Annotated in this window: 35 protein-coding genes and 1 pseudogene (2 of these 36 cut by a window edge); 7 read left to right on the top strand and 29 right to left on the bottom strand. The window is 55.8% G+C overall.

All coding sequences use genetic code 11. From position 1 onward, the window contains the following. Window positions 1–359 carry the 3' portion of an FAD-dependent oxidoreductase gene (locus DQG13_RS12090; protein ID WP_113020021.1) on the top strand. It extends 205 nt beyond the left edge of the window, so only the last 359 of its 564 coding nucleotides appear in the window; its start codon lies off the left edge, out of view; its stop codon occupies window positions 357–359. Between the two features lie 123 nt (window positions 360–482). Here DQG13_RS12090 and DQG13_RS12095 read toward each other — a convergent pair whose 3' ends face one another. Further along, window positions 483–1,379 (bottom strand): AraC family transcriptional regulator, encoded by an 897-nt coding sequence (locus tag DQG13_RS12095; RefSeq protein ID WP_113020022.1) that lies wholly within the window; start codon window positions 1,377–1,379, stop codon window positions 483–485. Between the two features lie 123 nt (window positions 1,380–1,502). Between DQG13_RS12095 and DQG13_RS12100 the strand changes: the two genes are divergently transcribed. After that, the gene (locus DQG13_RS12100) at window positions 1,503–4,007 is read left to right on the top strand and encodes a beta-mannosidase (RefSeq protein WP_309472232.1); all 2,505 of its coding nucleotides are present in this window, start codon (window positions 1,503–1,505) and stop codon (window positions 4,005–4,007) included. 65 nt (window positions 4,008–4,072) lie between these two features. Here the strand turns inward: DQG13_RS12100 and DQG13_RS12105 are convergent, their stop codons facing one another. The 10 genes from DQG13_RS12105 to DQG13_RS12150 all read right to left on the bottom strand — a co-directional run bounded on the left by DQG13_RS12105 (window position 4,073) and on the right by DQG13_RS12150 (window position 24,234). After that, window positions 4,073–6,370 (bottom strand): right-handed parallel beta-helix repeat-containing protein, encoded by a 2,298-nt coding sequence (locus DQG13_RS12105; protein WP_113020024.1) that lies wholly within the window; start codon window positions 6,368–6,370, stop codon window positions 4,073–4,075. A gap of 102 nt (window positions 6,371–6,472) precedes the next feature. After that, window positions 6,473–8,068: an extracellular solute-binding protein gene (locus DQG13_RS12110; RefSeq protein WP_258525638.1), complete on the bottom strand. Its 1,596-nt coding sequence runs from the start codon at window positions 8,066–8,068 to the stop codon at window positions 6,473–6,475. A 72-nt stretch (window positions 8,069–8,140) separates the two neighbouring features. After that, entirely contained in the window at window positions 8,141–9,034 is an 894-nt protein-coding gene (locus tag DQG13_RS12115) for a carbohydrate ABC transporter permease (RefSeq protein WP_113020025.1), read from the bottom strand. A gap of 2 nt (window positions 9,035–9,036) precedes the next feature. Next, entirely contained in the window at window positions 9,037–10,035 is a 999-nt protein-coding gene (locus DQG13_RS12120; RefSeq protein WP_258525639.1) for an ABC transporter permease, read from the bottom strand. A gap of 168 nt (window positions 10,036–10,203) precedes the next feature. Further along, complete coding sequence (locus tag DQG13_RS12125; protein ID WP_181592717.1) at window positions 10,204–11,748, bottom strand: glycoside hydrolase family 28 protein; 1,545 nt, start codon at window positions 11,746–11,748, stop codon at window positions 10,204–10,206. A 147-nt stretch (window positions 11,749–11,895) separates the two neighbouring features. Beyond that, on the bottom strand, window positions 11,896–14,238 hold the full coding sequence (locus DQG13_RS12130; RefSeq protein WP_181592718.1) for a helix-turn-helix domain-containing protein: 2,343 nt from the start codon (window positions 14,236–14,238) through the stop codon (window positions 11,896–11,898). An 81-nt stretch (window positions 14,239–14,319) separates the two neighbouring features. Continuing rightward, on the bottom strand, window positions 14,320–15,906 hold the full coding sequence (locus DQG13_RS12135; protein WP_113020028.1) for an extracellular solute-binding protein: 1,587 nt from the start codon (window positions 15,904–15,906) through the stop codon (window positions 14,320–14,322). A gap of 64 nt (window positions 15,907–15,970) precedes the next feature. After that, on the bottom strand, window positions 15,971–16,840 hold the full coding sequence (locus tag DQG13_RS12140) for a carbohydrate ABC transporter permease (RefSeq protein ID WP_113020029.1): 870 nt from the start codon (window positions 16,838–16,840) through the stop codon (window positions 15,971–15,973). Next, a complete protein-coding gene (locus DQG13_RS12145) occupies window positions 16,840–17,805 on the bottom strand; it encodes an ABC transporter permease (RefSeq protein WP_181592719.1) in 966 nt (321 codons plus the stop codon). Before DQG13_RS12145 ends, DQG13_RS12140 begins: the two co-directional genes overlap by 1 nt. Window positions 17,806–18,006: 201 nt before the next feature. Further along, entirely contained in the window at window positions 18,007–24,234 is a 6,228-nt protein-coding gene (locus DQG13_RS12150) for a polysaccharide lyase family 8 super-sandwich domain-containing protein (RefSeq protein WP_181592720.1), read from the bottom strand. Window positions 24,235–24,567: 333 nt separating this feature from the next. On the opposite strand from DQG13_RS12150, the gene DQG13_RS12155 reads away from it, so the two are divergent. Next, a complete protein-coding gene (locus DQG13_RS12155; protein WP_113020032.1) occupies window positions 24,568–25,152 on the top strand; it encodes an SGNH/GDSL hydrolase family protein in 585 nt (194 codons plus the stop codon). Window positions 25,153–25,389: 237 nt separating this feature from the next. Here DQG13_RS12155 and DQG13_RS12160 read toward each other — a convergent pair whose 3' ends face one another. The 9 genes from DQG13_RS12160 to DQG13_RS30740 form a co-directional block, all read right to left on the bottom strand. After that, on the bottom strand, window positions 25,390–27,693 hold the full coding sequence (locus DQG13_RS12160) for a cache domain-containing protein (protein ID WP_181592721.1): 2,304 nt from the start codon (window positions 27,691–27,693) through the stop codon (window positions 25,390–25,392). A gap of 210 nt (window positions 27,694–27,903) precedes the next feature. Continuing rightward, the gene (locus DQG13_RS12165; protein ID WP_113020034.1) at window positions 27,904–28,992 is read right to left on the bottom strand and encodes a response regulator transcription factor; all 1,089 of its coding nucleotides are present in this window, start codon (window positions 28,990–28,992) and stop codon (window positions 27,904–27,906) included. 66 nt (window positions 28,993–29,058) lie between these two features. Next, window positions 29,059–30,834 carry a sensor histidine kinase gene (locus DQG13_RS12170; protein ID WP_113020035.1) on the bottom strand — a complete coding sequence of 592 codons (1,776 nt, stop codon included), beginning with the start codon at window positions 30,832–30,834 and terminating at the stop codon, window positions 29,059–29,061. 207 nt (window positions 30,835–31,041) lie between these two features. After that, on the bottom strand, window positions 31,042–33,114 hold the full coding sequence (locus DQG13_RS12175; RefSeq protein WP_113020036.1) for a CBM96 family carbohydrate-binding protein: 2,073 nt from the start codon (window positions 33,112–33,114) through the stop codon (window positions 31,042–31,044). A 17-nt stretch (window positions 33,115–33,131) separates the two neighbouring features. Beyond that, a complete protein-coding gene (locus tag DQG13_RS12180; protein WP_113020037.1) occupies window positions 33,132–34,691 on the bottom strand; it encodes an extracellular solute-binding protein in 1,560 nt (519 codons plus the stop codon). 68 nt (window positions 34,692–34,759) lie between these two features. Then, a complete protein-coding gene (locus DQG13_RS12185) occupies window positions 34,760–35,635 on the bottom strand; it encodes a carbohydrate ABC transporter permease (protein WP_113020038.1) in 876 nt (291 codons plus the stop codon). A 28-nt stretch (window positions 35,636–35,663) separates the two neighbouring features. Then, window positions 35,664–36,620 (bottom strand): ABC transporter permease, encoded by a 957-nt coding sequence (locus DQG13_RS12190; RefSeq protein WP_113020039.1) that lies wholly within the window; start codon window positions 36,618–36,620, stop codon window positions 35,664–35,666. Between the two features lie 174 nt (window positions 36,621–36,794). Further along, window positions 36,795–38,678, bottom strand: coding sequence for an FAD-dependent oxidoreductase (locus DQG13_RS12195; protein WP_181592722.1), 1,884 nt, complete (start codon window positions 38,676–38,678; stop codon window positions 36,795–36,797). Continuing rightward, window positions 38,675–38,851, bottom strand: coding sequence for a hypothetical protein (locus DQG13_RS30740; protein ID WP_181592723.1), 177 nt, complete (start codon window positions 38,849–38,851; stop codon window positions 38,675–38,677). Before DQG13_RS30740 ends, DQG13_RS12195 begins: the two co-directional genes overlap by 4 nt. 105 nt (window positions 38,852–38,956) lie before the next feature. On the opposite strand from DQG13_RS30740, the gene DQG13_RS12200 reads away from it, so the two are divergent. Further along, on the top strand, window positions 38,957–39,766 hold the full coding sequence (locus DQG13_RS12200; protein WP_113020041.1) for an AraC family transcriptional regulator: 810 nt from the start codon (window positions 38,957–38,959) through the stop codon (window positions 39,764–39,766). Window positions 39,767–39,919: 153 nt separating this feature from the next. Here DQG13_RS12200 and DQG13_RS12205 read toward each other — a convergent pair whose 3' ends face one another. Continuing rightward, window positions 39,920–41,014 (bottom strand): glycerol dehydrogenase, encoded by a 1,095-nt coding sequence (locus DQG13_RS12205; protein ID WP_113020042.1) that lies wholly within the window; start codon window positions 41,012–41,014, stop codon window positions 39,920–39,922. A gap of 14 nt (window positions 41,015–41,028) precedes the next feature. Further along, window positions 41,029–41,574: a phosphodiesterase gene (gene yfcE / locus DQG13_RS12210; protein ID WP_113020043.1), complete on the bottom strand. Its 546-nt coding sequence runs from the start codon at window positions 41,572–41,574 to the stop codon at window positions 41,029–41,031. A gap of 181 nt (window positions 41,575–41,755) precedes the next feature. Between yfcE and DQG13_RS12215 the strand changes: the two genes are divergently transcribed. Further along, entirely contained in the window at window positions 41,756–42,226 is a 471-nt protein-coding gene (locus DQG13_RS12215; RefSeq protein ID WP_113020044.1) for a MarR family winged helix-turn-helix transcriptional regulator, read from the top strand. A 20-nt stretch (window positions 42,227–42,246) separates the two neighbouring features. Then, window positions 42,247–42,741, top strand: a complete 495-nt coding sequence (locus tag DQG13_RS12220; RefSeq protein ID WP_113020045.1) for a glutathione peroxidase — start codon at window positions 42,247–42,249, stop codon at window positions 42,739–42,741. Between the two features lie 67 nt (window positions 42,742–42,808). Here the strand turns inward: DQG13_RS12220 and DQG13_RS12225 are convergent, their stop codons facing one another. The 3 genes and pseudogenes from DQG13_RS12225 to DQG13_RS12235 form a co-directional block, all read right to left on the bottom strand. After that, the gene (locus DQG13_RS12225; protein ID WP_113020046.1) at window positions 42,809–44,350 is read right to left on the bottom strand and encodes an MDR family MFS transporter; all 1,542 of its coding nucleotides are present in this window, start codon (window positions 44,348–44,350) and stop codon (window positions 42,809–42,811) included. Between the two features lie 203 nt (window positions 44,351–44,553). Then, window positions 44,554–45,813 carry an aminopeptidase gene (locus tag DQG13_RS12230; RefSeq protein ID WP_113020047.1) on the bottom strand — a complete coding sequence of 420 codons (1,260 nt, stop codon included), beginning with the start codon at window positions 45,811–45,813 and terminating at the stop codon, window positions 44,554–44,556. Between the two features lie 126 nt (window positions 45,814–45,939). Next, window positions 45,940–47,280 (bottom strand): annotated as a pseudogene (locus tag DQG13_RS12235) (MFS transporter); the annotation flags it as partial. A 209-nt stretch (window positions 47,281–47,489) separates the two neighbouring features. On the opposite strand from DQG13_RS12235, the gene DQG13_RS12240 reads away from it, so the two are divergent. After that, a complete protein-coding gene (locus DQG13_RS12240) occupies window positions 47,490–48,914 on the top strand; it encodes a hypothetical protein (RefSeq protein ID WP_113020049.1) in 1,425 nt (474 codons plus the stop codon). Between the two features lie 310 nt (window positions 48,915–49,224). Here the strand turns inward: DQG13_RS12240 and DQG13_RS12245 are convergent, their stop codons facing one another. The 4 genes in view from DQG13_RS12245 to DQG13_RS12260 are tightly spaced (at most 36 nt apart) and all read right to left on the bottom strand, a layout consistent with a single transcriptional unit that may run on beyond the window. Next, the gene (locus tag DQG13_RS12245) at window positions 49,225–51,612 is read right to left on the bottom strand and encodes an S-layer homology domain-containing protein (protein WP_113020050.1); all 2,388 of its coding nucleotides are present in this window, start codon (window positions 51,610–51,612) and stop codon (window positions 49,225–49,227) included. A gap of 36 nt (window positions 51,613–51,648) precedes the next feature. Beyond that, on the bottom strand, window positions 51,649–54,420 hold the full coding sequence (locus DQG13_RS12250) for a golvesin C-terminal-like domain-containing protein (RefSeq protein WP_113020051.1): 2,772 nt from the start codon (window positions 54,418–54,420) through the stop codon (window positions 51,649–51,651). 36 nt (window positions 54,421–54,456) lie between these two features. Then, entirely contained in the window at window positions 54,457–56,058 is a 1,602-nt protein-coding gene (locus DQG13_RS12255) for a response regulator (protein ID WP_113020052.1), read from the bottom strand. Beyond that, window positions 56,055–57,671 carry the 3' portion of a sensor histidine kinase gene (locus tag DQG13_RS12260; RefSeq protein ID WP_113020053.1) on the bottom strand. The gene runs 210 nt beyond the window's last position, so 1,617 of the gene's 1,827 nt are visible here — the last part of the coding sequence; its start codon lies beyond the right edge, outside the window; its stop codon occupies window positions 56,055–56,057. The genes DQG13_RS12255 and DQG13_RS12260 overlap by 4 nt, the downstream gene beginning before the upstream one ends.

Raw genomic sequence — 57,671 nt, forward strand, 5'->3', positions numbered from 1 at the left:
CAGAGATCGTTGCCGCCAAGGCTGTCAAGATTGCCGCAGCCGGCGAGGGGCTGACGATTGAGACGGATTCGGAAAGCTATCAGGCGGCCAAGGTTATTCTCGCCACCGGGCTGGCCACGGATCTGGCGGAGGCCTCCGGCATCGCCACCAAACCGGGCACTGAGCCGCGGGTAAAAACCGTTGTGGCCACGGATGCAGCCGGCCAAACCAATGTGCCGGGCGTATACGCGGCAGGCGCCGCAGCCGGCACCAGCCTGCACACCATTATTACCGCAGGCGACGGCGCCCGCGTGGCGGTTGAGGTGCTGAGCGCGCTGAACGGCGAGCGTTATGTGGACCATGATGTGCTGAAGGCATAATGCACTATTGAAGCGGAATCATATAGAGGCTGTCCCAAAAGCAATTTTGGGCGCAGCCTCTTTTTGTACGAAAATGCAGTGCTGTGTGCCCCAAAAGTACCCGGATTCCGCTTCAAAGCCTCGTCAATTCTGGGGGATTGTTTGGAGCTGCCGCCCTTCGGCCCCCAAGCTTCCGCGGTACTCGCCGGGGGTTGTTCCCTTGTATTTCAGGAAAGCCTTGTGCAGGGTTTGGCTGGAGCCGTAGCCTGCCTCATAAGCGATGGCGCAGATGGTCATATCCGTGGATGCCAGAAGGGCACATGCCTGGCGCAACCGGATTTCATGGAGCAGCTGAAGGAAGCTTTTGCCGGTATGCCGCCTGAGCTCTTCGCTGAGATAAGTGCGGTTCATATGAAATGTATTTGCCAGGCCCGACAGGCTGAGCTGCTCCTGGTAGCGGTTGTGCATATAGCTCACCACTTTCCATACCTTCTCCGGCATTCCGGGGCGTTCCTGCTCCGGCTGACCCTCTGCTCCACCGTTCTGAAGACGGTCCACCCGGATCAGCAGCTCCGTCAGTCTGGTCTTTAGCATGGCTGATCTTAAGCTGCGCCGCTGGTCGTATTCCTCCCGCAGTTCCTCAAACAAGGCGGCCAGTTTGCCGGTTTCCGCTTCGGACAGCTGCAGGAACATGCGGCGGGCCGATCCTTCCAGAAGCCTCTCCTTCAGCCGCTCCAGCTCCTCGCCCACCGACCGCAGCATCTCCACGCCAAACATGCAGTTGTACAGACGCAACGGCTGGCCCGGATTGGCTCTGAGCTCATGCACATGGAACGGAAGCACCAGCGACAGCGTCCCCGGCATCATGGGATGCGCCGCTCCATTCACAACCTCCTCCCCATAGCCACCGATCACCAGGGAAATCTCCAGAAAATCATGGCGGTGGGCCGGAAAAAGGCGTTCCACCTTATGAATGGCCACTGCCACGGGCAGCGGCGAGGACAAACGGGGGTCGGTTAACTGAATGGGGTAGGTAGTCATAGTCGCCTCCCGACAATCGGAGATAGAGTCCCGACAAATGGTTATACATCATCGTCAGCGTCATTTTACCATAAATGCAGGGCTTGTGAGAAAAAGAGTCTATTGTGGTAAAGAAGGAGCGACATGCCCATGATAACACTGGACTTAAACGGAGTCTGGCAGATGAGAAGGCTGCCTGACGGCCAATGGCTTCAAGCGCAGGTGCCGGGCTCTATATATGCCGATTTGCTCGGCAGCGGCTTGATGGATGATCCCTTCTACCGGGATAACGAGGACGCCGCGCTTAGCCTGTCGGGCTTTGACTATGAGTATCGACGCAGCTTCACCGTGGCGCCGGAGCTGCTGGACGCGCAGCGCATTGCGCTGGTCTGCCGGGGGCTGGACACCATTGCCGATGTGGAAATAAACGGTTCCTGGCTGGCCCGCGCCGAAAACATGCACCGGACCTACGAATTTGATGTGACGCCTCTGCTCCATCCGGGAGACAACGAGATTCTCATCCGTTTCACCTCCCCTGTGCGTTTTGCCAGAGAGGAACAGCAGCGAAGGCCCCTCTGGGGAGTGGGTCAGGCCGTCACCGGCTTCAGCCATCTGCGCAAGGGCCACTCCATGTTCGGCTGGGATTGGGGGCCGCAGCTGCCGGATATGGGGATCTGGAGAAGCATCGGTCTGGAATTTTATCAGGAGGCCCGGCTGGAGGACATCCGCTGGGAACAAAAGCACGACCAAGGCGCCGTCACATTATCCGGCCGCATCGGGTATCAATGGCTCGCCGAAGAGCAGGCGGACTCTCCTCCAGTCAGCGTCCAGGTGCAGATTCTGGCTCCGGACGGCTCCTTGCTTTATGAGGAATGCCGGACGCTGCCGCCCTCGGAGAACTGCGTGTCCGTTGCGGCAACAATCACCGAGCCGCTCCTCTGGTGGCCCAACGGATATGGCGGCCAGCCGCTGTACAGCGCCCGGGTGCTGCTTCTGAGGGACGGAGCCGTGTTGGACGGCCGCAGCTTCTCCCTGGGTCTGCGTACCGTGGAGCTGCGCAGGGAAAAGGATGGGTGGGGCGAAAGCTTCTGCTTCCGGGTCAACGGCGTCGACATCTTTGCCCAAGGGGCCAACTATATCCCCGAAGACAATCTGCTTTCGCGTTATTCTTATGAGCGCACGGAGCAGCTCATCAAGGATTGTATCGCAGCTAACTTCAATTGCATCCGGGTGTGGGGCGGCGGCATTTATCCGGATGAGTATTTCTACGACCTGTGCGACCGCTGCGGCCTTCTGGTGTGGCAGGATTTCATGTTCGCCTGCGCGGTATATGACTTGAGGGATGATTTCGCCGAGAATATCCGGCAGGAAGCCATCGGGCAGGTGAAGCGGCTGCGCCACCGGGCCTGCCTGGCGCTGTGGTGCGGCAACAACGAGATCGAACAGGCGTTGGACAGCTGGAGCTCCGTGATCCAAACGCCGACCCAGAAGGCGGAATATCTGAAGCAGTTCGAGATTCTGCTGGCCGATGTGGTCAGGAGCCTTGATCCGGAGCGGACCTACTGGCCCTCCTCTCCTTCCTCCGGCGGAGGCTTCGACGCTCCCAATGACGAGAACCGGGGAGATGTCCACTATTGGGAGGTTTGGCATGGCCTCAAGCCGTTTGAGGCTTACCGGAAATACCATTTCCGCTTCTGCTCGGAGTTTGGCTTCCAATCCTTCCCTTCCCCCAAAACTGTTCGCAGCTTCACCCTTCCCGAGGACCGCAATATTTTCTCCCGGATCATGGAGAAGCACCAGAAGAACGGGGCAGCCAACGGGAAAATCATGTTTTATCTGGCGGAGCACTTCAAGTACCCCCGGAGCACAGACGCCCTTCTTCTGGTATCGCAGGTGCTGCAGGCGGAAGCCATCCGGTACGGGGTGGAGCATTGGCGGCGCCACCGCGGACGCTGCATGGGCTCTATCTATTGGCAGCTGAACGACTGCTGGCCGGTGGCCTCCTGGTCCTCCATCGATTATTACGGCCGCTGGAAAGCCCTGCATTATTCGGCCCGCCGCTTCTATGCCCCGGTGCTGCTGTCCGCCTGCGAGGACGGCCTTCGCGCCGACCTTTATGTAACCAATGAGACCCGCGGGCCCTTCGCCGGAACCGTCGTCTGGCGGCTTCTGGACCGGGACGGACAGGTGCTCCGGAAGGGCGAGGCGCAGGCGGCAATGGCTCCCTTGTCTGCCGGATGCATCTGCAAGCTGGACTTCAGCGGAGAGCTGGGAGGGGAACAGGCTGAGTTGGCCAGGCGCGCCTATCTGGAATATTCCCTCATCCTGCCGGAAACCGGGGAGACCCGAAGCCGCGGAACGCTGCTGTTCTCCAAAGCCAAGCATTTCGAATTTGCCGATCCCGCCTTGCAGCTCTCGGTGGAGGAAACGGCGGAGGCCTATGAGATTGCAGTAAAGGCCCGCTCCTTTGCCAAATATGTCACGCTGGACCTGACGGAAGCCGACGGCGTATTCAGCGACAATTTCTTCGACTTGTCGGCAGGGGAAAGCCGGATAATCGAACTGCCCAAGGAGCGCCTGTCCCGTCCCCTCGCCCTGGAAGAGCTCCGGCAGCAGTTGCAGGCCCAAAGCCTCTACGACTGGTCGTGAGCGTGGAGTGAAGCAAAACAAGAGCCTTCGCGGTGAAGGCTCTTGTTTTTTTTAAATTTTTCAAATCAATTCGAGCTGATCCTCACTTTACCGATTTGCGGCGTATAGGCATTGCCAGCGGTATTATTCCAGCGCATCTGGACATTCGACAGATTGCTGAGCTGGTAAGAATATTTGATCCAATCCCCGGAACCGCCCGATATCGTCGGCGTAATTTCACTCCACGCGGAGCCGTCGGCCGATATATAGAAAGTGAAATGCGATACCGCCTCATTGGGCCAAAAATACGTATCCGCGGCAAACGTCTTTATGTCCGGCTGCTTCCAGACGATTTCTTCATTGGTGGCAGCCGTTCGCTTCACCCGCGAAGCATCCCCCTCAAATTTGGCCGTATTGGCCGCATCAAAGTCCAGATTCGCCGAATGGCTGTACGTTTTGCTCCAATCATTCATATCATCTTGAATCATATAGCCCATCGTCACCTTGCAGAGCTGCGGCGTAAATACGCTGCCGTCGGTGTTGTTCCAACGCATTTTTACATAATTGACATTCGACAGCCCGCTAAGGGTATACGTGTGCTTTTTCCAATCGCCCGAACCTCCGGCAATTGTCGGCGCAGCCAATGTCCATGCAGATCCGTCAGCCGAAGTGTACAGACTGAAGTGAGAAACGCCTTCCGAAGGCCAGTAATACGTCACAGCGGAGAATGATGTCATGCCGTTCTGCTTCCACACGATCTCCTCATTCGTTGCCGCGGTTCGTTTCACGCGGGAGGCGTCCCCTTCGAATTTAGCTGTGTTGGCCGAGTCGAAATTCAAATTTCCCGTATGGCTATATGTCTTACTCCAGTCGTTCAAGTGATCTGTCAGCGTTCTGGATGGTTTGGCTCTGTCCTTCGCAGGCAGCGTATTGCCCGCGCCCCAATCCGTTCCCGCTCCCGGCCCGAATAGCGGCCAAGGCTTGGAGCCCAGGAACGGAGGTTTGGCCGAGAGATACAAGGATGCCGGAATGGCCGAGCCGGAGCCAAGCGACCCCCATTGAACGGTTCCGGCAGCAAGTCTGTTGGCTCCTGCATAATGGCCTGAACCGGAAGTCGAGATGCTCTGCAAGTTGTTGCCTATTATGTTCTGGTTCACGGTAGAGGTGTTATCGCTTCCGATTTTGCCGCTGGCGTTATTGCGGAACCACGTGTTTCGCGGACCGGTGGCGGTCATGATGCTATCGCCGGACTTGGAATTGTCCGCATAGCTTTCCTTGAAGCTGTTGCCTTCAATTAAGTTCATATAGGCATAATTCGCATGGAACGCCAAGTCGTTATAGCCTGTATATGCGCTTTCAACGGAATTATAGCTGACCACGGAATGATTGGCTCCAAGCTGCAGCAAAATATGATGTCTCAGATCCCACGCCTTGTTGTCCGTTATCCGGGTTCCCGTGGAGCCGTTCACGACGATGCCATAAGCATAGCCACCAACGTTTTTAATAAAGGCATCGTGAACGAAATTCCGTTCCACAACTACATCCTTGCTGTTATCCACCGAGATATGTCCCCGTCCGCTCTTGATAGACTCTATGTCTTGGACATAACCGTTGACGACGCGGTTCAAAACAAGATTATTCGTATTTTCGCTTGTTGGCTGAACAGTTCTGGCCAGCCTCACCTTCTCTACGCCGATATTGGACAGCAGGTTCAGCTTCCTTGCCATGGGCAGCTTTGCCGAGGTATAATCCAGCCCCAGCTTCATGTCCAGGCTTAGTGTATTTCCGCTTTTGGATGCGATTCTGACGATTTGGGATTCGGTATAGGTTCCCCACGCCACTCGTCCTGCGGATAAATAGACAAGGATGTAATCGCCAGGATTCAGGCCGCTGGCGTTGGATACGGTGATGGAGCTGCTGCCTGCGGCCAGCGAGCCGGTAACGGACACCGGCGTATCCGGACCGCCGCCGTCAAAGCGCAGCTCCGTATTGGGATGGGAAGCGTCGCCGATATAAAAGGTCGTCGATTCCAATCCGTTGCCTTGTATGATAATATCTCCCGTTGCAATACTGAGTGTGGTCTTAAAATAATAATCACCTTCCGGAAAATAAAGGACTCGCCTGCCTGACGTGCTGCCGAGAATGCTGTTCACGGCTGCGGCGGCATCCACATTCGGATCGTTTGCCGACAGGCCGTGCAAAGCCACATTAATGGTGGTCCACCCTCCCGGATCATTCCATACGATGTTACTCCATCCGTTTGACGGCATAATGCCTGACGGAAGCGCTCCATAATCCAAAGCATTGGCCGGGGCGGGATTGGCGGATACAGCGATGAAAACTATCAGCAAGCATGCGCATAACAAACGAACCTTTTTCCCCATTGACGGTCACCTTCCCATTGTTATTTGATCATGATCCTGCTCCAATGCGAAGTAGTTGAGTTCCGTTCCCGGTTCAACGCGTTCATCAACCGGCATACCGCATCACTTGCCGCCACTTACCTTCAGCTGATCCTTGTTCTTCTGGTACCAATCATTGACCAGCTTCTCCACATTCTCTCCGCCAAGGCGCTTCCATTCCTTGCGGATTTCGTCTATGCCCTGCTGGGGCGAGACGGCTCCCCCGGCTGTCATCACCTTGGTTTCGATCTGAACCTCAATGGGATTAAAAGCGGCGATAAGCTGGGTCAGCTCCGCCAGATCCGGGCTGTAGGCGATGTCCCGCTTATACGGATTTTTCAACGCAACCGTCAGCGAATTGGCCTTGGCCTTGGCGTATTCCTGGGAAAGAGCGTCGGGAGCGGCCATCAGCGGATACCACTCCGGCTTGATTTGATCCTGGTTAACCACCGCATATTCCGAAGCGTAACCCACCTGTTTTTCAAACTGGGCCGTATCCAGCTTTTGCTTCACACCACCGTCCGCAACCTTGTAATGCTCGTTCTCAAACCCGTTCTTGATGGGCTCCCAGCCCTTCTCCAGCATCCAATCCAGGAACTTGATGCCGGCAATTACCTTTTCCTCGCTGGCCTTGCTGTTGAAGGCCACGAGAATATTGGGAGGGGTTTCCTGATACAAACCGCTTTTGCCGTATTTGGAGGATACGGCCTCCAAAGCAACCGGCTTGGCATTGGGATCATTCTTCTTCAAATCCGTGTACATGGTGGAAATATCCCATTTATCCAGATCAATGCCTGATTTTCCGGTAATCCACTGCTGCGTGGCCCGCTGGGCGTTGGTGTCCGTAATGTATTCCTTGTCAATCAACCCCTCGTCGTACAATTGCTTCTCGAAAGCCATGTAATCCCGGTAATTATCCGTAAGCCGGCCATAAACCAGCTTATCGCCTTCGAGATACCATTGGTCCGAATTGGTCAGGAACATGGCCCGCAGAATACCTTTGGCGTTGGAGCCGAAAGCAATCGGGATTGTATCGTTTTTGCCGTTCCCGTCAGGATCGCCGTTCTTGAATTTACGCGCCACATCCAGCAGCTCATCCGTAGTTGTGGGAGCCTTCAAGCCCAGCTTATCCAGCCAATCCTGGCGAATCCACATGCCATGGTTGGCCACGCTGCCAATGGGCCGGACGCTGGAGACGGCGTATATCTTTCCATCAAAGGTCAAGTACGGCTTTAGCTCCGGGTTATCCTTCAAATAGGTTTTGAAGGTGGTGCTGTACTTTTCAATATAATCGTCCAATGGCTGAAGCGCGCCCTGATTCACCAGCTGCGCAATCCAGTTCCGATCGAATTCCCAGATTAAGTCCGGAGCGCTGCCGGAGGCGATCAAGGTGTTCAGCTTCGTTTTGGATTCCGTGCGCAGAACAGGAATCCACTTGACGTTGGCAGGCCCATTCTCATTGATCCATTTGGTCCATCTGTTGCTTTCATAGGTTCCTTCCTCCGTAGGGACCTTCCCCCGGTCCAAGATGGAAATGCTGATTTCTGTCTTGGCCGTTTGTCCCGCTCCGTCGTTGCCGCCGGACTGGTCCTTGGAGTCGGCGCCGCCGCACCCTGCCATTACGGATATGATGAGACTCGCCGCTACAATGGATGCTGTTGTTTGAACCTTCTTTTTCAATGCGTTCATCCCCTTTGGTAGTATGAATCACAAATTATATCTCAGGAGCAGACCGGGTCTGCCCCGCAGACATCAGCCCTTGACCGATCCGATCAGCACACCCTTGACGAAATGCTTCTGCAGGAAAGGATACACACACAGAATCGGCGTAATGGAGATAATGACCGACGCCGCCTTGATCGCCTCCGGGGTCAGCATAATGGGCATAACCCCTTCGCTTCCCTCCGTGCTGAGCAGGCTCTGGTCCACTTGCCTGATCATTTGGTAAAGCTTCAGCATCAGCGTGTGCATGCTGGACTTGTTGATATAGAGCATGACGTTAAAGTAGGAATTCCACCAGCCCACGGCAAAAAATAATGACAATGCGGCGAGAATCGGTTTGCACAGCGGCAGCAGAATCTGCACCAGCGTGCGCCAAATTCCGGCCCCGTCAATGGCGGCGGATTCCTCGATCTCCTCCGGCAGCCCCTCCATAAAACTTTTCATCACAAACATATTATACGTGCTGATTAGCCCCGGCAGCCAAAGGGCAAAGTAGGAATCCATCAATCCCAGGGACTTGATGAGGATGAAATGGGGAATCATGCCTGCCGAGAAAATCATCGTGAAGGTAATCATCATGAGCAGCGGTCCCCGTCCGTACAGTTTTTTTCTGGACAGGGGATACGCTGCCAGCACCGTCAACGTAATGTTGAGCGCCGTTCCTACCACCGTAACAAGTGCAGTATTGCCCATGGCCCGGAAAATTTGCCCGTCATCGAACAGCTTTTTGTACGCCTCCAGGTTGATTTCCACCGGCAGCAGGAATACTTCGCCGGAGGTGATGGCTCTGCTGCTGGAAATGGAGGCAATGATCTCGTACCAGAACGGGTACAGGGTTGTAAGGGACAAAAGCGCCAGGATAGTATAGTTTAGCCAGGTGCCGATTCTGCCCGGGGAAAATGCTTCTTTGCGTGCTGCCGCCATTGTTACCACAGTCCCCTTTCCCCCATCAAATTGATGATTTTATTGACGCTGACTACCAGAATCAATCCAATCACAGACTGGAATAATCCCAGAGCCGTGGTGTAGCTGTAATTCATGCTTTGCAGGCCTACGCGATATACGTAGGTGCTGATGACGTCCGCCACATCCAGCACTGAATTGTTCTGGAGGGCCAGAGTCTGCTCCAAGCCCACATCCATCATGCTGCCCATCCGCAGGATCAGCAGAATGGCAATGGTGCTGCGGATGCCCGGCAGCGTAATATGCCAGATCTGCCGCAGCTTGTTGGCTCCATCCATTCTCGCCGCCTCGTACAGTTGGGGATCAATGGAGGACATGGCCGCCAGATAGAGGATGGTGCCCCAACCGGCCTCCTTCCAAATGGAAGACAGCGTATAGGCCACCGGCCACCAGCCGGAGTTGGCCATGAAGTAGATGGGCTCAATGCCGAATACCTTGCTCAGGACAATATTGACCACCCCTGTGCTGGGAGACAGAAGGGCAACGACGATCCCCCCCAGGACGGCCCAAGAGATGAAGTGGGGGATATACAGCAGGTTCTGGATCACCCTTTTGAAGCCCTCCATCCGCAGCTCGTTCAGCATCAGGGCCAGAAGGATGGGAACCGGAAATCCGAAGACCAGACTGTACACATTCAGCAGCAGGGTATTGCGCAGCACATGCCAGAAATCCACACTGCCGAACAACAGCCTGAAATGCTTGAGTCCCACCCAATCGCTTCCCAGAATACCGTCGGCAAAGCGATAATCCTTGAAGGCGATGATCTCACCGCCAATGGGCAGATACTTAAAAACCAGATAGAATGCCATTACGGGAAGCAGCATGACATAAAATGACTTGTTCATCCACAGCTTCTTCCACACTGTTTTCTTAGGCGCAGCCTCCATGCATATGTTTCCCCCCGGCGCCGTCCCGGACACAGCGGCATTGGAGGCGGTTTGCAGCCTGTTCCATTTTGCCATCTTGTTCACCCTTTCCAGTTGCCTTGCTCTATGAAGAAAACGATGCCCATATCGTAGTCGATTGCTGCCGTTTTGCCTACGGACTCCTTTTGAAAAGGTTGCAATTCTTGTGAATTGGCCTCTGACACATCTTGAAAGCAGCGGATAGCCCGAAAATTCTGCAACTCCTCACTGCTTTCCCGGTTCCACGGCGGGCAGGACCGCTGCGCCTGCATACAAGTCCCGGTCAGCAAGCTGCATCTCGTCCAGCGTGGCAGCCGGAGCATTCCTTCCGGGCATACAGATTCGCTCAAAGGTAATGTCCTCAATGATCTGCCGTCCCGCCGGGGTTTCGCTCCCTCTCAGCTTGCTGGGTCTGAGGCCTGCATCCCGAACGCGGATATTGCGCAGCGTAATCCGCCGAACCGGACCGGTTCCCCGGCCGGCGTCCTCAATTTCCAGCTGCAGCCAATATGGACCATTGCGCCGGTGGATGACCTGCTCGATATCTATATTTTCGAAGACAATATCCTCCGTCGGCGCTGTTCCAAAGCGGTGATGGACCGCAATGGCCCGGCTGGTCTGATAAACGTACCCGTTGCGAAAGGTCACCTTCCTCTGGGGCTGTTCAACACCCATGCCGATCTTGAAGGCCGCGCAAGAGGTCCACGCCACCACATCATCAAAAACCACCTCTTCCGCCGCCTGGGGCTCTCCCGGCCAATTGCGGGAAATATCTGTCGTTTTACTCCAGGTTTTAACGGAATAGGGATCATCCTCGGAGATGGCGATGGTATGCTCCACCGCTACCTGCCGGCACTCATTTATATCCATAGCATCATTCTCATAGTGAACCAAGGACTGAAACGCCTTGTAGTTGCGGATGGTCACATGCTTGGAGCGGGTGGGAATTAGAGCCCACAAGCCCGCATCCCGTCCGATAATGCCGTCAATCAGGAAGGAGGCGGTGCCCAGCGGGACAATCAGATTATTGAGAAAGCCTTCCGCAAGCCGCATATGCGAGCCGTTGCCGTCGATGGTCCCCCGTCCCCGGATGGCAATATTCTCGGAGCCCGGTTCGGTTGTGATAAACCAGGTGCCATCCATGGAAAGGCTCTCCTTGCGAAAATGGGACGTATAATCCTGCCTGCGCCCTGTTGCCCGCAGCACTGCTCCCCCTTGCAAATAGAGCGTAACCTGGCTTTTCAAAACAATGTTGCCGACAGTGAATACGCCGGACGGCACATACACAATGCCGCCTCCGGCGGCTCCGGCTTCATCGATAGCCTGCTGCAAAGCCTGGGTAGCCGGTTTTTGTCCCGTGGGATCGGCATGGTACCGGTTGACCAGATGGCAGACTCCGCTTCCGGCCGGATCGGGAGCAAAGTCCTCCCACGGATCGGCCGCCAGCACCAGCTCCTTGTAGCCGTTGATCTTGATAATCAGATAACGGGATTCCTCCAATTGAAAGGTTAGCCGGTTGCCGTCAACCCTCCCCTCCATGCCAAAGGCCAGGGGGCTGATCTGAAAGTCGCGGATCGGCTCCGCGATTTCAATGGTTACGGTGATCTTGCCGCTAAAGGAAAAATGGGCATAGTCATAATCCTTTTCTGTAAGGAAGGCAATCACAGGCACCGGCCTCCCTTGCACGGTGACGGCAAATCTCCGGGATTGCTCATAAATCTCCGGCAGCGGATATAGAGCTACAGACGGTGACACAGCTTCTGACATCATTCCTTCTCTCCTCCTGATCTCTTTAAAAGTAAGAATTTCGACCTCATTGTATCCGGCCCGCCCTGCGCTGCCTAGGGCTATAATCGGTAAACGGGTGCATTTCTTGCAAAGCGGCGGGTGCATTTTTTGCCCGGGTCACGATTCTTGTTATGAAGAAAAAAAACGGCGGCGCTCCTCGCGAAATTCCACAGGCGTCTTGCCTGTCTCCAGCTTAAAGGCTTTGGAGAAGGACTGGGGCGACATATATCCTACCTTCTCGGCAATATCCACGATCTTGTCCTCTGTTTGCTCCAGCAGCTGCCTGGCCCGCTCCATCCGCTGCGCCAGGATATATTCCTTCAGCGTCTCTCCCGATTCTTCCTTATAGATCCTGCGCAGGTAGGAAGCGCTGATATAGAATTGCTCCCCCAGCCGTTCAACTGTCAGATCATCCTCAAGATGATCCTGCACGAACTGCTTAACCGCCGCGACCAACTCCCTGTTCTTCTGGCTGCGCTTGGATTCCAGATGCTGCAGAATCATGCTGTAGACCCTGCTCATGTAGGCAGCCATTCCGCGCATGGTCTCCTCGCCCATCAATTCCGTATGCCGGATATTCCGGACAAGGGCACCTAATTCAAAATCCGAATTCATCTCATACACGCACTTCAGCGAGGTGAAAAACAGCTGCAGGAAAAAGCTGCGCACCGTCTCCATGTAAGTGGCATTCTGCTGAATGTAGGCTTCAAATTCGGCCAAGTAATGAAAGACGGCCTGGGAATCCCCCAGCTTCAGACTGCCCAGCAGATGGCGCTCAATGGAGATGGGATAGGAAATCGGGGCTCTGCCGTCTTTTTCGATGCTGCCGTAAGGAATCACTGTATTGTCTCCCAGGATCATCCGGCTGCGAAGGGCTTCCTCAGCCTCGCGGTAGCTGTCGGCCAGACGGATAATTCCCCGCTTGGGGGAGCTGACTCCCAATGTGAAGGAATAAGCGTACTGCTCGCTTAGCATGGCATGCAGCCGCTTGGCCATGCTGAAGGAGAGCATGGCAGCCTCATCCGGCTCAAGGAATTCGGAGTAATTCAGCACCAGCGCCAGATGGCCTGCCTCCGGCTCGGCGATGAACCCTTTTTGCCCGGTCAGCGCCGCGGTCCGCAGATCGTCGGTCAGCTGCAGGAACAGCGTGTTCCGGCTTTGCTCGGTGTGCTCGCTGGCAAACCAGCCGTAGGAATCCATATAGAACAGCAGTGTGACATAATAACCGTTCCGGTCCAGATCCAGCTTATAATAATTCAGCGTCTCCAGGGTTTTCGGCTTTACCTCCTCATCGAAGGTCAAAAGCGACAGCAGAAATTTATTTTTGCTGTATACCTCATACTCCTCCAGCATCTGTCCCAGCTTCCGGTTCCGGTCCAGAATGGTGGTTACCCGCCGCTCAATCTGCGCAACCTCCTTCTCCTTATGCTCCGGCGGCTCCTTGTCCTGCTCCGTATCCGGGGCGTGGCTTTTCAGCATAAACAGCAGGCGCTTTAAGGGGGCGGCCATCCATTTGGAAAACAGCAGGGAGAACAACAGGCTCAACCCGATGACGGACAGGACGATCAGCAGCGCCGATTTTACCCAAACCCGGATGCTCTTCGTAACCGCTGACATGGGGATGGTGTAAATATACGTCCATCCGTATATATCGGAGGTGATATAAGAGACCAGCGTCTCTGTTCCCTCAAGCTTCCGCACATAAGCATCCTCCGGCTTGGCCGGGGGAAGGGACATGTACCCGGATACGGTCAAGCCTCCCAGGTTGGAGCCTGCCTTCTGGGTAATGATGTTTCCGGCCTCATCCGTCACCAGGACAGCGGCGTTTTGGTTGGTCTTGATGGAATCCATCATCTCCTGCAAGTATTCGCCCTTAATATTCACCACCACATAAGCGTCAGGCAACTTGGAGGTATAAAATATCGGGATCGCCTTCACAATCGTAATAATGGTTTGCTCTCCCGCAGGGAAGCTGGAGATTCTTCTGGTCCGGACATAATTTTTGTTAAAAGAGGTGTGGGTCAGCCCGTCGGCAAACAGACGGTCGTTAAAGTCCTCCAGGCGGACAGGGCCCTGTCCGGAAGACAGAACAAACCGGTCCTTATGGTAATAGACGTAAGCGGATTCAATATAATTGTTGGTGGACAGCACCGTATCCAGCTTGAGCTGCAATTTTTGCAGAGTAACCATATCCTGCCTGTAATAGTAGTCCATATAGGAGGCATAGAAGGAGTCCAGAAAAATATTGCCCATGGACTTGTCCACCTCCGCCAGCACCAGTTCCTGTGCGTTGCGCAGAAGCCGCAGGGAGTTGTTATTGTTGGCAATGGCCTCCTTGCGTAGCATGGAAGCCGAATAAAAGTACAGAGAACCGCCCAGCAGGGCCGTAATCAGTATAGAGAGCCCGGTCAGATAAAAGAAATATTCGGTAAAGCTGCTTGAAGATAAGCGTTTGATCCCCCTTGCTTTCATGGCAACCCACCCGCTTTCGCTGCAAATCATGAAGGAGTGGCGCAGTTGCCTGCGCCACCCTCTCTATCTATTATCCGGCCTTCATACTCCGCCGGCCTTGAGATTTTTACTGCGAAGCTCATTATAAGCCTTGACCTTGGATTGATGAATCTCCTTACCGCCTTTTTTCTTCCAGTTCTCCACATATTGATCCCAGTTGCCAAGCGGCTCCTTGCCGGTTACGAACTTGATGAACATTTCCTCCTCAAACTTCGCCAGGTCCGGACCCAGGTTCTTCTGCTCATCGGTAAGCGGCACTCCGAAGAACACATCCTCATAAAGATTGTATTCCCTTGCCGCATTGATGAAGCGGTTGCTCTCGATTTGCACCGGGTCCTTGGAAGCATTGTTCACCTTGTCCACCAGATCGGGTCGGTAGATAATCTGGGCGAGGGGGTCCAGCCACTTCTCCTCCATGGCCTTGTTGCCCTCCGCTGTCCGGCCTTGCACCAAATCGGTATAGTGTGTGCCCTTGATGCCGTAGGTGGCCAACTCCCAGCCTTCATCACTGGCCAGATAATCCAGGAACTTGATAGCGGCAACCGGGTCTTTGGCTTTGGCCGAGATATTGATGGTTCCATTAATCGACCCGCGGGATTCTACCCCGCTTTTGCCGTTGGGGCCCTTAATCGCAGGCAGAATGGGATTCCACTTGGCAGTGGGCGTAATCTGATTCATCTTCAGGTTGATGGTCAGGACGGACGGGGCGATGGACCACCATGCCGTGAAGGTCCCGGCCTTGCTTTGCGCCAGCTTCTGATTGGCCTGATCCTGCTTGATAATGAAGATTTCCGGATCGATCACCTTCTCGTCCCACAGCTTCTTGATATAAGCAATCGCGTCCCGGTATTCGTCGGAAATCTGGGCGGGATAGATGGCGTCATCCTTAATGTAGGATTGCCGGTTATCTGCGGAATCAAATGGCATAACGCCGAAGGCGCCGAAAACCATGCTGAAGTCGCCCTTCCAATTGCCGCCGGAGCCCAAGCCATACGTATCGGCGGCTCCGTTCTTGTCGGGATCGCCAAAGGTGAATTTCTTCAGCATTTCCTCATATTCATCCAAATTGGTAGGTAGCTTCATACCGAGATTATCCAGCCAGTCCTGACGAACCACCGGCACGATCTTGGCCGGATTATTGGCGTAGGGAATGGCCAGCTGCTTGCCCTTATACTTGACCAAATCCCACATATTTTCCGAAATATTCTTCTTCAGATTGGGCCCGTATTGGTCCACCAGCTTCTGGATATCCAGAAACAGGCCGTTGTCAGCGTACTTCTGGAAATCAAAATTGGGGATTTTGCTGATATCCGGAATGGAGCCGGAAGCAGCCATCACATTGTACTTATTGGCAAAATCGCCGGAAGGAATCATATTCGCTTCCAAAATGGTGTTGGTTTTCTTCTGCAGCTCCAGAATAGCCGGATTGTCGCTTTTCCACACCCGTCCTCCGTCCTGCTGGACAATGGACAGCTTCACCGGCGCTGTTGAGGCGGCCGGACTTGCCGATCCGCCGGCAGGTGAAGAGGCCGGGGAGGAAGAGCCGGAGGAACCGCAGGCGGTGGCGGTTAATGCAGCCGCACACATGGCGGCAACCGCGGCAGATCTCTTTTTTTGAATGGTATTCATACTTCGTTTCCCCTTTCAAATTTTTTATTAACACTCCTTGGGAGAGTGCAAGCATGTGGGGCTATCAGCCTTTGACAGCGCCGACCATCATTCCCTGGACAAAATATTTCTGCAGGAACGGATACACGCAGATGATCGGCAGCGCCGTTATCACTACGGTGGCCGCGCGGACTGTTTCCACCGGAGGCGGCAGGCTGTCTCCGTCAATCTCGGCAATAGCTCCCGAAGTGTACATCTTGCGCAGCAGTACCTGCAGCGTCGACAGCTTGACATCGTTGATGTAAATGATCACGTTGATATATTCGTTCCAGTGCCCAACGCCGTAGAACAAGGACAAGGTAGCAATAATCGGCAAGGATAAGGGCAGCATAATTTTGATCAGGGTAACGATTTCCGAGCAGCCGTCGATTTTGGCCGATTCCCGCAATTCCTTGGGGATGCCCTGGAAGAAATTGCGCATCAGAATCAGCAGCCAGGCGCTGATGGCGTTGGGGATCATGACCGCCCAGGCGGTATTGGTCAGGCCCAGATTTTTGATCACCAGATAGCTGGGGATGAGTCCGCCGCCGAAGAACATGGTGACGATGACCATGGTCATCAGTATATTGCGCCCTGGCATCTCTCTGACGGACAGCACGTAAGCTCCCAGCGTGGTCATAACCAGATTGATGGCCGTGCCTACTATCGTAATGTAAATGGTCATTTTGTAAGCATCGGTCAAGCCGGCGTAACGGAAGATATATTTGTAGCCGTATAGATCAATGGATTTGGGATACAGCATCATGCCGTTGCTTTTCATCACCTCATCCATGCTGGACAAGGAGATAAAGACCAAATTGAGCACGGGATAGAGAGTGATGATGCAAAGGCAGATCATGCCGGCGAGAATCACCATATCGGCAATTCCTTTTTTGCGCATGAAGGTGGCGCCCATTACCAGATCCCTCCATCCTCGTCGATTTTTTTGGCTAATACATTGGCAATAATCACTACAGTCAGGGCAATGATAGAGCGGAAAAACCCGACGGCGGTGGCATAGCTGAAGTTGTTTGCCCCCAGCAGGCCAACCCGGTACACATAATAATCGATGACCTCCGCCACAGAGGAGACCATGGGGTTCATCATGATCGTCACCTGCTCGAAGCTGACGCTGAGGATATCCCCCAGAGCCATCAGCAGCATGATGCTGACAATGGTGCGGATGCCGGGCAAGGTGACATGCCAGATCCGGCGCAGGCGGTTGGCCCCGTCAATGGAAGCGGCCTCATAAAGATCCGTATCGATCCGGGTCAGCGCAGCCAGATAGATAATGGCGTTCCAGCCCAGCTCCTTCCAGACGGAGCTGCCTACAAAGATGGGACGGAATAAGGACGGTTCCCCCAGGAAGGCGATTTTCTCCATGCCGAAATAAGCCAGAATCGAGTTCACAAGGCCTGAATCGGACAGAAAATTGTAGCAGATGGCGTACACCACCACCCAGGACAGGAAGTGGGGCAGATACGAGATGGTCTGGATGATCCGCTTTACCCTGGAAAAACGCATCTCGTTCAACAGGACAGCGAAAATGATTGGGGCAGGAAACACAACGGCCAGCCTGAACCCCGCCAGCAGCACAGTATTCTTGAATACGAGCCAAAAATCGCCGTTTTGCAAAAAGCGGCGGAAGTGGCTTAACCCCACCCACTCGCTATGAAAGATGCCGTCCAAGAAGTTATAATTCTTGAATGCGATTACAAGTCCGGCCATCGGAGCATAGCTGAACAGCAGATAATAAATCAGTACGGGGAGAAACAACAGATACAGCGGGAGATAAGGCTTCAGCTTCTTTATACCCTTGCCTTTCTGACGGTCAATGGCATCCGGCTGGGAATAAACCTCTTTCCCGGTGAGACTCTCCATGGTTCTCTCTCTCCTTTCCTTTTGCCGCGGGCCCATTCGGTAATTCCATTATGCAGACAGCCGGGGCATCCGGATATATTCCATACTGCTCATTCGGGCCTAAACCGACTGATCACCCATTGTTCAAAGCGATTATTCGGAATGAAACCGCTTTTTCGGGGGATTTCATCAGCCCAATATATCCGGATGCCCCTGTTTATTCTACTGATTCATGCGGCTAAGCAGGTTCAGGACGGCTTGCGCGGACTCGGCCCGGCTGGCCGCGCCCTGGGGATGGAACACCCCGTCGTCCCTCCCTTGCATGATTCCCGAGGCAATAGCTTCCTCCACAAAGGGTCTGGCCCATGGGGAGACAGCCGGGCCGTCCCGGTAATCCGCCAGGGTGCCTCCGCCGCTTGGCTTCCCGCCGGCGGCGTATTCATAAGCCCGGACCAGCAGGGCAGCCATTTCCTCCCGGGTCAGCGCTTGACCGGGACGGAAGCTTCCGGTCTCATCCCCTTGGATCAATCCCGCCGCCCTCGCCGCTTGGACAAGCCCATAGTGCCAATCGTCCGGCGACACATCCCGGAAACCGGCTTCCTTGCCGGCCGCAGGAAAATCCAGCAAACGGACAAGCATGGCTGTGAATTCGGCGCGGGTTACGGAGGCTTCCGGATGAAATTCACCGCTCCCCGTCCCGGAGATGATATGCCGGGAAGTCAATATTTTGAGGCTGTCATAAGCCCAATGGGCAGCGGGCACATCACTGTAGGATTCGTTATATTCCAAGACCACGTACCGGCCTGGGACGGCAATCCCAACGGATATTTCCTGAAGTGCGCTGTCATACCTGCCGCCTACGTATTCCCATTGGCCATTGGGCTCCTGCCGATATACTCCGATCAGCCGCACGTCCACCCGATCCGAGTCCACCTTCAGCGTCAGACTGACCGGCTCGGCGAAGGCGCTGACCCGCTCCAGCTCCTGGCCGTCGCGGAGCTGCAAACCAAGCTCCACCACCGGACCGGCCTGACGGCGGTCTGTCTTGACCCCTGCCGCCGGGGTGACATCCAGCAGATACTGCCGGTCTCCTGCCAACTCTTCACCGGAGGACAGCACGGCGGCGGGCAGCTTCAGCCGGAGGAAGCCGGTCTGAACGGCCAGCGACCGCCCTTGCAGCAGCGCGCCGGAATTGCCCGGCAAAATCAGGGTTGTCCGGCCATCCTCCAGAAGAAACGCCATGCCCTGGGCAGCGAGCTGCTCCAGCTCCTCCGGCCGGATTACGGCGGTGTGCGGGTCAGCCGCCGGTTCTTCCTTCGGCGCAGGCGGAGATGGCGCCGGGTCTTCCTGCTGCGGCTCCTCCGGTCCGGCAGGATGCGGAACATACAGGGCAACGGGCTGGCTGGCCGGCGACATGTTGCCCGCCGCATCTATTGCCGCAACCGTATAGACATAATGGTTGCCGGCAGATACCGCGTTATCCGTGTAGGCGGGCAGCGTGGTGAAGGCAAGCTGCGCCCCGTCCCGGTAAACGGCATAGGTCACTGTCCCCGCATCATCCCAGGCTGCATCCCAATGGAGCTGAATCACCGTCCCGTAGACAGCTCCAGTCACATTCTGCGGCGCTGCGGGGGAAAGGGGAGGCACCACGACGCTGTTGGCCTGGTCCGTCAACGCCCTCAAAGAAGCAATGGAGCGCATATATTCACCGCTGTCCGCCTCCGGTCCGGCCAGCAGCGTTTCCGCCGCTGCAGCGCCGGCCGCCAATGCGGAGCGAAGCTCGGACAAGTCTTCCGCGGAGTTGGCGGGAAGCCTGTTTACCGCTGCCCGCGCTGCCTCCAGAGCCGTTTCCAGGGTAGCGGGAAGATCATACTCAAGCTCGATTCTGGGCGCCCTGGCCGTAGAATAGGACGCTTCCTTGGCTGTGATCTGGTAGTACAGCCCCGGATTTCCGCTGCTCAGCGCTTGCTGGACAAGCGCCATGGAAACCGCTCCGTTCTCCAGGCTGCCGGACACGTAGCCGGTAATGTCGAAGCCGGTTTCCGCCTGCGCTCTGCTTGAAGGAACGGCTGCGGCCACCAACTGGCCCATCTCCGGCATAGTGGCGTATGTGACCCCGGTTTCGGACCAGCTGTTGTCCGCCACGGCATGGATAGCCAAGGGCGGAATATCGGTGGACGGATTGCTGTCGTTGACATTGCCCTGAACGAGCAGCGTGGCCTTTTTAAGCAGATATCCGTTATTCCCCACAATAAACCGCAGAAGCGCAATCCGGTTTCCTCCGGCCCAGGTGGGGTCTGTTTTAATCGGCAGAACAGCGGCCGAGCCATGATTTTCTCCATAGTTCACCCGGACGGCTGTATCCGCATCCACCGGAACCGTGGCAGAGCTTGCCACCCGGGACAGCAGGAAGCTCTTGCAGGCAAGCTCCAGCTGTCCGATGGCGGCCGCCTTCTCCGCCTCGCTTAAATCCGCCTTTGTGCTGTAAGGCTCGGCTGCGGAAACCGCCTGCTCCAGCCTGGCCGCGGCCTGCGGCGGATATTGGCCGATGCTGTAACCAACGGGGGAAACACTCAGCGTTTCCCGGGCAGAACCGATGGCGCTGGCTACTGCCGCCTGCCGTTCGGCTATATCGGGGTCGGAGGGAATCGCCAGCTCCACCCGATTGCTGGCTGCGGATTCATTGCCCGCCGTGTCAACCGCGCGAACGAAATAGGTATGAAGCAGCCCTTTCCCGGGATTTAAGTCCAGGTACTCCGTTTCCGCCACATGGGCAATTTTCGCTTCGTTGCGGTAAATATCGTATCCCGCCACGCCGATATTGTCTGACGATGCTGTCCATTGCAGCAGAATATCCGCTTTCTGCACCTTGCCTGTCAAGGCCTGGGGCGCGCTGGGCGGCGCGCTGTCGGCAGCGGTCTGGAGCGCCTGATCAATCACGCCGGTTTTTTGCATCAGGCGGAGGATCGCTGTGCGGACCGCTTCATTGCCGGCCGCTGCATCGCCCAGCAGCTCTTCACCGGCTGCCATCTCCGCCTCCAGAGCTGTTTTGGCCACAAGCAAGCTGGAAGTCATTCCCTCCGGAATCCGGCCAATGGCCTCCCCGGCATGGGCCAATGCCCCCTCCAAGGTCTCATACTCGATAATCAGCTTGGGCGCGGAAGCGACTCCGCTCTCTCTGGCGCTGATCCTGTACAGCGGACTGGTGTTGTCATTATTGGGCGTGTCGGGCGCCACTATGGGGGGCAGGGGAACCTGAACAATAGCCATGGACACCATGCCGTTGTCCAGACTGTCGGCGATATATCCGGTCACATCGAACTGTGTCTCCACCGAATTTTTGCTGGACGGCGTGGCTTCCGCCACCGCTTCCGCGCTGTACGGCGGCATGGTGCTGTACGTCATGCCCTGCTCCGGCCAGCTGTTGTCGGCCACCCGCCGGATGGTTAAAGGCGGGAGCGCCGTAGTCGCTTCGCCGATTCTGGTAATGACCGACAGCTTGGCGCTTTTGATGACAGCCCCATTGTCGCCAAGCGCAAACCGCAGAAAGCCCGCTCTTGTTCCGCCAAGCCATCCCGTATTATCCGTCTTGACCATAATTTCCGTGGCCGAGCCAAGTCCTGCCGCATTATTGAACTGGACGGAGGTATCCGCATCCGCTCCGACCCTGAGACTGCTCTGCACAAGGGAGCCCTTGAACTGCTGAAGGGCCACTTCCAGCCCGCGGACAATGTCCTGCTTCTGCGTTTCCCCCAGATTCGGATCGGCTGCGAAGGGTTCGGCTTGGGCGGCCGCCGCCTCCAGAGCGTTCCGGGCGGCTGGAGGATACTGGCCGTCCGTATAGCCGATGGACGCTTCCGCCAGGAAGCCCCGGGCATTCTTGATCGCCATCCGCACATCCAACTGTCTGGCGGCAAGTCCCATATCCAGATCAGCCTGGAATACCGCTTCATCCACTCCCGCTCCGGCTCCCGCCAGCTCAAAATGAACGGACTGGCCTTTGAGGCCCTGCACATTCACCCCCACTACAACGGTGGGCTGCAGGCTGATCACCTCAATCCGCGGATTGGAGCCGATCAGGGAGGCGGCGCTGCGGTTGATGGCAAGCAAAATATTCCCTGTATTGGCTTGAGTAGGGTCGGAGATTGAGACAGCCAAATTGCCGCTCTGCTCCTGCACCATCACGGAGGATTTGGCGTTGGCCTTCAATCCGCCCGCCGCCGTTACCTCATTGGTCCAGAAATTGGCTGCCGTGATGCCCAGCCTGTTTTCCCGGACGGCCTGCACCTTTGCGGTGTTGGCTTGGATATCCACATCGGGATCATCGGCGTATGCCGCCGTTTCCTGGGCTGTGCTTGCAGGCAGCAGGACGTATTCATAGCCTTTACCGCTGATGTTGGCCCCGTGATCCAGAATGATGGACAAGTAGTTCTCGGTAATCTTGGGCGCATCGGGATTGCCTTGCAGACTGATGGAGCCAAGGTTGCCGCTCCTGCTGTACCGGGCAAGCTGCAGATTCTCCGGTTGGGGAAAATAATAACCGCCCATCGGGGCCAAATGCATCCAGTTGGCTCCGTTTGCCGTTTCCTCAAACGGTCCGCCCGGCTGTTCCACTCCATCGACAATAAAGGAATCGTCGCCGGCGGCGGATAAACGCCTGTTCTCAATGACCGTCTGAATGGGCGAGCCCTCGCTGCTGCTGATATCGGCTCCCAGCGCCACCACCTCATTGTCGAACATGAACCAGGATTTTTTGGCCATCAGCTCTTTTTTGGCCTGCTCGGCGCTTATACTGGTGTTCATCACCCCCGCCAGCTGCATCCCGGCGGCTCCGTATGCTCCAAGGTCCGTTCCTCCGGTCCAGCTCATGGGATTGCCGGCAACAAACGGTTTGGACATATAGGGATGATCATTCCACATATCCACACTCACGCCGTTGATTTCAAGGGGGCGCGGGCGTGTATTCACCGTTGTTCCCGGCAATTTATCCGGGTCCACGGTAAACCAGAATTTGTCGGTAAATTGCAGCCGGTCATTGGGCGTATACACATATGTCATGCCGTTGGCGATATTCCATCCCGTCTTGAACTCGCCATTGGCCTCAAAGTTCTTGGTCCGCGTGGAATGCATGGCCAAGCCTACCGTAAAGCTGCCGTTGCGGTGCACCACCCGGTCCATGCCGGGAAACCGCAGATGCTCGGCAGCCTTAGGCTTGAGGGGAACGGCGGCATCCGTATAGATGCCGTTGCTGAGCTTAATATCCAGAATGGAGGAATATTGCCGGTAATACACAAGGTCAATGCTGGACATGATGGTTTTGACAATGGATTTCAGCCTGGGGACATATTCCTCCGGCGCGAAGGAGATCATTCTCGACACCGTATTCACCAGGTTAAAGGGGGATTGCTCCGAAGCCCTGGCCCGGGCCACAGCCCGCCCCTCTACCATTCCCATGCCAAGGCCGTTGGCAATAAAGGGCTCATAGGCCTTCTCCACCCACTCGAAGATTCTTTCCAGATTGGGGTCGGCGGGGTACCAGGGAGTTCCCTCCAGCACATAAAGAGTATTGACTATATCGGTCAGAGAGGACATGCCATAGGATAAATTATATGGATTCCAGGCGTGCTGCAGGAAAGAGTAATCCGCCTGCATACCATCCCCCGACTCCACGTACTCGAAGCTTTCGCTCAGTTTATCCCGGGCTTCGGCGATTTTCTGCGGATTGCCGGTCAATGCTCCGCTAAGAAGCACACGGAATCCCTTCCAAACGGCGTTGGCTCCTACGTTTTCGCCGGAAGCCGCACCGGGGGAGTCGTCCACAATGTGGGGAACATAACGGTCCTCCGCATTCATGTAATTTTGCAGCTGCTGCGGGGTAAACAGGTCATACATCAACACGGCCACATTGTTGATTTTGCCCGGAATGTCAATCTTCAGATACCACCAGTTGGCGCCGGAAAAATCCCGGGTCAGATTGTACCAATTGGCGTCCAGAAAATCCATGCCGCCCAGGATCATGCCGGCCAACTCCGGATTTCCGTACCACTTGCTGCCCGGCGTGCGGTAGGTAGTGGCCATCACCACCAGCCGGGAGTAGGAATAGGCGACGCTTTCGGTAGAGCTGCCTGCGAAGGCTTCCCCTTCAACGACGGGGTTGGCTCCGTTCTTCAGATCCTCCCAAAGCCAGGCCCGTTGGGGGGAGAGGTTCATAGACGCCGCGTGTCCATCTGTGAGCGCATCCAATTGGGCGATTTTGCTTTGGATCTCGGCGGGAGGAGCGGCCGGATCATAGGTTCCGCTGCCTGTAAGCACCTCATATTGTTTCTGCCGGATCAACGCATAGGGGTCCGGGGCGGGCTCCGCACCTGCCATTGACGGCGGGGCGATTCCGATGGAGGTCAAAAGCAGAGCAATCGCCAAAAGCAACGAAAGCAGTGAAGCTCTTTTCATTGTCACTTTCCTTTCTACATTTATTTCACGTACCACGGCAATTCGGACAGCGCTTTCATAAGCATTCTTAAGTGTTGTTTCCGTTATGCCGCAAACGTGATTCATGTGGATTTTAACATTCGGATTTTCAGCTTGGAATGAACCATACCGATTTTTTGGAATCAAACTGATGTATTCTGTCTGTTAAATGCCCTGCAAAGATGATTTGAAGACAAAGCATTGACTTCATTTCATGAGGTTGCTATCATAAACCTGATTTGTTATTCCCAATTAACCCCGTTAGCATAACAAAATTAATTTATCTGATATTCCACTGGAGGAGGTACGTGCCGGATGAAAAAAGTGCTCTTATTAGGGGACTCTATCCGAATGGGTTATGACCAATACGTCAAGGAGCTTTTGGAAGGAACCTGCGAGGTGTATTACGATGAGCAGGACAACGGGCGTTTTGCCGCTTATACCCTCTGGCAGGCCAATCAGTTTTTCCGGAAATACGGCAAATTTGACGTGGTTCATTGGAACAACGGCTACTGGGACATGAACATCGAAGCGCCCATGGCGGAGCCCATGCATCCCGTTGATGAATACGTTCATTTCCTGAAGAGAATCATCGCGGAGATTCGCCGCAACGGGGCGGAAATCATTTTTGCCACTACGACTCCGATTCTGGATAACGGCGCCTCCCTGGACAACACCGGCACAGGAACAAGCATCACCTATAGCAACGATTGGGTCATTCAATACAACGATGCCGCCAAAAAACTGATGGCCGAAGAATGCATCGCCGTAAACGATCTGTATACGCTGATGCACCACGATCCAAACTTCTATAAATGCGGAGACGGGCTTCATCTGACGGAGGAAGGCTCCAGAGTCTGTGCGGAACAGGCGGCGAGGATGATTGCGGAGAAGCTGTAACAAGGGGCTGCCGCCAAAAGGCATGTCCGCTGATTCTGCTGCGCTCCATGAATCTCTCAGGCTTTATTCTACCTGGCGGCTCTTCCGCCGCCTACGGTTAAATTCGGTGAACGGGGACATTTTTTGCAAAAGCGGCGGTTGCATGTTTTGCCTGGGTAACGATTCTTGTCATAAGAAGAACAGAGACCCCCTTCACCGGGGGTCTCTTTGTATGGGAGCATGGAGAAGTCTGCGCAGCTAGCTGGTTTTTCCCCGGGCAAACCGTTCCCTGTATTCGGTGGTGGTCAATCCGGTGCATTTTTTGAAGGAGCGCATAAAGCTGCGGCTGTTGGCATAGCCCACAGAGGCGGCAATATCCCCGATCTTGGCGTTTTTGTTCTCCAAAAGCCGCTTGGCCGCCTCGATGCGGACCTCAATCAGATAATCAATAAAATTCCCTTCCGCATATTCCTTGAACAATTTGCTGATATAGGTGGGGCTCATATTGAACTCCTCCGCCAACCGGTCCAATGACAGGCTATGGTCGGAGTAATGCTCCTGAATGTACACAAGAACCTGATCGATAATTTCCTTTTTGCCTCTCTGGTTGCGTCTGTCCCCGATAATCGCCGCCAACTCCTCCAGGAGCGTGCTTACCAGCTGCTCCGTCTGCCGCCAGTCCTCGCATTGGTGGATGCGCTCATGGACATTGCCCACCCGGGTCAGCGTATCCTCTGCGGAAATGCCCAGGCTTTCCATGGTTTGCATAGCCCGCATCACCAGTTCAAAGGAAAACTGCTTGATCAGCTCCGGAGACAGGCTGCCCTTTACCGCTTCCTGGAAGGCCTCCTCCAGCAGCTCCTTCATCCGTGAAGGATCATTCAGCTTCAAGGTCTCCAGTACACGGTCAACCATTTGCAGCATCCGGTAATAGCCCAGATTGTCCGTGGATTGCAGGTCCTCAATGGAAATAACGGTGTGGGGGCCGGTGACCATTTTGTAGCGCAGGGCCAATTGGGACTCCTCATAAGACTCGGCAGCCTGCTTCAAATCCTCATAGCATCTGCCGATTCCGACTGTCACCATTATGCCGATCTGCTTCTTCATCACCTCCTGGATCTGTTCCAAAAGCGCTGTGGCCCGCAGAACATTCTGCTCCTCGTCTCCCTCCGCGAAGCTGAAGAGAATAGCCGCCCGTCCGCCGCCCAGGTCAATAGCCACACCTGCGTTCTCCATATTGATGATCTCTTCGGCAACATTGCACAGACAGTATGTATACAATGTCTCATCCTTGGGGTCAATTCCGCCCTCCTTGCTGGTTTCGGCAGAGGCCGCCAGGAAGCGGTTGGGGAAGAGCCGGATGCCCAGATACTCCAGATGATGCCTGGCCTTCGCATACGTTGTCCGGTAGCCGGTGAGAATATCCATCACAATCCGCCACTTCAGAACCGGCTTGGATTCCCGCACCTGATGCTCCAGATTGTCCCGGTCCAGAAACATCTGGTCAATAATGCTCTCCAGATAGGAGGTGCCCTGCACGCTTCTTCCCACGGGGGCAGCCTGATATCTTCCGGCCAGCTTGCCTAATACCCGGTCAATCGGCCTGAAGGTTCTGCGGTTGAACACAAAGACCAGGGCCAAGGCGGCCGCAGACATTACGGCAGTCAGCACGATAAAAAGATTCCTGGTGAAGATAAGGGAACGGTACACCTGGGCCTCCGGCACAACTGTCACAATGGTCCATCCGGTATAAGGGGATTTTTTGTAAAACACAGTCTGCCTGACGTTATCGATATCTGTGGCGAATGATCCGTCCCCCTGACGGGCCAGCAGGGTCTGCATATAGGGCAGCTCCTTCATATTGCTGTAAATTTTGCTTTTGTCATCATGGGTGACCACTTCCCCTTGGCCGTCAATAATAAAAGAGTGGCCTTGAAAGGAATCCCCTTCATAGATATCCCGAATCATTTGGTGCAGCTCGTTTTCATCGATATTGACCGCCAGCAGGCCCCTTCTGTAGCCCGGCGCGCTTAAGGAGGGATAGGGCCGGATGAGAGTTACCACATCCCTGTTTTTGGTGCCATCCCAAATTTTATGGGTAGGCAACCACCAAAAGTAACCTTCCTTATCCAAATAATCGGTCAGCCATTGGTTATCGGATTCTTCCTTGCCCATATAGGAACGGTCTGTAAGCAGATTTCCGGTCTTATCCGAATAGACAAATATGGAAGAAAATCTCATATTTTTCGTCATAAAGCTGCTGATTTTAGTGCGCAAATTTACAAAATTTACATACCGCTGGGAATCGTCCTTGTAGCTGTCGTTCATAAAATAGACGAACTCCAATTCCTCCGTAAGCTGCAGCAAATCCTTTTCCGATTGCTGAAAGGACATCTCGATTTTCTGGTCAATCTGCTTGAGCAGCGCCAGATTGGTTTCCTTCAGCTGATGCTGGAGCCCGCCGACTGTTCCCCAATACGAGAATAAAAACGTCAGCAGGATGAACAGCAGCAGGATTCCCCCATACACCATCATGACCCGGGTTGACATGCTAACTTTCATGTTGAGCCTCCTCATATCCCCCATCTTCTTATGCCATAAGTATAAGTTAAAAGTCATTTTCTGCAAAGGGAGGATACCGCCGCGGCGGAGCTATTCATAAATCGAACAGACCCATGCGAGTGCGCATGGGCCTGTTTGATTGGAGGGAGGGCTGGATGCAGGGGCGCTCTTGAGCAAGGCGGGGGCGCCAAAAGCCCGGCTGCCGCAGGCTCAGGACTCCATTCTTTTCTTGTATTCCATGGGAGCCAGGCCATAATGCTTCTTGAACAGCTGGGAAAAATAAATCACGTCCTCATACCCCACCCTATCGGCGATTTCATAGCTCTTCATGGCGGTATGCAAAAGCATGTCCCGCGCCGCGCGCATTCTCTCGGCAATGATATACTGGTTGACCGTCGTTCCGGTCTGCTGCTTGAATATGTTGGCCAGATGGCTTCTGCTGATGCCGGCCTGATCCGCCAGCTCCTGAAGACTGGGCTTCTCGGCCAGCCTGCCGGCAATATGCTTCTTAATGTCCTCGATGACCTTGGGGCTTTGTCCCTCCTTGGCCGCTATCATGCTCTCCACAAGCCTATGGGCTCCTTCCTCCAGGCGCCTTACGGCGCAGAGGCGGAAATAAAAGCGGATATTGGCCGTTTCAATCCGCTTATCTCCCAGTCCCAGGTCCGTTCCCTCCTCCAGTTCAATGGCAAGTTTGGAATCATGCAGCTCCTCCACAACAGTCTGCAGCCAGCACATGGACAGGGCATTGAGCAAATAATATTTCTCCCCCACCCAATCCTTCAAAAGCTCCAGCGTATCCACGATCAGAAGGGGCATGGTTTCGGTCCGCAGTGTTTGAATATGCTCCAGCCATTTGTTCATAACCATCCGGTGATGGGGCAGCTTCCGGATAAACAGCTCTCCCGCCTGCTGGAGCCGCCCGGCTTGGAGCTTGGCTACAGATTTCTCCAAAGCCTTGTTCAGCTTGGTCTGGTCCACCGGCTTCAGAATGTAATCGATGGCCTCCAGCTCAATGCTCATCTTGGCGTAGTCAAATTCATCATAGCTGGATACGACGATGGAGAGCATCCATGGATAGCGCCTACCCAATTCGGAAATGAGGGCCAGGCCGTCCATTACCGGCATGCGGACATCGGTAATGCACAGGTCCGCGTAATGGCGCTCCAGCCATTCCAGAGCCTCTTGCCCGTTGCCTGCCGTTCCCGACACCACTACCGTATCGGAAAAACGCTCCACCGATTTGGCTATACTGCTTCTTATCAGGTGAGAATCATCCACTACCAGAACGCGCTGCATTTCGCTTCCTCCTGTTCCATCGGGAATAGCGGTTTTGACTCATTTTGCTTCTTGCAAGGATGAGGCCTATCCGCGGAGCATGACCGTGACAACAGCCCCGCCTGTGTGCGGGTCATTGCCAATCTGCAGCCCGGATACCCCGTCCCTGTCATGCATGCGCAGCCTGTAATGCACATTCAGCAGACCCACCTGGCTGATGCTGCGGTAGTCGGAGGTCCCCGGAGGAAGGGCCAGCCGACGCTGAAGCTCGGCAAGCTTATCCGGCGCAAAGCCGCTTCCGCTATCGCGCACAAGAATAACAATATACCCGTTCCCGCAGTTTCTTGCGGCGATTTCAATGCACATGGGACATCCGGTCCGCTCAAAACCATGCTTCATGGAGTTTTCCGCCAGCGGCTGCAAAACAGCCTTCAGGCAGCGAATCTCATCCATGCTCTCGTCCATGTCTATTCTCAAGTCAATCTGGTCGCCGTACATAATATTGGCAATGCGGATATAATCCTGAACATGCTTAAGCTCATCAGCCAAAGGCACAAACTCCTGCTTATAGCTGGAAGTATATCTCAGCATGTCTGACAGAGCCACTGCGGTTTCCATGATTTGCCGATGCTCGACCAGATTTGCCATGGCATTGATGGATTCCAGGGCATTGTACGTAAAATGGGAGTGGATTTGGGACTGGAGCGCCGACAGCACGGCCTGCTGCTGGAGCAAGCGGGACTCCGCCAGATCATTCATGGACTCCTGCAGAGTATCGAGCATCCGATTGTAGGCATTGCCCAGCTCAGCCACCTCATCTGTCCCGCCTATGGCGATCCGGGTGTCCAGATTGCCTGTGCGGGTGAGTCTCATCCAATCCTTCAGCCGCAGCAGCCGGGAGGTCAGGGAGGAAGAAATCAGCCACACGGCCACCACCGCAACAAGAAAATTAACGACAGCCACAACCGCTGTAAAATTCCTTACCCGGAACACTCCCTCGGCCACATTGGCATAAGGGACCAGCACCATGGTCTTCCAGTTTGTATATGGAAGGGTCTGGAAAATCACCATTTCGTCCGTAGGTTTATAATAAAAGGAGCCGGCCTGCCCCTCCGATACCTGCCTCATCATGCCGGAATCCGGCAGAAATTCGCCTCCGCTGGTTTGCAGCAGGGGCTTGCCCTCCCCGTCGCTGATCAAGGCCGTGCTGTTTGCCCCCAGATTGATCTGATCAAGAATTTGCAATACTCTAGATGGGGAGATATCGATTTTGATAAGACCGCTGTGGCCCTGGAAGTCAAATCTTTTGACCATGCTAATGACCGACCGGAAGGAGGGGTTCTCATACGCCTTGGCGCTGTGAACGAATACCTCGAAGCCCTTGGACAAGGCGACAGAGGAAAACCACTCCTCCTCTCTCACCGAATGGTTCAGCCTGACAAAAGCCTGATTGCCGCGAAACAGCCTCTCCTTGCCATTGTCATTATAAATGGAAATGGAGAGCAGCTCGGGATGCTGGGATATATAAGAAAGAATATAACGGGATTCCATCCGGCTCTCCATAATATACAAGTCATATTCATCATCGCCATCTCTGCCAAGGCCAAGCCATTGCTCAAACTCATAGCTTAAGCCAAGCACAAGAAACCCGTACTCGTAATCCAGAAAATACTGGTTCAAATTCAAATTTGTCTGCTTCAAGATCTGATCGCTAAACATGGAGACATCCTTGCGAATGGTTTTGGAGCTTTCGTAATAACTGAAATACCCGATGGACGAGACTAACACTACAATCAGCAGCAGCACCAACAGCATAAATTTCAGCTTCAGAGAACGGCGAATCCTGGCAATCCATTGCATCATGCTGCAACCACCTTATCAGCTTCATGCTTTTGCCTTATTTTTACTAGGCCATACTCCTCCATCATATGTCCCCCCCTTCAACTAGACAATGGAATTCCCCCCCAGTCACAAAGCATCACCGGTATGACTCCTCCCCCATATCCGACAGCAAATAATGCAGCGCCCCCGGCCGTCAGGGAACGCTGCATAGAATTTATAGGGTGCGGGTCAATAAGGAGCCGCAATCAGGAAAGGACCTCTGTAGGCGGCGGAATCCCTGCTGGATATTCGGGAAAATTGATTGGCCGAGGCGGTTTCCGTAAGCTTGAAGGTCAGCACCTTGTCAGCTTGGCTCCTGGCATATTCGGTAACATCGATGCTGTACCAGCCGGGCTCCGCCAAAGAAACGGTTCCGATCAGACTGGCCCCGGCGCTGGACGGAACATGATTCCAGGTTATGCTGTTCTCCGACCACCCGTCATCCGTCAGGCCGTAGAAGGTCACGTTCTGCGCCGGCTCATTGGATTCCACATGAAAGTTCAGTATGACTTTTCCCAGAGCCTCACGGTTATAGCCGCTCATATCCACTTTGATATACGCATCCCGGTCATAGTTGACGGAGGCATTCTTTATGTCCAGCGCAGAGCTTAGGCCATAATTTTCATTGGCGTAGCTTCCGCCCCTCACATAGGCGTCCTCTGCCGCTTCATAGGAATATCCCAAACGCTCTGCAAGCTGGGCCCGGTACAAGGATGGAATGGACATCTGCGTCTGGCCGGTGCCCTCGATGAAGCCGGGAACGGTAGGCAGCAGGGTGCTGAAGGGACCCGCGCCGGTGATGTTGCCCTTGCAACCGATTGCATAATTTTGGGCAGCGGGCGGCTTTTCCACTACCGCACGGCCATTGCCCACATTGCAATTCCACAAGACAGAATTGGCGGCGGACCATCCGTGGCTGGTTCCATAATTTCCCCGGTTATACAAGGACAATACCCTGAAGTTACTGCTGATCACATTGGTTTCCATGTGATTCTCGTACAGGAAGCCATGTCCCCATCTGCGGTGAAGCTCGCTGGCGTCATAAGACTGGCTGGCCACATTGTCGACGAATACATTTCCCGAATCCCAGCTGCCTCCATTGCCTACATAGGCATGTCTGCCCTGGCTGGCATAGTTGCCAATGAACAGGTTAAGCTGGGCAAATTCGGCGGCAAAGCTGTACCTTCTGCCTCCTTCCAGCTTGGAATGGGGCTCAACTGCGGAGGAATTGCGAACGGTTACTCTTGTGGCCGATTGCAGCGTAATTCCCTTGTTGACAAAGTGCTTCACCTTCACTCCGCTGACCCAGCCATCCTCTACCGTATTGAAGATGATTCCTGCCCCGGCGTGATCCTCGCTGGTGGGGGACTTGGTGTCAATGACAATCTGCAGGTTCTCTACGCCTACCTCCGTCACCAGATCGGCACGGTCATACTTGTAGACATACGAGGTGGACAGGGAAGCGTCCAGCCGGTTGGTAATGGGAGCGTCAACCGTAATCCGGTTGCCGGATATAGTCGTAATGTGACGATTGAATAGCAGCGGCTGGGAATCCACCGCCCATGGCTCCCCGGTATATGTGCCGCCTCCGTCGACGGCATCCAGCCAGGCCTGGGTAGCCGGATGCTTGATAATAATATTGTCGCCAACGGAGAAGCCCGCCGCATTGCTGACATCAAAGCTTCTGTCTCCGGTATGGACCACGCTGCTGGTCACATTAACCCGGTTGCCGGGAGTATCGCCGCCTGCCCAGTTGGAGAAGGTATTGCCTCCCGCAATGAGAACCGCCGCCTTATTGGCTGTACCTCCATATGGCCTGCGCAGAATCGTATTCGTGGTTGGACTGTCTCCCATACCCGCACCGGCCAAAATTACGCCGCTTGTGGGGATATACAAGGTGCCGCCAATGGCATATTCCCCAGCCGCCAGCCGGACTGTTCCCCGGATTCCATGGGCATCCGGCGTCCAGGAGGACACGGTGTCGATGGCCTGTTGGATATGGGCGGTGTTGTCGCCGGAGACGGGAGCAACGGCATAAGCAGTCAGAGCTGTGCTGTCGGGAATAGCTTTTTCACCCAGATGGTACCCTGCATAGCTGAAATCCACAATCCGGTTGCCCAATGAATCAACAGCATATTCAAGCAGCCCCTGATTATTGTAATGCACTTGAGAGGACTCCCATGCCAACGCCTGCGAGCCTGAAGACAACAGCATCATTCCCGCCGCAAGTCCGACAATCCCTGCAATAAGCCGTTTTCCCATCCCTCGTCCATCCCCCTTCAGGAATTATTGGCGTGAACCTTATTGTAGCTTTCCGTCAGCTCCTTGATCAGATCATCCCCGCCCTGCTTGCGGTATTCCTTGACGAAGGTATCAAAATAATCCAACGGCTCCTTGCCCAGAACAATCTTGGCGGCCGCTTCCTGGAACAGGGCTCCCGTATCCGGCTTCAAATCGGGGAAGCGCTTAAGAATTTCCGGGTCGGGCAGCCCGTTCATCACATCCTTGACGCCTTCCTTCTTGGAGAGGTCAATGGCATCCTGCTTATATTTGTACAGGCGCTCCTGATCCTCCGTGCGCTTCTGCTTGGTAGCCAAATCAAGGGCATAGCTGACTCCCAGGAACAGGGCGGAGCGGAACTCCTGCTTCTGATCCTTAACCTTCTGGGCGTCATAGACATACTTGTCGCCTTCCTTAACGTACGTATCCCCTTCCAGTCCGAAGTAAGCGAAGACGGCCCCTTCCTCCGTAGCCAGCCAATCGAACATCTTGATAATGGCCTCCGGGTTCTTGGCGGTCTTCATAATAAACCAATACCGGCTGCTGGTCTTCAGAGTCCCGCCAAGGGCACCGTCATAGCCGGCGCCTCTGGGAGTCGGAATGGTGATCAGCTCCGGCGCGGTGCTCTTCAGAGATGACTGCAGCTTCAGATTCCAGTTGTCGGCCGACAGGGTCTGATGGTGGAAGGAGCCCGCAAGATCGGACAAAATCTTCTTTTCCTGGACGGCGCCCGTATTGCTGAGGAACTCCGGGTCTACCAGCTTCTCCTCATACATTTGCCGCAGGAAGCCAAGGGCATTCTTCATATTGGGGTGGATGATGGAGGGAATAATCTGGCCCTCGTATTCCGTATAATCCGAGGCCACGCCCCACATGCCGCGGATCGGCGTCCACCAGGTGAACTTCTCCCGCATGGTGAAGGGAATCTCGTCCTTCAGGTTATTGCCGTTGGGGTCCTTGTCCCTGAATTGCCGCAGCAGCTCCAGAAGCTCCTCCGAGGTGCCGGGAATCTTCGCTCCCAGCTTATCCATCCAGTCCTTGCGGACATAGAAAGCGTCATTGTTGGCAGCCAGCTGAATGCTGGGAATCGCAATGATCTTGCCGTTGATAGTCACAGCGTCCCAGGCTTCCTGAGGGATGATTTTTTTCAGGTTGGGGGCGTGCTTGTCAATAAGGTCATTCAGAGGAAGCAGCCGGTCCTGGGCTCCCGCATAGTTGAGGGTATAGCCGGTAAACAAATCCGGGAAATCGCTGGAAGCGAATTTCAGCCGCAGCGTCTCCTCGTATTTGCCATGGGCCATGGTTTCAATAATCAGCTTCGTATTGGTCTTCTCTTCAAAATACTTAACGAAGGCCTGCTCCGACAAGGGGCCGTCCGGCAGAACAAAATTATTGTCGGACAAGAAATACTTGATCTCCGCCGGCTTTGCCGCCTCAGGCGTCTGTGTGCCGCTCGGGTTGTTCCCCTCCGTCCCTTGTCCCGAGCCGCCGGAGCACGCCGAAACAACGGCCAGCGCCCCAACAGTCATGATTGATACCCATTTTTTTGTATGCCGCATGAAGATGTCCTCCCTTTATTTAAGCTTAGTTTACCTTATGTCAACGCAAAATGCGCCAGCATTGAACCCTATTCCTTCAATGAACCCAGCATCGCCCCTTTAATAAAATGCTTCTGGACAAAGGGATAAATCAGCATAATCGGCACGGTCGCCACTACAATCGTCGCCATCTTCAGCCCCTCCGGGGAGGTATCCATTTCCTCCATAATAGTGGAAGCCATGTCGTTGGTATTGCCCTGGGCAATCATGGAGTACAGATACAGCTGCAGTGGCCTAAGCTCCGGCTTGGTGATATAAATCATCGCCGAGAAGTAGCTGTTCCAGTGGTGAACCGAATAATAAAGGGTCAGCGTCACCAATATAGGCAGCGACAAAGGCACAGCAATTTTGAAGAGAATGCTGTATTCGGACATGCCGTCCACCCGGGCCGCCTCGAACAGCTCCTCCGGCAGACTTTTGAAGAAGGTCAGGCAGAGAATCATGTTAAACATACTGATTGCCGACGGAATGATCAGCGCCCATAGCGTATTGACCAGGCCAATGGACTTTACTACCAGATAGGTGGGAATCAAGGGAGCACTAAAAATCATGGTGAAGACGATAACCAGCATGAATACCTTGCGGCCGCGCAGACCCGATTTGGACAAGGGATATGCCATCAGCACCGTAAGCAGCAAATTGATCAAGGTTCCCACCAGAGCAATAAAGACGGTTATGCGAAAGGAGGTCCAGAAGGAGCTGTTCTTCATCACCTGGGTATAGTTGTCCAGATTGAAATCCACGGGCCACAGCTTTACCCGGGAATGAATCAGGGCATTGGTGGAGCTGAAGGAGCCTGCTACAATATGCACAATCGGAATTAAGACCACAAGGCACAGAATAAAGAGAAATACAATATTGGAGAAGTCGAAAACCTTTTCCCCCATGGTTTGTTTGATTTTCATGGCTCACACTCCCACCAGTCTCTAGTCTCTAATACAATCCGTCGCCGGTCAGCTTATTGCTGATTTTATTGGCCGTTACGAGCAGAACAAACCCGATAACCGATTTGAACAACCCTATGGCCGTCGTAAAGCTGTATTGGCCTTCGATAACCCCGGCTCTGTATTGAAAGGTGTCCAGCACATCCCCGACCTGATAGGTGATGGGAGTCAGGAACACATAGATATGCTCGAAGCCCAGATCCAGAATATTGCCGATCCGCAGCAGGAGAAGAATAACAATAGCAGGCAGGATTCCCGGCAAGGTAATGTGAAGGAACTGCCTCCATCTTCCGGCTCCGTCGATTCTGCCGGCCTCATAGAGCACCGGATTAATGCCGGCCAGGGCAGCCAGAAAAATAATGGAGCTCCAGCCCATGTCCTTCCATACGCCCGATAGTACGATCATCCCCCGGAAATAAGCGGGCTCCAGCAGGAACTGGATTTTCTCATAGCCGAAATATTCCACAACCTGATTGACCAGACCCATACGGACGGACAGGAGCACATACGCCAAGCCAAAAATAATGGTCCAGGAGAGAAAGTGGGGCAGATAGAGAACCGTTTGCACGATTCTCTTGTAGGAGTTGATCCGCAGTTCGTTCAGCAGGCAGGCCAACAGAATCGGGGCCGGGAAGGAGAAGATCAGTTGGTACAGGCTAATAATCAGGGTATTGGCGATCAGGCGGGTAAAACGCTCATATTTGAACAGCTCCTCGAACCATTGGAGCCCCACCCAGGGACTGTCCCATATGCCTTGGAAAATATCATATTCCTTAAAGGCCAGCACACTCCCCAACAAAGGAATGTATTTGAAGATCAGCAGATACAGGAGGCCCGGCAGAAGCATTAGATACAAAGCCCGGTTTTTCGCCACATATTTGAACAGGCCGATCTTGGCTCTACCGCTTTTCGAGGCTGAGGCAGCAGCAGTTGCAGATGTATTCATGGGTTTCCTTCCTCTCTTTTGCGCTTCTTGCAAGTAAGCGTTTTTCTGTCTACCTGTATTTTAAGGCGCGATCCCCCTCGCTTCTATTGGGCAAAACAACAACTTACATGGAGAATCGTACATATTAGCCGCAAAAAAGAAAGAACCGGCTGAAGAACCGGTTCTTTCGATATTTCACTGTGCGCCGGGCCCAGGCATCTGCTCCGTACCGCAGAACCGCAGCGCATAGCTCTTGATATTCTGGACCGTCTCGTATTCGAAGGTCAGCTTCGGCAGGGTGGTGACATGCAGCAGATGACGGTCATCCCTGAAGGCCTCCCGCAGAATGTCCTTGATCCCGGCTTGAAGCTCCGGATGCGCCCTGGCAATCCGGATCAGGGCCACCGTCGTTTGGGAGACGATCTGGAAATAAAGCCCGTTGAAATTCTTGTTGCCGTTCACCTTATAGCTTATTTCCTTGATCTCATGATACAGCGGCTTATTGTATTCCCCCTCGTCGCAAAGGATTTCCTTCAGCATCGGGATACTTTCCCGGTCTCCCAGCTTGCCCAGAAGATAGATGGCGATGGCGCTGCGGAACTGGTTGGTCCGGCGGCAATCCTTGAAGTAAAAAGCGTCCCGGGCACCGACAATTTGCCGCAATACCGGCAGGGCCGCCGCGTCTGCCGCAAGCCCCAGGCCTATGGCGCTGCCATAGCGCAGCATCTGTTCCCCGGAGGCCAGCCATTCCTTCAGCTGAGGCGCGATCTTTCCGCCCAACAGCTTGCAGGAGTAAATTGCGATGCCGGGCATATCCGTTGCAAGGGCCGCCTTAATCTCTTGCGGATCGGTCATCCACTGAATCCGCTCCCTGCGGAAGGAGTCATCGAACATAATGCCCTTGTCATGCTCCTCCGTGAGACAACCGCTGGCCTCGAGAATGGCTTTCACCTGGCCGTAAGGCACCTGCTCCGGGCTTACGCCCCGTTTGGCCGCCAAAGCCGCCACAACCCCTGCGCTTTCGCCGCACTTCTGCATATCCCGCTGCATACGGAGGATACTGGCCACATCGTGGTCCATCCCCAGATGCCGCCCGGCCACAAGAAGGCCCTTGAAGCCTTTGGGCATCATGGAGCGCAGGGTCACCGGAACCGAGAAGCAGGCCGTGCTCAAATTGGCCGCCACATGCAGGTCCTGAAGCTCCTCCGTCTCCAGCGCATGATCCTTGCCGTGCTTGTCGAAGTCGCAGTAGCCGTAGAACAGGGGCTCCTCCTCCCGCCGTCCGGCGATAACCTCTCCGACGGTAATATTTTTCTCCGCGTCAATGATCCGGCCTTCCCGGATGCCGATGAAGGGGGCTAAGAACATCACCCGCTTTTCCTCATCGCTGAACTCCTCCAGCATTTGGCTGGCGTGGGCCTGAAGAATGCCTCTGGACAGCTTGAAAGGATCATACTGGTTGACATACCCGCTGTCATGGTTGGTCCGGGTAATGGTGCCGTTCTTGTTCAGCCATACCTTCACACTGGTAAACGGTCTGGTTATACCATCGGTTTCCCGGCCGTATCGGGTTGCGCAGCCGGCCAGTATACATACGGCAGAGTCGGCAGTGGCATCAATGACGGTGCCGCAAGCCACATTCCATTGCCGTCCGCCTGAGAAAAGGGACACCCCCTTGACTGTATGTCCCTTCATGAATACGCCGGTTACCGTGGTTTCCAGAGACAGCCGGGCGCCATGCTCCGTAATCCGGTTTTCCATAATATATTTCTTCGCTTCCACCCGGTCCAGGAAATGCTCTCTCCCCATGCTTTGGGCTTCCTGGTCAATGTCCACTTGCAAGCCTCCTGCCAGGCCGTAATAATAGCCGGACACATAGCCCATGGTGCCCATGCCGCCGATTCCCGGAAGACGGTCCACCCCCAGAACCTTTGCACCCTGTGCCGAGGCGGCAATCACCGCAAGAGCGCCGGCCGTTCCTACACCCGCCACCAGAACATCCACATTTTCTGCAAACTGCGGTTGATCTGCAGCGGTTTCCATCATTTTGCCGTTGACCATTCGGCGATAGATCATCATGATACCAGACTCCTTCCCAGCCGGATTCCCGCCATTTCCGTCTTGTTGACTCCGATGAGTACCAGATCGTACTGCATCCATGCTCCTCCTTTGGCCTCTTGCGTTTGTATACTTTTTTGCAGCTTGGTATACTTGTGCCATGGATTCATCATATAGCTTAATGCAGTTCCCATCCTCTACTCTTTTGCTTGGGTTCTCCATTTTTTTGCGTTTTTCCAAAAGTCCCCCGGGAATTGATCCAACCGCCCGCGGGCCGTCCGGGAGGGACAAAATCCGCCATGGACCATGAGCAAACCATATGGATTCACCGCAGGTCCTACAACAATCTCACGAAATCCAACAAACCCCATCTGTCCCACCGCTTCAAAGTCGTCTGGATCAGGAGCGGAAGCTGCCTTTGGAATATTGCCGGAGATCTGTGTGCCGTCAACCGGGATGACATTGTCCTGCTGAATAATGAGGAGCAACGCCTGATTGAGAAGGTTACCTCCCCTGGGGACCTGAAGTTTTTTATAATGGAATTTGAGCCGCGTTTCCTCTTTGATTCCGAATTGCTGCAGTTGTTTACCAAACCCGTTAAGGGCTATGTCCACCGGATTATCCCTGCGGACCGGCAGTTGGCAGGCATACTGGAGCTTATCCGGGAAGAGAGTGAAAGTCAGGCAAGCTACAGCCAAATCGTCATTTCATCCTGCGTGCTCCAGATTCTGGCGCTGGCGGCTCGGAAAGTTGGCCTGTCTCCGGATCACTGCTCCCGGGTGAATCCTCTGATGAAAGCTGTGCTGGCTTATATTGACGAGCATTATACCCGGCGGATTACCCTGAATGAGTTGGCCAAAATAGCCCATATGAGCAGTACCGCCTTCTCCAGATATTTCACCAAATACAACGGTATCGGTCCTATCCAATACATCAAGCGGAAGCGAATCACCCTGGCCATCCGGCTGCTGGAGGAAACGGACCGGACCATTCTGGATATCGCCATGGATTGCGGTTTTCGCAATGCATCCAATTTTTATCGGGCCTTCCACAGCCTTACCCGCCAGGTTCCGGGAGATTACCGCACCGACCGCGACGATCAGGCATGACCAGTTGCCGTTCCAAGTCTTTTCAAGTGCCGCGGCGGCAGAGCCTGCATCGGATACGCTTATAATGGAATAGGCCCATGCATATTCGCATGGGCCTGCTTAATTGCAGGGAGGGCTAGGTCAAAGTATCCGCCGGCCTTACCTCAGGCATCCCTATACGCGTGACAAACACTCCCGGCCCAGCCGGTCCGCCTCCCGGAGCGCCGCCAGCACATCGCCGGGGGAGACGGGAAACGGCATGTTGCCCATGGGATTGTCCGGCGAGCAGGCGGCTTGGGCAGCCGGCAGCAGACGGCCGTCCTCCGCCCCGTCCAGGCCGATCTGGCCCAGGGTCACAGGCAGGCCCAGCCCGGCGGAAAAGCCCAGCACCGCCTCCAGCTCCGCTGCCGGAGCCTGCTCCAGCACCAGCTGGACCAAGGTGCAGAAGGCGACGATCTCCCCGTGAAGATAGGGCCGCGTCTCCGGCAGCAGCGTCAGGCCGTTATGGACCGCATGAGCTGCCGCCAGCCCGCCGTTCTCGAAGCCCAGGCCGCTTAGCAGCAGCACCGCCTCCACCACCCGCTCCAGCGCTTCATCGGTCCGGCCCGCTTCGCAGGCGGCCTTGGCTGCAGGGGCATCCGCCAGCAGCACCTCATAGCAGCGCCGGGCGATGGCCTGTCCGGCCTGGCTTACACCGAGGCCGCTGGCCGCCCGAACGTTGGCCCTGGCCTCGAACCAGGTGGACAGGCCATCCCCCATGCCCGCCGTCAGAAACCGGACGGGAGCCCGGGCGATAATGCCCGTGTCCACCAGCACCACCTCCGGCGGCGTAGCCAGAGCAATATATCGGGAAAGCTCCCCCGTGTCCTTGTAGACCACGGAAGCCGCGCTGCACGGCGCATCTGTGGAGGCAATCGTGGGGATGATGATAACAGGCAAGCCCAGCTCATGGGCCACCGCCTTAGCCGTGTCCAGAGCGCTGCCGCCTCCCAGCCCCACCACCGCCGCGCAGGTCTCCTGGGCGCAAAGCTCCGCCAGCCAGACGATTTCGCCTTCCGTACATCTGCCGGAGAAATCGCCGTGCACCACAGGAAACGGCTCCTTCCGCAGCGCCTCCTCCAGCAAATGGCTGACCCGCTGGCGGTCTTCCCTGCCCGCCACCAGGAAGACCTTGCCTTCGCCGGCTACGCGCCGGACATAACCGCCCAGCTCCAGCAGCCGGTTTTCCCCCTGGGCATAGATGGACGGGGACATAAAGCCGCGCTTCATAGGATTACTCTCCTTTAAGCGAACCGGATGCTTTTTAACACCTGGCCCTCCAGAGTCTTAATCTCAAACAATGAACCCGCCAGCACTCCGTAGGAGGGGGGGAAGTTCTCCTTGGGCAGCGTAATCGAGCCCGGGTTCAGCAGATACAAGCCGCCGCGCTCCTCCGCCACCGGAATATGGGTATGCCCCTGGATGAACACATCCCCGGGAGACAGCGCCGGCAATTGATCCATGTTATGATGATGGCCATGGGTGACGAAAATCCGCCTGCCCTCATGGAACAGAATTACATACTCGGCCAGGATGGGAAACTCCAGCAGCATCTGGTCCACCTCGCTGTCGCAATTGCCGCGGACCGTCATGATCTTGTCCTTTACAGTGTTAAGCCGGGCCGCCACTTCCTTGGGATTGTAATTCTCCGGCAGCGGATTGCGGGGACCGTGGTACATCAAATCCCCCAGACTGACCAGATAATCCGCTTCCTCCCGCGCAAAAGCCGCAAGCGCCCGGTCCAGGCAGCTAATGGAGCCATGAATATCCGACAGAAAAAACAGCTTCATTCTCGTTCTCCTCACTTTCATAGTTTTGCTTATGGATAACTATACCAGATTCAGGAGAAAAAAATCAGCATCGCCCAATCCGAAAACCAATTTGACACGGCTTTGGCCTCCCGCTATAATGATTGTATGCAATTTAATTTTACACCAACAAAATAGTAAAGAAGGAGAATCCGCCCGAGCAATGGAATCGCAGTCGTTTATGGATTTGGACAAACAGCTTTGTTTTGCTCTGTACGCGTGTTCCAAGGAAATTACCCGGATGTACCGTCCCCTTCTTGCGCCGCTGGGCCTGACGTATACCCAATACATTACCCTTTTGGCCATCTGGAAGGAAAGCAGAATGAAGGTGAAGGAGCTGGGCGAGGTACTGTACCTGGATTCCGGCACCCTGACCCCCCTTCTGAAAAAGCTGGAGGTTATGGGCCTGGTCAAGCGAACCCGGGATACCCAGGATGAGCGGAATGTCTGGATTGAAGTTACCGAAGCCGGACGGAAGCTGCAGAAGCAGGCGACTCATATTCCGCAAACTGCGTTTTGCCGCAGCGGCATGACCCCGGAGGAGGCCATCTCCCTCCACCGCCAATTGAAGGAGCTGCTGGTCCGGCTGGACAGCATCCCCCCGCTTCAGACCCCGCCCGCCGGGCAGGAGTAAATTTTAAGGAGGCATCCGTAATGTCCGTTCATGACTTTTTGGTGAAAAATATCCGCGGCGAAGAGGTTTCCCTCTCTCAATATGCCGGAAAGCTGATGCTCATCGTCAATACTGCCAGCAAGTGCGGTTTTACCCCCCAATACACCGGCCTGCAAAAGCTCTACGAGCAATACGGACCGGAAAAGCTGGTGGTTCTGGGCTTCCCCTGCAATCAGTTCAACCACCAGGAGCCGGGCAGCGAGGAGGAAATCGCCTCCTTCTGCCAATTGAACCATGGCGTGACCTTCCCGCTTTTTGCCAAAATTGATGTAAATGGCGAGAACGCCCATCCCCTTTACCAATATCTGACCAAGGAAGCTCCCGGAGTGCTGGGCACCAAGGCGGTGAAATGGAACTTCACCAAATTCCTGGCGGACGGCAGCGGCAAGGTGCTGAAGCGCTTCGCCCCCACCGATTCCCCCGAGGAGATCGGTAAGCACATCGAGAAGCTGCTGGCCTCCGGCGCACATGCCTGACTGCACACAAACAAGACCCTCCGCAATTGCCGTCAGGCAAGCGGGGGGTCTTCTCATTTGGGCAAAGCTACGCTTGGGACTTGCTTTCGCCTTTCACCGCCGCCGGAACCAACAGCCGGGCATTGCCCATAAAAGGAACCGCCACCAGAATCAGCACGGCCGGAACCAGCACCCACAGGAAAGTGGAGGAGATGGAGCTGCTCAAAGCGTCCACAATTTTGTCCATCACTTCCTTGGGAATGGCCTCCCGCCCCTGGGGTGACAAAAGCTCGCGGACATTGCCCAGGCTGCCGCCTGCGGGAGCGCCGCCTCCTCCGCCAAAACCGGCAAACGCCTCCTTCAAATCTCCCTTAAGCAAATTCCGCTGGATGATGCCGAAGACAGTCAAACCCACGGTCATGCCCAACGAACGGACGAAGGACATGGTGGAGCTGGCCGAACCCCGCCGGGTGGAATCAAAATGATGAATGCCCGCCATCCCCAGCACGGAGAAGGAAAAGCCGACGCCAAAGCCGGTCACGATCATGTACAGGGTGAGCACCGTTTTCGAGGTATCCGGAGTCAGAGTGCTGAGCAGCCAAGCGCCGATTAGGAAAATAACCCCCGATACCGCCATAATCGAGCGGTAGCTGAACCGGGAGGAGGCCACCCCGCCCGCCTGGGCCGCCACCACCGAGCCCAAGGTCATGGGCAGCAGGATCAGCCCCGAGTTGGTGGCCGTGCCGCCGGTCACCCCCTGCACATACATGGGAATAAAGATGGCGAAGGTAATGAAGGCCCCTCCGTACAGCAGCCCCAGCACGGTGCTGGCGGCGAACAGCTTCTCCCGGAACATATCGAAGGAGATGATGGGCTCCTCCGCTTTCGTCTCGGCAAAGGCGAAGACGGCAGCCAGCGCCGCCGCTCCGGCGAACAGGCCCAGAATCACCGGCGACTCCCAGGCAAACCGCTGGCCGCCCAGCTCCAGGGCGAACATCAGGCAGACCACCGCTCCCACCAGCGTGGATGCGCCCCACCAGTCGATTTTTTGCCGGGCATGGTTGAGGGATTCCTTATAGAAGGGAATCAGCAGCGCCAGAGAGGCGATGCCCACAGGCACATTGATGTAGAAAATCCAGTGCCAATGGATGTAATCCGTAATATAGGCTCCCAGAAGCGGACCGATCAGGCTGGACGCTCCGAAGACCACGCCGAACAGCCCGCCCAGCATTCCCCGTTTCTCGGGGGCCACCACATCGAACAGGATGGCAAAAGCCACCGGCATCAACGCTCCGCCGCCGATGCCCTGTATGGCCCGGTAGATGCTCAATTGAATAATGCTGTCCGCGGTGCCGCACAGGATGGAGCCCAGCAGGAACAGGGCGATGCCCAAAATGAAAAAACGCTTGCGCCCGTACATATCCGACAGCTTGCCGAAAATCGGCATGCCTGCCATTTCCGTCACCAGATAGGCCGAGGTGACCCAGACAAACTGGTCCATGCCGCCCAGGTCGGACACGATAGTCGCCATGGCTGTCGCCACGATGGTGTTGTCAATGGCGGCCACGAATATGCCCAGCAGCAGACCGACCAGAACCAGTCCCAGCCTGCTTTGCGGTTGATTGTTCATGCTTATGCGCGCTCCCTTCGCTTCTATTGCTTGCTCCATTATAGTGAAGAAGGTTTCCCGCAGCCAGAGCCTCCGGAAGGATGGAGATATCCGCCTGCAGACGGAGAAAATTTCCATCCCCTGCAAGAGCGGATGAAACAAAAAAGGAGCCGGTTGCCCGGACTCCCTTCCTGCTGGCTATATTGAATGAAGCCCGGCTCCGCTCAGCCCAGAGTTCCCGGCGCCCAGTCGCCATTGCGGAACACTGCCTCAACTGTGCCGTCATAACGCTCGCCGTCAATATCCATGTCCGCGCTGCCCAGCATAAAGTCGGTGTGCACCAGGCTGACATTGGCGCCGCGGGCAATCAGCTCCTCCTTGGAATAGGTGGTGCCGTTCTCCAAGTTGGTGGGATACGCGCTGCCCAGAGCCAAATGGCAGGAGGCATTTTCGTCGATGCCGGTATTATAGAAAATCCGGCGCAGATCGGAAATCGGGGAATGGTACGGCACCAACGCCACCTCGCCCAGATAACGGGCATTCTCATCCGTATCCAGCAGCGCCGCCAGATGCTCCGCCCCTACCTCCGCCTTGAAGCTGACTACCTTACCGTCCTTAAAGGTCAAGGAGAACCCGTCCACCAGACGGCCGTTCAGGTTCAGGGGCATAGTGCTTCTCACCGTACCGTTGACGCCTGTGCGCTTGGGCATGGTGTATACCTCTTCAGTAGGCATATTGGCAACGAAGTATACGCCGAAGCTGTTGTTTTTGCCGCCGCCCAACCAGCGGTGATTCTCCGCCAGCTCCACCACCAGGTCGGTTCCCGGCGCTTTGAAGTGAAGGGACTTGTAGTTCTTGGCATTCAGGGCATTGCGTTTGGCCAAAAGCACATCCAGATGCTCTTTCCAGGAGGCTACCGGATCAGGGGTATCTACCCGGTTCATCTTGAAGATGGTTTGCCACATGGCGTCCACCCGCTCATCTTCGGGCAGATCGGCGAATACCTTGGAGGCCCAAGCCTTGGTGGGAGCCTTTACCAGACACCAGCTGAAGTCGCTGTTGCGGACATACCGCTGGAAGGTTTGCCGGGCCAGAGAAGCAGCCTTGTTGGCGCGGCTTACCTTTTTGCCGTCGATGCCGTTGTACAAATCCGGGTCCGGCACCTTAATGTTCAGCAGGGCGCCGCCGCCTTCCGCCAGCTGCTCCATCATTTTGGCCGTCCACTGGGGATAGTAGTCGAAGCTTTCATCCGGCGCATGCTGGAAGCGGGCCCGGGTCACCTGCTCGTCATCCCACTGAACCTGCACATATTTGGCTCCCGCCTGATACGCCCGGCGGACAATCTTGCGGGTCAGCTCCACTGTTTCCAGCGGGGACTCGATAAACAGCACCTGCCCGGGCTGGATGTTCACGCCTACCCGCAGGACCAGCTCCGCATATTTTTCCAGCATGTTGTCAAACTCCAGATTATCAATACCGCTCATGCCAAAAACCTCCTGTTAATGGTGTGTAAAATGGATTCATCCCGCCTGGGGCTCTGTCTCGCGGATGGAGATTCTCCGGGCCGAAATGGCCAAGGCCACAAGGCAGATTCCGGCAGCCGTCCAGAAGACGGCATGAAGTGCGCCCAGCATAGCCTCCGCCTCCGGGCGGGCACTGGATAGCTGATGCAGCCTGGTAGAGTAAAGGGACACGGACAGGGCGATGCCCGTCACCATGCCCACGTTGCGCACCAGAGCGTTCAGACCGCCGGCCGTCCCCAGCTTGGACTTGGGCACCGCCCCCATAATGCTGGAGTTGTTGGGCGACTGGAACAGTCCGCCGCCGATGCCGAACAGCGCCAGATGAAGGCCGACGGTCCAGGCGGATTCCCGGGTCCCCAAGGTGTTCAGCAGCATGAAGGCCAGCGCGTTGATGCCTAACCCGGCTGTGGTCAGGAGCTTGTACCCGATCCGGTCGGAGAGCCAGCCGGAGAACGGAGCCACCACCGCCATAAACACCGGGTTCACCATCATGACGTAGCCGGTTTTTTCCGGAGAAAAGCCCAGCACTCCCTGCATGTAGAAGGGCAGCATCACATTAATGAAGAAAAGGGCAATAAACGAAAACAGCGCGGCGATATTGCCCACCGCAAAGATGCGGTTCCGGTACAGGGTGAAGTCCAGCATGGGATAGCGTGTCCGCCGCTCCCAGATGTAGAAGACAGCCAGAACGGCCAGCGAGGCAATCCCGCCTCCCAGCACCGCTCCCGTCATCCAGCCCCATTCCTGGGCATTGGAGAGGATATAGAGCAGCGCCGATATGCCCACCATAAACAGCACGGACCCGGCATAATCGAAGGGCTCCTGGGGCTTTTTCTCCTTGCTTTTGGGAAGGATCGCCAAGCCGGCGGCAAAACCAATAATTCCGATGGGCACGTTGATCCAGAAGATCGACGGCCAGCCCAGATGATCCACCAGAATCCCGCCGATGCCCGGCCCGGTCAGAGAGCCCAGGGACACCATGGTGCCGACAATGCCGATGGCCTTGCCCCGGTCGCCGGCGGTGAAGGTCTCCGCCACAATGGCCTGGCTGTTGGTCATCAGACAGGAGGCACCCAGCGCCTGCAGAATCCGGGAGAGAATCAGGACCGTCAGGGTGCCCGACCATGCGCACAGGGCCGAACCCAGGGCAAACAGCAAAAAGCCCGCGTTATAGACCCGGCTTCGTCCAAACAGGTCGGACAGCTTGCCCATTATGGGCAGGGTGGCGCAGATGGTCAGCAGGTACGCGGTCAGAACCCATTGGACATCATGGAGGGGAACCGACAGCTCTTGGGAAATGGTGGGAAGGGCCACATTGGCAATGCTGCCGTCCAATGTCGCCATGAAGGTGCCCACGGAAACATTGGCCAGGACCGCCCATCGGCTGATGCTCCGCCCTGCTCCGGGGGGAGACGCCGTAACATTCATGGGGATGACACTCCTATCTCTTGTTGTATTATGCTTTTCCTCGCGCACATTCCATTGATTATACACCCGCGGTTAGGCTTTTGTGAAATCCTTTATCCAAGCGCGCTCCCAACGGCATAGGCATCCGCCCTCACACCTTCTCCCACCGCCTGCATAGGCTGGAGTACAAGAAGCAGCCAGGCTTTTTGCATACGGGAGGTGGCGCAAAAATGGATATTACCCTGGTTTCGGTCCATTGGCTGTATTTGGTGTTTATTGTGCTCATTATCGGCTTCATGATCCGGCGTCTGGACACAACGGTGCTTTGTATCACCGGAATTTTTCTTCTGGGGCTTCTGGCCACCGGCGACCTTCCCCATTCCGTAAGCGGTGTTTTCGGCAGCTTCATCTATGCCATCAAGGAGCTTCTGGGAACCATTCTCATTATTTCCATTATTGTCGGGCTAAGCCGGGTGCTTACCCGGTCCGGCGTCAATGAAACCATGATCGCCCCGTTTGCCAAAATGATCCGCAGCCCCGGCCTGGCCTATTGGGTCATCGGTATTCTGATGATGGTCATCTCCTGGTTCTTCTGGCCGTCCCCGGCTGTAGCGCTGATCGGCGCCGTGCTGCTTCCGGTGGCTGTCCGCGCCGGGCTTCCCGCCCTGGGCGTGGCTATGGCGATGAATCTGTTTGGCCACGGCATCGCCCTCTCCGGGGACTTCATCATCCAGGGCGCTCCCAAGCTGACGGCGGATGCCGCCGGCATTCCCGTAGGCGATGTGGTCGCCGCCAGCGTGCCGCTGGTGTTGGTGATGGGCGCAGTCACCACCGCCGTGAGCTTCTGGTATATGCGGCGGGATATGAAGAGCGGAGCCCTGACCATGGGCACAGGGCTGAAGGCGGATGTAGCCGCAGTAAGCTCCCCAGATGCAAGCGGCAATTCTGGCGGTGGGTCCCCAGCCTCGCTTCCCCCCGGGCTCAGGCTGTTTTTCGCCATTCTGGTGCCGGTGCTGTTTGCGCTGGATGTGGTGCTGATGTTTACCATGAATCTGCAAGGGGGAGACGCCACTGCTCTGGTCGGCGGCACCGCCCTGCTTCTGATGCTGCTTATTTCCATGACCGCCCACCGCAAAAAAGGGCTGGCGGAAGCCACCGCCTATATGACCGACGGCTTTTTGTTCGGCTTCCGCATTTTTGGCCCCGTTATTCCCATTGCCGCCTTCTTCTATCTGGGAGACTCCGCCTTCTTCGAGCTGTTCGGCAAGGTGCTGCCGGAGGGCTCCCACGGCATTGTCAATGACCTGGGCAGCGCCCTGGCCTCCGCCGTGCCCCTGAACCCCGCCGTCGGAGCGGCCACCCTGACCACGGTAGGCGCCATAACGGGGCTGGACGGCTCGGGCTTCTCGGGCATTTCTCTGGCGGGCTCCATCGCCAATCTGTTCGCCGCCTCCATCGGCCACGGCATCGCCACCCTGACAGCCCTGGGCCAAATCGCCGCCATCTGGGTCGGAGGCGGCACGCTGATCCCCTGGGCGCTGATTCCGGCAGCCGCCATCTGCGGCGTGGACCCCTTCGAGCTGGCCCGCCGCAACGTGAAGCCCGTGGTCATCGGGCTTGTGGCGACGACGATTTTTGCCATGTTCCTGCTTTGATGGCCTGCCGACGCCGCGCAGCCCGTTTCTATTTAAAAAAGCTGCCCCTCCGCAAAAACCTGCTTTGCGGCGGGGCAGCCAAACGTTCTTTTCAAGATAGCGGACAGGGATTGTCCGTTATTAAAGCGGAAGCGGGCGGTGCGAGCCAATAGCGGAAGGTCCTTTTCCGCTATTGGTCCCTAGCCCCGTTCCGCGGGCCTTCATTGCCGGGAATAGCGGACAGTTGGCTGCCGTTATTCCCCTTTTGACTCCGTTTGCCAGGCAATAGCGGAAAACGACTTTCCGCTATTTAAGCGGCAGCTGCGTCGGCCTAGTCGATGAGCTTCGCCGCCTGCAGCATGCGGGCAAGGGCAACGGCCGCCTCGGCCCGTGAAACGGCGGTCTCCGGGGCGAAGCGCTGCTCCGATACGCCGGTCATGATTCCGCCTTGGACAACCCCGGCCACCGCCTCCCGGGCCCAGGGCTGAATCCGGGCGGTATCGGCGAAGGAAGCCAGCAGGCCCGGATCGGCAGCCCCGGCTTCACCCTCCTCGCCGACGATCCCCAGGGCGCGGATAATAACAAGGGCCATCTGCTCACGGGTAACGGCTTCGCCGGGGCGGAAGGTGCCGTCCTCGAAGCCGTTCAGCAGCCCGGCCTGGACAGCGGCTCCCACTCCTTCAGCGTACCAGTCCGCCGCCTGCACATCGGCGAACGGCTGCGTCCCGCCGGATTGCTCCGGCAAGCCCAGGCTGCGAACCAGCAGGGAGGCAAATTCAGCCCGGGTCACCTGCTGTTCCGGCGCAAAGCGGTCGCCGCCTACTCCCACGATCACCAGCTTGGAGGCCAGCTGCTCGATCTCCTGCCGGGCCCAATGGGTCTCGATATCGGCAAAGGTTTTGTCCGCTTGAATCACCGTGTACACGCCGTTGCCGGTTTGTTTGATCTTCGCTATCGTTTTGCCGCCGTCGGACGTAAAGCGGGCAGGCGCAAAAATTAGCTTCCCGGAAGCCGGGTCATACCGGACGGCGGTGGCTTTGGCCGGATTGATCTCCGCCGTCAGCGTAATTCCGCGCGTTGCATACATTCCACCGAATGGCTCCAGCTCCGTCCGCTTGTCACCCGCTTCAGCATAAACGCTGAACTCCGCCGCCTCCGAAACAAGCCTGCCGCTGCTCAACGCCGCCGCTTGGGCAGCAATTTGCTCCTGTGCGCCGGGTTCAGCTTGCCGCAATACTATGACAATCCGCAGCTGATCCGCTTCAACGCCCCACTGCCGGGCCAATGCCGTCACCGGTATGCCCTTCAGCGGCAGATCAAGGCTTTTCGTTTCCGTACGGACGGACAAAACGGCATGGAGAGCCGCATCGGGGACAGCCGCAAGAATAGGGGCGGGAATATGGACCCGAATTGCATCCGCCCCGGCTTCGGACAACGCCAGAACCGCCGCTGCAGCTTGGCCGCCCTTGGAGGCCTCGAGTGAAAGCAAAGCGGTCTTCAGCCCGTCTCCCTGCAGCTCGGCTATCCTTGTCACTTTGCCGTCCGGAGCCGTTTCATCCGACAGCTTCACGGCAGACGCCCCAAGCTGCACCTCCCGCTCCTCCATTCCCGGAGTGGGGGTGGCCGCCGGGCCTGAAGACCCGGCCGGAGCCTGGCCCGGGTCCGTTTGCCCAGGCTCTTCCGTTTGCCCCGGTTCCTCCGTTTGCCCAGGCTCTTCCGGCTCCTCCGGTTGCCCCGGTTCCTCCTGCGGCTCGCTCCAGCTTATGGTATACGGCTCCGCCGCCGTACCCGCTCCCGCCGCAACCGTAACGCCGCTTTTCAGAAACAATGCCGGAACCACACCCACAGCGCCGCTGTTGGCATGGGCGGTGACCACTTGCCCTTCCTTGGACACCACCCTTACCCCGTAGGAGGTTTCCGCATAAGGGTCACGCAGCCAATACGACCATGGGCTGGAACCGGTAAGCAGTGAATCATTCTTGTATTCCGACTGCACAAGCGCTTCCCCAGTGGGCATACGAAGATGGGACCAGCCGTTTTCCGCCACCAGCAGCCTCAACAACTCCTCCGCACTCGGCAAGAATACCCGGTCAGTAACCGTATGGAAATAAGCCTGGGGATCGGCTTGACCCGCTTCCTCCAGCGTTGCCCCCAACCAGGGCCGAACGGCTGTCCCCGCCTGCTTCCGGCCGGAATCGGCGGCAGACAGATAGACCTTGTTGGCGGAGGGCTGAATGGCAGCCAGCTCGCCTGCGGTAAACCCGTGCAGAAATCCCGCCTCCGCCGCATAATCGTTGAAGGAGGCCGCCACATGAAAATTATCCGGGGCCTGGGAGGTATAGGCCACCTCCGCCGCAGCGCTGTTCAGCCACTCCCGCAGATTGGACCGTTCCCAATCATTGCTTCCGTAGAAATGCCGCTGGACGTCCTCCTCAAGCCCGTCCCCGTCGGCATCAAAGGGCTTCAGGCTGACGATATGCTCCGCCAGCAAAAGAGCGCTGCCGCTGTCATTATGATGAACCACTCTCCATCTGACAGGCGCCCCGTTATAAGCGCCGAACTGGACGTAGCTGCCAACCGCCAGGTCCGCTTGCCCCTGCCCTTCCCCGGCAGCCGCCGCAGCCGCTGTCGGCATCCCTGCCATTGCCGGCATCCCGGCGGCAAGCAAACCGAGTATGACCGTCCCGGTCAACCATTTTTTGAAGCTGCTGATCTTCATTTCAGGAACTCCTCCTTATTGCCGAATCACCGTTCTTTATTGCACCTGAAACGGAAAGTTGGCTGTGCCGATATTGTTGTGGCCATCGTATACCTTCACATACAGCCGGTAATTCCCCGGCAGAGTCGGGGCATACATAAAGATGCCGCCCGGCTCCTGCGGATTGACCTCGTAGATAAACTCGGGAATCTCCTGGGGAGGTTTGCTGGTGTCCGTGCCCATCTCATAGCGCAGCTCCCAGCCGTAGGCCAGTCCGTCCTGCTCATAATCGCCGGCCACAGCCGTTGCCGCAACCCGCTCACCCGGAGCAAACACAGCCTCGCTGGCCGTATCACGATCCAAAGCGATCCCGTTCACCGTCAGCCCATACACCCGGGGAGCGCGGTTGGCCGGGTATTCACCCGTCCATACCTTCATCATTTCATCCAAAATCGGCGTCTTCATGTTATCCAAAAGCAGGTTATACCAGGTGACGGTGCCCGTACTGCCCATGGCTTCGGCAAACTTGAACACAAACGAGCCTACCACTCTGTCCTGGCGGCCGGCAATCTCGGCCATGTACCTGTCCTTATACAAAGTGGCAATGGTATCGCTGGGGTCCTCGATGGGGGCAATATTATTCACCTTCATAACCTCCATCATCTGATCCGGCCCGTATTCGGTTACCATATAAGGGCCGGTCCAGCCGCCCAATTCCGGGTTGGTCACATTGTTATAGATATTTCCCACGGCCCTGTAGGAATTAATTCCGATGATATCGATCTCCGGAGCCTTGGTGCGAATGTTGACAATCTTGCTGGGCGAGGAGCCTGCCAGCACATTGACGGTGGGATGGTTCTGGTCCAGCTCATGGGCAATTTTTGCGGCTTCATTAATATGATAGAAGATATCCCCGTTGCCTTTGTCCGCTTCATTGCCGATGGCCCACATAATAACCGCCGGATGATCCTTGTACTTCAGCACCGTTTTCCCGAAATTCTCCAGTTGGTTGGCGATAATCGCCTTATACGCCGGATTGGAATAATCGATGCCCGCATTTTGCTGCGCCAGCCAGAAGCCCAGCATCACGCCAACGTCGTTTTCGTAAGCTCTGTCCAAGATGTCCCAGGTTTCCGTATCCGAATGGGTGGTTCCATAGGTTCTCACCGCATTGGCTCCATAGGAAACAGCGATTTCCATCCCCTCTGTGCTGCAAATCCCGTTGATCTCATACGGCTGCCCGTCCCGAAGCAGGCTGAAATTGCCCTCGCTGTCCCGAATGATCTCCACCCTGGACGGTTGTCCCGTATGCTCAGGCGCTGTTTTGACAGGTACGGTTTCCGGCTGGACCAGCCTGAGCTTGACTGCATCGGCTGCAAGAACCCCTTGATCCCCGCCCACTAATTTAATGGTGTAGGTTTTCCCCTCATAGAAGGTGTAGGTCCCCAGCTTATTCCATTCGCCGCCATGCTCCCGCTGGTTCACCTTTCCCGACAGGTCTGTCTGATAAAAGCTTTTTCCCCCGAAAAATACATCCAGACGGTCCGAGGAGCGGATATATACCGGAGCCGCATCCACCCGGTCCGGGCCGGAGGGCCACTTCATATAAACCTCATACTTGCCCCGGGTCAAAATAGCCGGAGTAGTCCATGTCGCCGTTGTGCCGGAATCGGCATTAACCGCCAGCCTGTAATCCTGTCCCTCATAACCCGCGTCCCCCGTTGCCGTTGTCCAGGCGCCGGTTGTTTTGAACACTCCCGACACATGGTTATCCAGAACCGCCTCTTCTCCCGCCTGTACCGGCATTTCCACAGCGGCAGGCACCTGCACCGGGATTGCCTCCGGCGTAGCCTCGCGGAATACCAGCTTGACCGCATCCGCTACCGTAACGCCATTATCGCTGCCTGCAACCGCAATATATTGCCCGTAGTCCGGCGAAAGCGGGTACGTGCCGATATAGTTCCACTGGCCGCCGTAAGTCTGCTGGTTCACCGTCTTCGCCGTATCCAGCCCCAAGTCGAATTTGATCTCCAAGGGAACCGCATCCGCTCTGTCCGGCCCGTCCTTCCACATCATATGCACATCGTAGTACCCGGCCCGCAGATCAGACGGGATGCTCCACTTGGCCATGGAACCGGCATGTCCTGCGCCATCGGCTGTCCGGGTATATTGCTCGCCGTATACCCCTTCGGTAGCTGTTTGGCTGATCCAATTGCCCTCCACGCTGAAGTGGGGGGACGCATCATCCAGCACCGTAGCCGGATGGGGGTCGGGGATGGTTGTTCCCGGCGGAATGTAAACAAACCGGACCGCATCGCAAACCAGATACTTGCCGCCGTCGACGCCGCCCAGTCTCACATAATTGCCGGTGCCGGCGCTTAGCTTGTAGAGGCCGATCCGGTTCCACACGGGACTGTTGGCAGCGCTTCCATTCTTGGTCTGGTCAACGGTGACGGAAGTGTCAACGCCGCCGTCATACTGCACCTCCACCTGCACCGCTGTGGACCGGTTGGTGGCGGCCACCCAGCTCATATAAATCTCGTAATCCCCCGCTACCGGAATATTGGGAACCCATGTCCCGCTGACCGCAGGATCATTGCTGGAGAATACGGTGCCATAAACCGCATTGACGCTGGTGGTATTGGCGCTCCAATTTCCTGCCGATTTAATGAACGTGCTGCCGTCGGTGTTGTAGGAATTGGCATTGTCCACCCAAATTTCAAACCCGTCCGCGGGCTCCGCATGGGCAGCAGGCCCTGCCGGCAGCCATGGGATCAAGGCGGCAAGCAAAACCGCGATTAACAGCTTGGATATAAAACTGCGATACATGACGCAACCTCCTTTTATTTACCATAAGACTACTCTTCAATTGCCCTGTCTCATCTCGCCCGGAGTAGTTCCCCAATATTTGCGGAATACCCGGATAAAATAGCTGTCTTCCTTAAAGCCCGTGGCAAGCGCCGCATCATGCACCTTGCAGCCGCTTAGCAGCAGCTCCTTGGCTTTCTCCATCTTGTGCTCCATAATGTAGCCGGAAAAGACTTTGCCTGTCTCTTGTTTGAACAACCGGCTTAAATAGGACGGGTTAATATAAAGGGAATCCGCCACGGAATTTAAGGTCAAATCCTGATCCAGCTCCTGCTCGATCTTGGCGAAGATTTTTTGCAGCAGATGGTCCCGTCCGGAATTTCTCTGCCTGCCAGCATAGCCGGTGATGCAGCGGACAACACGGGTCAGCCATTGGAAGGCCTGCTCGTTGGTTTTCAGCTGCTTCAAATCAAGGAAATAGTGATAATCGTCGCCTGTTACCTCGCTGACCGACCAGCCCTGGGACTGCATCATCCGGATCATCATGCTGTTGATGGAAAGCAGCAGCTCCTGGAATTGCTCAACCGTGGCGCATTGCAGGATTTGCGGGTGAACCCGTTCCTCCACCAGCACGGCGGCGCCTTGCTGATCGCTTGTAACCAGTGCGGTCTCCAGCAATTTCAGCAGCTGATTCCGGTCCGACTCCGTTTTCCCCATCCCGGCCTTCTCTGTGTAGGGAATGACAATATCATGGCCGTACAGGACCCGCTCCTGCAGCGCCAGCTTCGCCTGCCTGTAGGATTCCGGCGCGCTTTCCAAGCCGGTGCAGGAGCCGATTCCCACGCTGGCCGTCAGCTTCATCACTTCCTTGACCACCGAGGTGAGCTTGGCAAGCAGGGCGTTCACCTTTTGAAAAAACTCCGGCTCCTCCAATACGCCTTCATCGGCAAACCACAGAATCGTGTTCCCGTCCGGATCATCCAGCACCACACAGCCGCCTTCCTCCCCAATCAGCTCATTGGCGATGCAGCGCAGGGAAAACTGGAGCAGAAACCGGTCCTTGCCGCTGAACCGGGTCTCCGTATCCGACAGCGGGTCCATCTGGGCAACGGCCACAATATTGGCGCGGAAGCGGGACAGATCAATCGCCAAATCCCGGCTCCGCTTATGGATTTCCCAGTCCGAATAGAGGCCGTTCATGACATTCAGGTAAAAGTCGGCCTTCAGCTTGGGCAGATGCTCCGTCCACTGCCGTTCCAGCCGCTCGTGATTATGCTTTTTTTCCCACTCCTGCTTAATTTGTTCCGCCATCTCATGAACGGCCTGAATGATTTCCCCATCCGGCACAGGCTTCAACAAGTATTTAGAGATTCCGTATTTCATTGCCATCTGGGCGTAAGCGAAATTATCATGGCCGCTGATAATAATGATCTTCACCGACGGGTCCCGCCGGTACATCTCTTCGGCAAGGGCCAACCCGTCCATTTCTGGCATCTGAATATCCATCAGCATAATATCCGGCTTGACCCGGGCGCTCATCTTCAAGGCCTCCAGCCCGTTTTCCGCCGTCATGACCTGGTAGCCCAGCTCCTCCCATTCGATGGACCGGGCCAGATAGTTGCGGAACCTGGGTTCGTCTTCAACAATGTACAGAATCATACGCCTGTATCCCCCTTTTTCGCATCATGAAGCGGAATCAGCACAAGCACATCCGTTCCATGCTGTCCATCGCTGTCAATCCGCAGCTCCGCCAGCTTGCCGTAGATCAGCTTCAGCCGGGCCTTCACATTCCGCAAGCCGAACAATTGGGCGGCGGAGGTGTACTTTTCGGCATTCAGGTACAAATCCTTCTGCTGCAGCTTGTCCAGCTCCGCGCGCATGTATGCCAGCTTCTCCGGCTCAATGCCGGGGCCGTTATCGCGTATCAGCACGGACAGAAAGGTTCCGGAGGGCTGCTTCACAAGCTCCGTCCGGATGGACAGCAGGCCCGAATCCTTCTTCTTCTCCAGACCGTGCAGAATCGCGTTTTCAACCAGGGGCTGGAGCAGCAGCTTCTGGATCTGAACCGGCTGGCTGTCCTCCGACATGTCGATTTCAACCTGGAACCTGTCCACGAAACGGATCTGCTGGATGCGGATGTAGTACATCAGATGCTCCATGGTCTCCTTGACGGAAAAGGTCTCCACGCCCTTGCTGAGGCTCAAACGGTAGAACCGCGACAAATTAATGACCATCTCTTCAATATCCTGGGCATCGTAGTCTTTGGCCATCAAATAGACGGAATTGAGCGTGTTGTACAGAAAATGGGGGTTGATCTGGGACTGCAAATACTTCAGTTCCGCATTGGCCAGCCGAAGCTCCTGCTCAACCGTCTCCCGGATAAACTGCTGATGCTGCTCGGTCATCCGGTTGAAGGAGTCCACCAGATAACCAAACTCATCCTCCCGGAGCTTCCGCAGCCGGACATCCAGATTGCCCATCTGAAACTGCTTCATTCCTTTGGAGATCAGAGCCAGAGGAGAGGAAATCCGCGAGTATAAAATCCAGGAGAACAGCAGCGCCAGAACGATGCTGACCCCCATAATAACGAAGGTAAATTTGCGGATAGGCTCCGTTTCCCTGCGCAATTCCTTCTCCGGCTGGGACATGAGGAACAGCCATTTGGAATAGGGGGATTGGGCCCGGATATAGAGCATCTTTTCCTTGCCGCCGTCAGGCTGTTGAATCATCAAATCCGATTCTCCGGCATCCCACTGGGGAAGCGCTTTGACCTTGCCGGAGGTTCCCGCGATCCAGACCCCGTTGCCGGTAAACAGCGACAAATCCGTATTGTTGGAATCGGACAGATGCCCGACCAGTCCCAGCAGCATATTCTTGCTGATGGTAATCGCCAGAATATTGCGGCTGGAATATCCGCCGTACAGGTCCATGACCCGCATGAAGGTGATGTTTTGGGTATTGAAAATCGGGTCCGGACTTCGGTAGGAATCATACTCGGTCCTGTCGGGTACAAACAAAACATTCCGTCCCCGGGCTTCCACCACCTCCCGGTACCAGTCCTGTGTTTCGAAGTTTTCCATCCGCCTGCCTCCCGATTTGGAGGAAATCATCATGCCGGAGGGCGAATGGAGGATGGAAATCTCGGCGATGACCTGATTCTGCGAATTGACATGGGCAATCTGCTTCACCACATTCTGAAAGTCATAAATCAATTGGGGACTCAGCTGGGATTCCGTACGGCTGAGCAAACCGAGCAAATTCTCGTCGGTTGC

The organism is Paenibacillus sp. YN15 (assembly GCF_003285005.1).
GTDB lineage: Bacteria > Bacillota > Bacilli > Paenibacillales > NBRC-103111 > Paenibacillus_AR.

Bases quoted from the DNA above. Each gene is read 5' to 3' on its own strand.
- DQG13_RS12095 (WP_113020022.1), bottom strand. From the start codon at position 1,379: ATGACTACCTACCCCATTCAGTTAACCGACCCCCGTTTGTCCTCGCCG.
- DQG13_RS12100 (WP_309472232.1), top strand. From the start codon at position 1,503: ATGCCCATGATAACACTGGACTTAAACGGAGTCTGGCAGATGAGAAGG.
- DQG13_RS12105 (WP_113020024.1), bottom strand. From the start codon at position 6,370: ATGGGGAAAAAGGTTCGTTTGTTATGCGCATGCTTGCTGATAGTTTTC.
- DQG13_RS12115 (WP_113020025.1), bottom strand. From the start codon at position 9,034: ATGGCGGCAGCACGCAAAGAAGCATTTTCCCCGGGCAGAATCGGCACC.
- DQG13_RS12120 (WP_258525639.1), bottom strand. From the start codon at position 10,035: ATGGCAAAATGGAACAGGCTGCAAACCGCCTCCAATGCCGCTGTGTCC.
- DQG13_RS12125 (WP_181592717.1), bottom strand. From the start codon at position 11,748: ATGATGTCAGAAGCTGTGTCACCGTCTGTAGCTCTATATCCGCTGCCG.
- DQG13_RS12130 (WP_181592718.1), bottom strand. From the start codon at position 14,238: ATGAAAGCAAGGGGGATCAAACGCTTATCTTCAAGCAGCTTTACCGAA.
- DQG13_RS12135 (WP_113020028.1), bottom strand. From the start codon at position 15,906: ATGAATACCATTCAAAAAAAGAGATCTGCCGCGGTTGCCGCCATGTGT.
- DQG13_RS12140 (WP_113020029.1), bottom strand. From the start codon at position 16,840: ATGGGCGCCACCTTCATGCGCAAAAAAGGAATTGCCGATATGGTGATT.
- DQG13_RS12145 (WP_181592719.1), bottom strand. From the start codon at position 17,805: ATGGAGAGTCTCACCGGGAAAGAGGTTTATTCCCAGCCGGATGCCATT.
- DQG13_RS12150 (WP_181592720.1), bottom strand. From the start codon at position 24,234: ATGAAAAGAGCTTCACTGCTTTCGTTGCTTTTGGCGATTGCTCTGCTT.
- DQG13_RS12155 (WP_113020032.1), top strand. From the start codon at position 24,568: ATGAAAAAAGTGCTCTTATTAGGGGACTCTATCCGAATGGGTTATGAC.
- DQG13_RS12160 (WP_181592721.1), bottom strand. From the start codon at position 27,693: ATGAAAGTTAGCATGTCAACCCGGGTCATGATGGTGTATGGGGGAATC.
- DQG13_RS12165 (WP_113020034.1), bottom strand. From the start codon at position 28,992: ATGCAGCGCGTTCTGGTAGTGGATGATTCTCACCTGATAAGAAGCAGT.
- DQG13_RS12170 (WP_113020035.1), bottom strand. From the start codon at position 30,834: ATGATGCAATGGATTGCCAGGATTCGCCGTTCTCTGAAGCTGAAATTT.
- DQG13_RS12175 (WP_113020036.1), bottom strand. From the start codon at position 33,114: ATGGGAAAACGGCTTATTGCAGGGATTGTCGGACTTGCGGCGGGAATG.
- DQG13_RS12180 (WP_113020037.1), bottom strand. From the start codon at position 34,691: ATGCGGCATACAAAAAAATGGGTATCAATCATGACTGTTGGGGCGCTG.
- DQG13_RS12185 (WP_113020038.1), bottom strand. From the start codon at position 35,635: ATGAAAATCAAACAAACCATGGGGGAAAAGGTTTTCGACTTCTCCAAT.
- DQG13_RS12190 (WP_113020039.1), bottom strand. From the start codon at position 36,620: ATGAATACATCTGCAACTGCTGCTGCCTCAGCCTCGAAAAGCGGTAGA.
- DQG13_RS12195 (WP_181592722.1), bottom strand. From the start codon at position 38,678: ATGATGATCTATCGCCGAATGGTCAACGGCAAAATGATGGAAACCGCT.
- DQG13_RS30740 (WP_181592723.1), bottom strand. From the start codon at position 38,851: ATGGGAACTGCATTAAGCTATATGATGAATCCATGGCACAAGTATACC.
- DQG13_RS12200 (WP_113020041.1), top strand. From the start codon at position 38,957: ATGGACCATGAGCAAACCATATGGATTCACCGCAGGTCCTACAACAAT.
- DQG13_RS12205 (WP_113020042.1), bottom strand. From the start codon at position 41,014: ATGAAGCGCGGCTTTATGTCCCCGTCCATCTATGCCCAGGGGGAAAAC.
- yfcE (WP_113020043.1), bottom strand. From the start codon at position 41,574: ATGAAGCTGTTTTTTCTGTCGGATATTCATGGCTCCATTAGCTGCCTG.
- DQG13_RS12215 (WP_113020044.1), top strand. From the start codon at position 41,756: ATGGAATCGCAGTCGTTTATGGATTTGGACAAACAGCTTTGTTTTGCT.
- DQG13_RS12220 (WP_113020045.1), top strand. From the start codon at position 42,247: ATGTCCGTTCATGACTTTTTGGTGAAAAATATCCGCGGCGAAGAGGTT.
- DQG13_RS12225 (WP_113020046.1), bottom strand. From the start codon at position 44,350: ATGAACAATCAACCGCAAAGCAGGCTGGGACTGGTTCTGGTCGGTCTG.
- DQG13_RS12230 (WP_113020047.1), bottom strand. From the start codon at position 45,813: ATGAGCGGTATTGATAATCTGGAGTTTGACAACATGCTGGAAAAATAT.
- DQG13_RS12240 (WP_113020049.1), top strand. From the start codon at position 47,490: ATGGATATTACCCTGGTTTCGGTCCATTGGCTGTATTTGGTGTTTATT.
- DQG13_RS12245 (WP_113020050.1), bottom strand. From the start codon at position 51,612: ATGAAGATCAGCAGCTTCAAAAAATGGTTGACCGGGACGGTCATACTC.
- DQG13_RS12250 (WP_113020051.1), bottom strand. From the start codon at position 54,420: ATGTATCGCAGTTTTATATCCAAGCTGTTAATCGCGGTTTTGCTTGCC.
- DQG13_RS12255 (WP_113020052.1), bottom strand. From the start codon at position 56,058: ATGATTCTGTACATTGTTGAAGACGAACCCAGGTTCCGCAACTATCTG.